Origin of the sequence: Bacillus sp. RC251 (assembly GCF_044908765.1) — a bacterium.
Classification (GTDB): domain Bacteria; phylum Bacillota; class Bacilli; order Bacillales; family Bacillaceae_G; genus Bacillus_A; species Bacillus_A wiedmannii.
The window spans coordinates 57,672-114,833 of the sequence record NZ_JBIYDP010000003.1; the positions used below are offsets into that span (position 1 = coordinate 57,672).

The 57,162-nt window shown below is 34.9% G+C and carries 64 protein-coding genes and 3 pseudogenes (2 of these 67 running past the window's edge); 51 read left to right on the forward strand and 16 right to left on the reverse strand.

From position 1 onward, the window contains the following. From ABH961_RS14285 to ABH961_RS14300, 4 genes are all read left to right on the forward strand, one after another. A protein-coding gene (locus ABH961_RS14285) for an NERD domain-containing protein (RefSeq protein ID WP_141519870.1) crosses the window boundary here: on the forward strand, positions 1-850 show its 3' portion. 170 nt of this gene lie to the left of the window's left edge; the window shows 850 of its 1,020 coding nt (coding positions 171-1,020); its start codon lies off the left edge, out of view; the stop codon is at positions 848-850. A gap of 23 nt (positions 851-873) precedes the next feature. Beyond that, positions 874-1,422 (forward strand): hypothetical protein, encoded by a 549-nt coding sequence (locus ABH961_RS14290; RefSeq protein ID WP_048544162.1) that lies wholly within the window; start codon positions 874-876, stop codon positions 1,420-1,422. Between the two features lie 239 nt (positions 1,423-1,661). Next, positions 1,662-1,808 (forward strand): BC1881 family protein, encoded by a 147-nt coding sequence (locus ABH961_RS14295; protein ID WP_000644411.1) that lies wholly within the window; start codon positions 1,662-1,664, stop codon positions 1,806-1,808. 98 nt (positions 1,809-1,906) lie between these two features. Beyond that, positions 1,907-2,662 (forward strand): sulfite exporter TauE/SafE family protein, encoded by a 756-nt coding sequence (locus ABH961_RS14300; protein ID WP_404519551.1) that lies wholly within the window; start codon positions 1,907-1,909, stop codon positions 2,660-2,662. Between the two features lie 361 nt (positions 2,663-3,023). Here ABH961_RS14300 and ABH961_RS14305 read toward each other — a convergent pair whose 3' ends face one another. Next, positions 3,024-3,230, reverse strand: a complete 207-nt coding sequence (locus ABH961_RS14305; protein WP_000624203.1) for a DUF3903 domain-containing protein — start codon at positions 3,228-3,230, stop codon at positions 3,024-3,026. Between the two features lie 141 nt (positions 3,231-3,371). Between ABH961_RS14305 and ABH961_RS14310 the strand changes: the two genes are divergently transcribed. Continuing rightward, positions 3,372-3,785 carry an NUDIX hydrolase gene (locus ABH961_RS14310; RefSeq protein ID WP_098048200.1) on the forward strand — a complete coding sequence of 138 codons (414 nt, stop codon included), beginning with the start codon at positions 3,372-3,374 and terminating at the stop codon, positions 3,783-3,785. Positions 3,786-3,797: 12 nt separating this feature from the next. Here the strand turns inward: ABH961_RS14310 and ABH961_RS14315 are convergent, their stop codons facing one another. Both ABH961_RS14315 and ABH961_RS14320 read right to left on the reverse strand, forming a co-directional pair. Further along, on the reverse strand, positions 3,798-4,475 hold the full coding sequence (locus tag ABH961_RS14315; protein WP_000578955.1) for an LrgB family protein: 678 nt from the start codon (positions 4,473-4,475) through the stop codon (positions 3,798-3,800). Then, positions 4,472-4,837 carry a CidA/LrgA family holin-like protein gene (locus ABH961_RS14320; RefSeq protein WP_098048202.1) on the reverse strand — a complete coding sequence of 122 codons (366 nt, stop codon included), beginning with the start codon at positions 4,835-4,837 and terminating at the stop codon, positions 4,472-4,474. The genes ABH961_RS14315 and ABH961_RS14320 overlap by 4 nt, the downstream gene beginning before the upstream one ends. A gap of 152 nt (positions 4,838-4,989) precedes the next feature. Here ABH961_RS14320 and alsR point away from each other — a divergent pair, with 152 nt between their 5' ends. After that, positions 4,990-5,895 carry an acetoin biosynthesis transcriptional regulator AlsR gene (gene alsR / locus ABH961_RS14325; RefSeq protein WP_000423221.1) on the forward strand — a complete coding sequence of 302 codons (906 nt, stop codon included), beginning with the start codon at positions 4,990-4,992 and terminating at the stop codon, positions 5,893-5,895. 63 nt (positions 5,896-5,958) lie between these two features. Here the strand turns inward: alsR and ABH961_RS14330 are convergent, their stop codons facing one another. After that, positions 5,959-6,558 (reverse strand): histidine kinase, encoded by a 600-nt coding sequence (locus ABH961_RS14330; RefSeq protein ID WP_098079684.1) that lies wholly within the window; start codon positions 6,556-6,558, stop codon positions 5,959-5,961. Positions 6,559-6,732: 174 nt separating this feature from the next. On the opposite strand from ABH961_RS14330, the gene ABH961_RS14335 reads away from it, so the two are divergent. The 3 genes from ABH961_RS14335 to ABH961_RS14345 all read left to right on the forward strand — a co-directional run bounded on the left by ABH961_RS14335 (position 6,733) and on the right by ABH961_RS14345 (position 9,247). Next, entirely contained in the window at positions 6,733-7,290 is a 558-nt protein-coding gene (locus ABH961_RS14335; protein ID WP_098078766.1) for an ABC transporter permease, read from the forward strand. A gap of 108 nt (positions 7,291-7,398) precedes the next feature. Next, positions 7,399-8,310: an ABC transporter ATP-binding protein gene (locus tag ABH961_RS14340; protein ID WP_404519554.1), complete on the forward strand. Its 912-nt coding sequence runs from the start codon at positions 7,399-7,401 to the stop codon at positions 8,308-8,310. Beyond that, positions 8,303-9,247, forward strand: a complete 945-nt coding sequence (locus ABH961_RS14345; protein ID WP_000482782.1) for an ABC transporter permease — start codon at positions 8,303-8,305, stop codon at positions 9,245-9,247. The genes ABH961_RS14340 and ABH961_RS14345 overlap by 8 nt, the downstream gene beginning before the upstream one ends. Positions 9,248-9,286: 39 nt before the next feature. On the opposite strand, the gene ABH961_RS14350 is transcribed toward ABH961_RS14345, so the two are convergent. Together ABH961_RS14350 and ABH961_RS14355 are read right to left on the reverse strand one after the other, a co-directional pair. Then, positions 9,287-10,432, reverse strand: a complete 1,146-nt coding sequence (locus ABH961_RS14350) for a M20 peptidase aminoacylase family protein (protein WP_098079682.1) — start codon at positions 10,430-10,432, stop codon at positions 9,287-9,289. 88 nt (positions 10,433-10,520) lie between these two features. Continuing rightward, a complete protein-coding gene (locus tag ABH961_RS14355) occupies positions 10,521-11,429 on the reverse strand; it encodes an EamA family transporter (protein ID WP_000947017.1) in 909 nt (302 codons plus the stop codon). 325 nt (positions 11,430-11,754) lie between these two features. Between ABH961_RS14355 and ABH961_RS14360 the strand changes: the two genes are divergently transcribed. The 3 genes from ABH961_RS14360 (at position 11,755) to ABH961_RS14370 (ending at position 13,219) form a co-directional block, all read left to right on the forward strand. Next, positions 11,755-11,898, forward strand: coding sequence for a peptidase T (locus ABH961_RS14360; protein ID WP_098079680.1), 144 nt, complete (start codon positions 11,755-11,757; stop codon positions 11,896-11,898). Between the two features lie 16 nt (positions 11,899-11,914). Beyond that, positions 11,915-12,622, forward strand: a complete 708-nt coding sequence (ccdA, locus tag ABH961_RS14365; RefSeq protein WP_001152684.1) for a cytochrome c-type biogenesis protein CcdA — start codon at positions 11,915-11,917, stop codon at positions 12,620-12,622. Positions 12,623-12,712: 90 nt separating this feature from the next. Then, positions 12,713-13,219 (forward strand): CcdC family protein, encoded by a 507-nt coding sequence (locus tag ABH961_RS14370; protein WP_001028637.1) that lies wholly within the window; start codon positions 12,713-12,715, stop codon positions 13,217-13,219. Positions 13,220-13,281: 62 nt separating this feature from the next. Here the strand turns inward: ABH961_RS14370 and ABH961_RS14375 are convergent. Further along, positions 13,282-13,542, reverse strand: a pseudogene (locus ABH961_RS14375) (hypothetical protein); the annotation flags it as partial. On the opposite strand from ABH961_RS14375, the pseudogene ABH961_RS14380 reads away from it, so the two are divergent. Next, positions 13,535-14,479: pseudogene (locus tag ABH961_RS14380) on the forward strand (hypothetical protein); the annotation flags it as partial. The pseudogenes ABH961_RS14375 and ABH961_RS14380 overlap by 8 nt on opposite strands. Before the next feature lie 30 nt (positions 14,480-14,509). On the opposite strand, the gene ABH961_RS14385 reads toward ABH961_RS14380, so the two are convergent. Both ABH961_RS14385 and ABH961_RS14390 read right to left on the reverse strand, forming a co-directional pair. Beyond that, positions 14,510-14,950 (reverse strand): DUF2621 domain-containing protein, encoded by a 441-nt coding sequence (locus tag ABH961_RS14385; RefSeq protein ID WP_000889389.1) that lies wholly within the window; start codon positions 14,948-14,950, stop codon positions 14,510-14,512. 103 nt (positions 14,951-15,053) lie between these two features. Then, positions 15,054-15,350, reverse strand: a complete 297-nt coding sequence (locus ABH961_RS14390) for a hypothetical protein (protein WP_000262403.1) — start codon at positions 15,348-15,350, stop codon at positions 15,054-15,056. 244 nt (positions 15,351-15,594) lie between these two features. Between ABH961_RS14390 and ABH961_RS14395 the strand changes: the two genes are divergently transcribed. Next, positions 15,595-16,182, forward strand: coding sequence for an AAA family ATPase (locus ABH961_RS14395; RefSeq protein ID WP_095205705.1), 588 nt, complete (start codon positions 15,595-15,597; stop codon positions 16,180-16,182). Then, positions 16,179-16,751: a DJ-1/PfpI family protein gene (locus ABH961_RS14400; RefSeq protein ID WP_098078774.1), complete on the forward strand. Its 573-nt coding sequence runs from the start codon at positions 16,179-16,181 to the stop codon at positions 16,749-16,751. Before ABH961_RS14395 ends, ABH961_RS14400 begins: the two co-directional genes overlap by 4 nt. 13 nt (positions 16,752-16,764) lie before the next feature. Here the strand turns inward: ABH961_RS14400 and ABH961_RS14405 are convergent. Beyond that, a pseudogene (locus tag ABH961_RS14405) lies at positions 16,765-17,712 on the reverse strand (class I SAM-dependent methyltransferase). Between the two features lie 193 nt (positions 17,713-17,905). Between ABH961_RS14405 and hutP the strand changes: the two are divergent. The 12 genes from hutP (at position 17,906) to ABH961_RS14465 (ending at position 32,283) form a co-directional block, all read left to right on the forward strand. Then, positions 17,906-18,346, forward strand: coding sequence for a histidine utilization transcription antiterminator HutP (hutP, locus tag ABH961_RS14410; RefSeq protein ID WP_098079678.1), 441 nt, complete (start codon positions 17,906-17,908; stop codon positions 18,344-18,346). 102 nt (positions 18,347-18,448) lie between these two features. After that, positions 18,449-19,966, forward strand: coding sequence for a histidine ammonia-lyase (hutH, locus tag ABH961_RS14415; protein WP_000631836.1), 1,518 nt, complete (start codon positions 18,449-18,451; stop codon positions 19,964-19,966). Positions 19,967-19,989: 23 nt separating this feature from the next. Then, entirely contained in the window at positions 19,990-21,648 is a 1,659-nt protein-coding gene (gene hutU, locus ABH961_RS14420; RefSeq protein ID WP_098079676.1) for a urocanate hydratase, read from the forward strand. Between the two features lie 12 nt (positions 21,649-21,660). Next, a complete protein-coding gene (gene hutI / locus ABH961_RS14425) occupies positions 21,661-22,932 on the forward strand; it encodes an imidazolonepropionase (protein ID WP_048544131.1) in 1,272 nt (423 codons plus the stop codon). After that, on the forward strand, positions 22,911-23,882 hold the full coding sequence (gene hutG / locus ABH961_RS14430) for a formimidoylglutamase (protein ID WP_098079672.1): 972 nt from the start codon (positions 22,911-22,913) through the stop codon (positions 23,880-23,882). Before hutI ends, hutG begins: the two co-directional genes overlap by 22 nt. A 281-nt stretch (positions 23,883-24,163) precedes the next feature. Further along, positions 24,164-24,625 carry a CarD family transcriptional regulator gene (locus ABH961_RS14435; RefSeq protein WP_170771247.1) on the forward strand — a complete coding sequence of 154 codons (462 nt, stop codon included), beginning with the start codon at positions 24,164-24,166 and terminating at the stop codon, positions 24,623-24,625. Positions 24,626-25,217: 592 nt separating this feature from the next. Next, positions 25,218-26,345 (forward strand): alkene reductase, encoded by a 1,128-nt coding sequence (locus ABH961_RS14440; protein WP_098642773.1) that lies wholly within the window; start codon positions 25,218-25,220, stop codon positions 26,343-26,345. Between the two features lie 67 nt (positions 26,346-26,412). Then, on the forward strand, positions 26,413-27,987 hold the full coding sequence (locus ABH961_RS14445) for an FMN-binding glutamate synthase family protein (RefSeq protein WP_048544127.1): 1,575 nt from the start codon (positions 26,413-26,415) through the stop codon (positions 27,985-27,987). Positions 27,988-28,099: 112 nt separating this feature from the next. Next, positions 28,100-28,588 (forward strand): CcdC protein domain-containing protein, encoded by a 489-nt coding sequence (locus ABH961_RS14450; RefSeq protein ID WP_064477005.1) that lies wholly within the window; start codon positions 28,100-28,102, stop codon positions 28,586-28,588. Positions 28,589-28,888: 300 nt separating this feature from the next. Next, positions 28,889-30,367 carry a sodium/proline symporter PutP gene (putP, locus tag ABH961_RS14455; protein ID WP_141520047.1) on the forward strand — a complete coding sequence of 493 codons (1,479 nt, stop codon included), beginning with the start codon at positions 28,889-28,891 and terminating at the stop codon, positions 30,365-30,367. 341 nt (positions 30,368-30,708) lie between these two features. Next, positions 30,709-31,647 carry a ring-cleaving dioxygenase gene (locus tag ABH961_RS14460; RefSeq protein WP_098079664.1) on the forward strand — a complete coding sequence of 313 codons (939 nt, stop codon included), beginning with the start codon at positions 30,709-30,711 and terminating at the stop codon, positions 31,645-31,647. A 24-nt stretch (positions 31,648-31,671) separates the two neighbouring features. Continuing rightward, positions 31,672-32,283 (forward strand): alpha/beta hydrolase, encoded by a 612-nt coding sequence (locus tag ABH961_RS14465; protein ID WP_000975462.1) that lies wholly within the window; start codon positions 31,672-31,674, stop codon positions 32,281-32,283. Positions 32,284-32,330: 47 nt separating this feature from the next. Here ABH961_RS14465 and ABH961_RS14470 read toward each other — a convergent pair whose 3' ends face one another. Then, positions 32,331-33,863: a BA3702 family sensor histidine kinase gene (locus tag ABH961_RS14470; RefSeq protein WP_098079662.1), complete on the reverse strand. Its 1,533-nt coding sequence runs from the start codon at positions 33,861-33,863 to the stop codon at positions 32,331-32,333. A 236-nt stretch (positions 33,864-34,099) separates the two neighbouring features. Between ABH961_RS14470 and ABH961_RS14475 the strand changes: the two genes are divergently transcribed. After that, positions 34,100-34,471 carry a VOC family protein gene (locus ABH961_RS14475; RefSeq protein ID WP_048544119.1) on the forward strand — a complete coding sequence of 124 codons (372 nt, stop codon included), beginning with the start codon at positions 34,100-34,102 and terminating at the stop codon, positions 34,469-34,471. 20 nt (positions 34,472-34,491) lie between these two features. Here the strand turns inward: ABH961_RS14475 and ABH961_RS14480 are convergent, their stop codons facing one another. Further along, positions 34,492-35,301, reverse strand: coding sequence for a YitT family protein (locus ABH961_RS14480; protein ID WP_087967243.1), 810 nt, complete (start codon positions 35,299-35,301; stop codon positions 34,492-34,494). A 144-nt stretch (positions 35,302-35,445) separates the two neighbouring features. Here ABH961_RS14480 and ABH961_RS14485 point away from each other — a divergent pair, with 144 nt between their 5' ends. The 12 genes from ABH961_RS14485 (at position 35,446) to ABH961_RS14540 (ending at position 43,706) form a co-directional block, all read left to right on the forward strand. Further along, positions 35,446-36,249, forward strand: coding sequence for a protein phosphatase 2C domain-containing protein (locus tag ABH961_RS14485; protein ID WP_098079660.1), 804 nt, complete (start codon positions 35,446-35,448; stop codon positions 36,247-36,249). Between the two features lie 15 nt (positions 36,250-36,264). After that, the gene (locus ABH961_RS14490; protein WP_098079659.1) at positions 36,265-36,717 is read left to right on the forward strand and encodes a peptidoglycan recognition protein family protein; all 453 of its coding nucleotides are present in this window, start codon (positions 36,265-36,267) and stop codon (positions 36,715-36,717) included. Positions 36,718-36,734: 17 nt separating this feature from the next. Further along, positions 36,735-36,986 (forward strand): DUF2164 domain-containing protein, encoded by a 252-nt coding sequence (locus tag ABH961_RS14495; protein WP_001994665.1) that lies wholly within the window; start codon positions 36,735-36,737, stop codon positions 36,984-36,986. A gap of 135 nt (positions 36,987-37,121) precedes the next feature. Then, positions 37,122-37,424, forward strand: a complete 303-nt coding sequence (locus ABH961_RS14500; protein WP_001241328.1) for an urease subunit gamma — start codon at positions 37,122-37,124, stop codon at positions 37,422-37,424. A 14-nt stretch (positions 37,425-37,438) separates the two neighbouring features. Beyond that, positions 37,439-37,768: an urease subunit beta gene (locus ABH961_RS14505; RefSeq protein WP_048544111.1), complete on the forward strand. Its 330-nt coding sequence runs from the start codon at positions 37,439-37,441 to the stop codon at positions 37,766-37,768. A gap of 1 nt (position 37,769) precedes the next feature. Continuing rightward, positions 37,770-39,482 carry an urease subunit alpha gene (ureC, locus tag ABH961_RS14510; RefSeq protein ID WP_048544109.1) on the forward strand — a complete coding sequence of 571 codons (1,713 nt, stop codon included), beginning with the start codon at positions 37,770-37,772 and terminating at the stop codon, positions 39,480-39,482. An 18-nt stretch (positions 39,483-39,500) separates the two neighbouring features. Further along, a complete protein-coding gene (locus ABH961_RS14515; protein ID WP_048544106.1) occupies positions 39,501-39,956 on the forward strand; it encodes an urease accessory protein UreE in 456 nt (151 codons plus the stop codon). After that, positions 39,934-40,632 (forward strand): urease accessory protein UreF, encoded by a 699-nt coding sequence (locus ABH961_RS14520; protein WP_048544104.1) that lies wholly within the window; start codon positions 39,934-39,936, stop codon positions 40,630-40,632. The genes ABH961_RS14515 and ABH961_RS14520 overlap by 23 nt, the downstream gene beginning before the upstream one ends. Positions 40,633-40,646: 14 nt before the next feature. After that, positions 40,647-41,264 carry an urease accessory protein UreG gene (gene ureG / locus ABH961_RS14525; protein ID WP_000594929.1) on the forward strand — a complete coding sequence of 206 codons (618 nt, stop codon included), beginning with the start codon at positions 40,647-40,649 and terminating at the stop codon, positions 41,262-41,264. After that, entirely contained in the window at positions 41,261-42,082 is an 822-nt protein-coding gene (locus ABH961_RS14530; RefSeq protein WP_048544100.1) for an urease accessory protein UreD, read from the forward strand. Before ureG ends, ABH961_RS14530 begins: the two co-directional genes overlap by 4 nt. A gap of 18 nt (positions 42,083-42,100) precedes the next feature. Then, positions 42,101-42,733 carry an AmiS/UreI family transporter gene (locus ABH961_RS14535; RefSeq protein ID WP_048544098.1) on the forward strand — a complete coding sequence of 211 codons (633 nt, stop codon included), beginning with the start codon at positions 42,101-42,103 and terminating at the stop codon, positions 42,731-42,733. Then, complete coding sequence (locus tag ABH961_RS14540; protein WP_098079655.1) at positions 42,720-43,706, forward strand: HoxN/HupN/NixA family nickel/cobalt transporter; 987 nt, start codon at positions 42,720-42,722, stop codon at positions 43,704-43,706. The genes ABH961_RS14535 and ABH961_RS14540 overlap by 14 nt, the downstream gene beginning before the upstream one ends. Positions 43,707-43,808: 102 nt before the next feature. On the opposite strand, the gene ABH961_RS14545 is transcribed toward ABH961_RS14540, so the two are convergent. Both ABH961_RS14545 and ABH961_RS14550 read right to left on the reverse strand, forming a co-directional pair. Continuing rightward, complete coding sequence (locus tag ABH961_RS14545; protein ID WP_048544094.1) at positions 43,809-44,012, reverse strand: CsbD family protein; 204 nt, start codon at positions 44,010-44,012, stop codon at positions 43,809-43,811. 171 nt (positions 44,013-44,183) lie between these two features. Next, on the reverse strand, positions 44,184-44,996 hold the full coding sequence (locus ABH961_RS14550) for a GNAT family N-acetyltransferase (RefSeq protein ID WP_048544092.1): 813 nt from the start codon (positions 44,994-44,996) through the stop codon (positions 44,184-44,186). Between the two features lie 152 nt (positions 44,997-45,148). Here ABH961_RS14550 and ABH961_RS14555 point away from each other — a divergent pair, with 152 nt between their 5' ends. The 8 genes from ABH961_RS14555 (at position 45,149) to ABH961_RS14590 (ending at position 53,211) form a co-directional block, all read left to right on the forward strand. After that, a complete protein-coding gene (locus ABH961_RS14555; protein ID WP_048544090.1) occupies positions 45,149-45,352 on the forward strand; it encodes a hypothetical protein in 204 nt (67 codons plus the stop codon). 461 nt (positions 45,353-45,813) lie between these two features. Continuing rightward, complete coding sequence (locus ABH961_RS14560) at positions 45,814-46,602, forward strand: helix-turn-helix domain-containing protein (protein WP_098642776.1); 789 nt, start codon at positions 45,814-45,816, stop codon at positions 46,600-46,602. Between the two features lie 46 nt (positions 46,603-46,648). Then, positions 46,649-47,500, forward strand: coding sequence for an ABC transporter ATP-binding protein (locus ABH961_RS14565; RefSeq protein ID WP_098079651.1), 852 nt, complete (start codon positions 46,649-46,651; stop codon positions 47,498-47,500). Beyond that, positions 47,501-48,151: an ABC-2 transporter permease gene (locus ABH961_RS14570; protein ID WP_048544081.1), complete on the forward strand. Its 651-nt coding sequence runs from the start codon at positions 47,501-47,503 to the stop codon at positions 48,149-48,151. Between the two features lie 134 nt (positions 48,152-48,285). Beyond that, positions 48,286-49,899 (forward strand): long-chain fatty acid--CoA ligase, encoded by a 1,614-nt coding sequence (locus ABH961_RS14575; RefSeq protein ID WP_098068990.1) that lies wholly within the window; start codon positions 48,286-48,288, stop codon positions 49,897-49,899. A gap of 123 nt (positions 49,900-50,022) precedes the next feature. Further along, complete coding sequence (locus ABH961_RS14580; protein WP_001093321.1) at positions 50,023-50,598, forward strand: biotin transporter BioY; 576 nt, start codon at positions 50,023-50,025, stop codon at positions 50,596-50,598. 65 nt (positions 50,599-50,663) lie between these two features. Beyond that, positions 50,664-52,127 carry an acyl-CoA synthetase gene (locus ABH961_RS14585; RefSeq protein ID WP_098078795.1) on the forward strand — a complete coding sequence of 488 codons (1,464 nt, stop codon included), beginning with the start codon at positions 50,664-50,666 and terminating at the stop codon, positions 52,125-52,127. After that, on the forward strand, positions 52,120-53,211 hold the full coding sequence (locus tag ABH961_RS14590; RefSeq protein ID WP_098642777.1) for an acetyl-CoA C-acyltransferase: 1,092 nt from the start codon (positions 52,120-52,122) through the stop codon (positions 53,209-53,211). Before ABH961_RS14585 ends, ABH961_RS14590 begins: the two co-directional genes overlap by 8 nt. A gap of 7 nt (positions 53,212-53,218) precedes the next feature. On the opposite strand, the gene ABH961_RS14595 is transcribed toward ABH961_RS14590, so the two are convergent. Then, the gene (locus ABH961_RS14595; RefSeq protein WP_001247733.1) at positions 53,219-53,800 is read right to left on the reverse strand and encodes a DUF6434 domain-containing protein; all 582 of its coding nucleotides are present in this window, start codon (positions 53,798-53,800) and stop codon (positions 53,219-53,221) included. A gap of 104 nt (positions 53,801-53,904) precedes the next feature. Here ABH961_RS14595 and ABH961_RS14600 point away from each other — a divergent pair, with 104 nt between their 5' ends. Continuing rightward, the gene (locus tag ABH961_RS14600) at positions 53,905-54,348 is read left to right on the forward strand and encodes an NUDIX hydrolase (RefSeq protein WP_098079647.1); all 444 of its coding nucleotides are present in this window, start codon (positions 53,905-53,907) and stop codon (positions 54,346-54,348) included. Positions 54,349-54,392: 44 nt separating this feature from the next. Here ABH961_RS14600 and ABH961_RS14605 read toward each other — a convergent pair whose 3' ends face one another. Continuing rightward, positions 54,393-55,595, reverse strand: a complete 1,203-nt coding sequence (locus ABH961_RS14605; protein ID WP_176519581.1) for an alanyl-tRNA editing protein — start codon at positions 55,593-55,595, stop codon at positions 54,393-54,395. A 134-nt stretch (positions 55,596-55,729) separates the two neighbouring features. Between ABH961_RS14605 and ABH961_RS14610 the strand changes: the two genes are divergently transcribed. Then, entirely contained in the window at positions 55,730-56,137 is a 408-nt protein-coding gene (locus tag ABH961_RS14610) for a hypothetical protein (RefSeq protein ID WP_000965133.1), read from the forward strand. Between the two features lie 67 nt (positions 56,138-56,204). Continuing rightward, positions 56,205-57,162, forward strand: partial view of an MDR family MFS transporter gene (locus ABH961_RS14615; RefSeq protein ID WP_098079643.1) — the 5' portion only. It continues 281 nt past the right edge of the window; 958 of the gene's 1,239 nt are visible here — the first part of the coding sequence; the start codon lies at positions 56,205-56,207; its stop codon lies off the right edge, out of view.

Genomic DNA, 57,162 nt, shown 5'->3' on the forward strand with positions numbered 1-57,162 from the left:
ACAACAAAATAATTTAAAAAATATGGAACAGAAAAAATACAATGATTTACAAGTAAGTGCAAATAGAGAAATTGAAAATATGCGTATGATGAAAAATCAATTAGCTGTGCAGCATAGTAAAGAACGTAGTGAAATGCAAAATAAACATAATAACGAAATACATATGTTTCAAAAATTAATTGCAAATCTACGAGAATATACTAAAAACGGCGCTGAAATGAATACGTACGAAACATTACATTATATGAAACGAGGATTCATAGAGCAAGGCATCATATTAGATGCTGAAATTCAAATCATGCCGAATGTTTTTATTAAAAATAATAGTGAAATAAACGATAATCGAATCCATCATCTCATCTTGTGCAAAACTGGTATTTATCTACTTGAGACGAAAGAATGGGAAGAGAAATTAATTCATGGTTTAACGAAAGAAAATGCTGGTATATATACATTTATGATTGATGAGATGGGTAAGTATCAACAAGAAGTTGAAAAAGAAGAGACATTTGAATATATAGTAGGTAAAGATTCGTCAACTATACAAGTGAAAAATGAAGGGAATCCAGTATATAGGGCGAAGAAACTATCTCAAATTTTATACAGTGGTTTGAAAGAAATGCAGGCTAATAGTATAAAAGAAAAGGTAAAACCAGTTGTATATTTTTATAATAAAAATGGAAAAGCAATAGTAGACCTTTCTAGTGAGGAAACACCTAGATTAAAAGATCGGGAGCAAATTGTAACGTTCTTTAGAAATGAAATATTAGCAGGGAAAGTAGTATATACAGTGCAAGAATTAGAACAGATTCAAGAAATGATTAGCCGGATGAATTATATAGTGAGTTAAAAGGGGAGATCTTTCTGAACGATATGCTGCGTGGCATTGTGTATGTCTATTTTTGTTTGTATATAGTAATGTACATTGTATTTATATTCGTCATTGATATGGTCCATATACCCTTAAGTGTAAGGAGCATTTTTGTAGTATTCATACCATTTGTTTTATTAGTCATGATTCAAAGGGCTATTTTATATGTTTCTAAAAATCGTAATGAAGAAAAGAAGCAAATGTTGGGGGGATTAATAGTAGCACTTATACCATTAATAGTGTGCACTGTACAACTAAGTGTAAATGAATATACATTAAAGTTTAATCAAAATAGATGGTTAAATCATGCAGATAAACGGGTACATATGGTAGATGATCTATTACAAAAATATAAATTAATAGGGAAATCAAATGAAGAAATTACACAATTGTTAGGAGCTCCAACGGAAACGAGAAGTGGGGAAGAAGGAGTTATCACTTTGTATTATCTTGGGACTGAACGTGGCTTTATTCCAATAGATAGCGAACAGCTTGTTTTACAATTTGATAGAGATGGTAAAGTCATGGAATATACGGTGCATAAAGATTAAAGAAACGTGGAGGGAAGCTATATGTTATAGCTTCTTTTTTATTTTTCAATATGTCACGGAAGGGGGAGAAGGTTTTTGAGTGGAATAAGGAATGAAAGCGGAGGTGATGCATATATATAGATGCATTGGGTGATTATTCGCCCGATTGCTGAGGGTTAATAATTAATAAGTACGGACAAAAAAACCACTGATGAAAGTTTCACTTTATCATATTGTATAAATGAAAAGGGGGTAAGACGGTGAAAGCAATCCCGACTGATGTCCTGAGTAAAGAATTGATGGAAAGAGAAGGAGTTATATCTATTACAGTAAAGGAATTTGAAAAGATAGAAGTAGCTGGAGTAGTAGTCGCTGGTCCAGCGGTTATTTTGATTAATCAAGATTAAGTACATATCATTGAAATAAAAAGCATCCGTTTAGGATGCTTTTTATTTGTATGTAAGGATAAATATGATGGATAATTGTGTTACTGGAGGGAAAGTCTGTGGCAATTATTATAACAATGTTAGTAATGGGTATTTTATTAGGATTTGTTGGAGCTGGAGGAGCTGGGTTTATTATCGCGATACTCACTTTAGTATTCCATATTCCTATTCATGTTGCTCTTGCAGCATCTTTAACTGCAATGGCGTTTACGACATTATCAGGTGTTGTCAGTCATTACCGTGAAGGCAATGTTGCACTTATTATAGGAGGGATTGTTGGGGGATTTGGCGCAATTGGCTCTTATATTGGTTCTAAATTTGGTTCACTTATACCAGCACATCTTCTTCATTGGTTTACAGCTGGGATGTTATTTTTATCGGCAATTTTTATGTTTATTAAATTAATTATGTTCCAAAACAAAGAACAGTCATCTTTATATAAGCATAAAGAGTTTTACATGAACTACTTGTTGAAATGTGTATGCCTTGGATTAGTTACTGGAATGATGGCTGGTTCATTTGGGATTGGTTCTGCACCGTTTATTCAACTTGGATTAATGGTTCTATTGGGACTAACGATTCAGCAATCTGTAGGGACAACGATGCTTGTTATATTACCGATTGCAATTGGAGGCGGGCTAGGATATAGTTCGGAAGGATATTTAGATTATATATTGTTATTGCAAGTATTAATTGGGACCATGTTAGGGGCATATATTGGCGCGAAGTTTACAAATTATGCACCGCGAATGCTTTTGAGGTTTTCGATGATTATGACACCGGTTTTAGCTGGATGTATGCTATTGATGGAATAAAGTGAAATTATAATAAGTAGGGGGTTACTGCTTACAAATAGCGGGATAAAATTAATATAGCAAACTATTAATATATTTTACGAATGAATTATGTAAGTAATTCATATTTCCCATATAAAAGGATTTACTTTAATATAATGAGTGTAAAGTTCGAGTATTCGAAGTACTACTTGAATTATATCCCTATCCCTTTTCTAAAAATGCGAACAAGTTTTGCCCTATTCTATTCAATAATTAATTGCATAGAAATATATTGTTCGATGACCATTATGGAACGTACATAATGGGAAAATCCCGATCCTTAAAGAGGATGCCCCTAATCTTCATGAGAAAATATGATCGGATAAGAAAGCTGACCAATTTATGGTCGGCTTTCTTTTTGTTCAAAAGTTATTTCTTCTTTAATTTCTGTTTGCAATAATAAAGCTTTTCCGAAACGACGTTTACATTCCGCACGCACTTTTTCAATGGCTAGTAGCTGAGTAGTGGCGGGAACTGTTACGATAGCTTGGCGTGGTTTTCGATTTTCTTCACAAAAGACACATTCCACAACATATTTAGAAATCATATTTTCATCCTTCCGTTTTTAATTTCTAAGAAGGGATTGTCTATGAAGTTAATGTGATTTTTCGTCATTAGTTTACTTTTTTCCTCTTTTTTCAAGGAGAAAATGATAAAGAAGGTGAATTTTTGTAGGGGAGGGATGTATATGGAAAGATGGATAGGTTGTGCAGCAGTATGTATAAATGAAAAAAATGAAGTTTTAATGGTGTTGCAAGGGCAAAAGGGTGAAGAAAAAAGATGGTCTGTTCCAAGTGGAGGGCTTGAAAAGGGAGAGACACTAGAAGAATGTTGTATTCGAGAAGTTTGGGAAGAAACAGGTTACAATGTGGAAGTTGTAAATAAAATATACGAAAAAGAGGGTATTACATACGGGGTTCCTGTATACGTTTATTATTATGTCGTTAAAAAAATAGGCGGTAGTATGAAAATCCAAGATCCTGATGAGTTAATACATGAAATTGCTTGGAAGAGGATAGATGAAATGAAGGAATTAACGCTATCTTTCCCGGAGGATTATGAGGTTTTAAATAAATATATAAATAAAAAAGCGAGTGTTTAAACACTTGCTTTTTCAATGTATCCACGACAAGAAAAGCGGAACGATAACTAAACTAGCTCCTGCTGTTAAAAGCATAGATAAACTTGCGATGGTTCCTTCTACAGGGCCGATTTCGAATGCTTTTGATGTACCGGTTCCATTTGCGCTCGTGCCTAACATAATGCCTTTTGCGAGCGCTGTTTTAATACGGCATATACGTATGAGAGCAGGTCCGAGCAATGCTCCTGTTAACGCAGTTAAAACAACAAATACTGCTGTTAATTGTGACATACCACCAATCATTTCTGAAATGGCCATTGCAATTGGTGTCGTTACAATATGAGGCGCTAAACTATGTTCTAACGATGAATCAATTTGAAAATAATTAGCTAGTAGTGCTGAAGTAATAACTGATAAAAATGAACCGACAATGACATTAAGTAAAATAGCTATTCCATGTTTCTTGAGTAAATCAAAGTATTTATAGATTGGCCATGCGAAAGCAACTGTTGCAGGCTTTAATAATTCTGTTAACCATTGACCACCTGTTTCATATGTTTCATAAGGTGTGTCTAGTCCGAGTAATAAAGCAATTAAAATAATAGGGCAGACGAGAAGAGGAGAAAGTAAGCTCCAATTCCAGCGTTGATACATTTTCTTCGATATCCAATATGTGAATAGTGTTAATAGTAAACAAAGAAAGCCGATCATTGCACGGATCCTTTCCGCTTTAGTAGCAATTCTGTTAGGAGTCCTGTAGCGAGAGTGACACAAAGTGTACTAATCATAATAATTAAAATGAGATCGATTCCATATTGTGATAGTGTATCTTTGTAGCGTATGACAGCGACTGCAGAAGGAATGAAAAATAAAATAAGTTCTTTTAATAAAAAGTCTGCTCCGTCCTGTACCCACTCTTTTTTCACTAGGTTAAATTTTAATGAAATTAACAATAAAAAAATACCGAGTATACTTCCTGGAACTGGGAGGTGTGCCTGTTTTGCAATCCATTCACCTGTCCAAGCGAAACAAAATAATAATAAAATTTGTCCGCTTAATTTCCACCATTTCATACAGTACCCACCTCTTTCTTTTTTTACATAAAAATTGTAAAAAAGAATTAACAATTTCTACTATACGTTCATTCGAAAAATTTGTCTAATATATAAATTATATGTTATTAATATATTAGATATATTAATTGAAAGTGAAAAGGGTGTCCAAAATGGAATTACGGCATTTGCAATATTTTGTTGTAGTGGCAGAGGAGTTACACTTTGGACGAGCAGCTGCTCGTTTACAAATGACACAACCACCGCTTAGTCAACAAATTCAGCAATTAGAAAAAGAAATGGGAGTTATGTTATTTTCAAGAACAAAGAGAAAAGTTGAATTAACAGAAGCTGGAGAAATGTTTTTAAAAGAAGTAAAAAAAGCGTTCGAACAAATTGATAAAGCAGTAGAAGTTGCACAAAGTGCCCAAAGGGGAGAAGTGGGATCACTTTCAATTGGTTTTGTAGGTGCGGCGATATATGATATTTTACCATCTATCGTAAGGGAGTATAGAAAGAAATTTCCCAGAGTGTCTGTTGCATTACATGAACTGTCAACACCGGATCAGGTGCATGCACTTCACGATAACCGTATTGATATTGGCTTTTTGCGTCCGCCAATTCCAACGCAATTACTAGAGTTAGAACCAATTCAAAAGCTTTCTTGTACGTTATGTTTACCGAAGGCACATCCACTTGCTGAAAAGGATGAAATACATATTGAAGATTTAAGAGACGAACCGTTCGTATTTATTACGAGACCGGTATGGCCAGCGTTATACGATACAATTTTATCACTTTGCCGCGACGTAGGATTTAGTCCACACATTGTACAAGAAGCAACGGAATATCAAACAGTTATGGGACTTGTAGCGGCAGGAATCGGAATTACGGTAATACCTGTATCGGCGAATAAATTGTATAAAACCGAAGTCGTATATAAAGAGTTATGTGATTCTAATTTTGTTGCAGAAATGTCAGTAGCGTACAAAAAAATGAATACTAATCCAGAACTTTTAGAGTTTTTGAAAATTGCAAGAGAGAAGAAAAGAATAGAAGTTGAGGATGAGATTAATTAATTTGTTAAAAATTACACCTCATTAAACACTAAAGCGGAAATGCAATATAATTGCATTTCCGCTTTAGTGTTCTTTTTTTAGTTCTATACTAAAGAGATAAACATGTTCGTTTTCTTGTAATAGTTGGTCAATAGCAGTTTTTTCCTCAAGCATTGGAATTCTTACGGTTTCTTTATTCGTTTTTATTATAGCCGCTAAAGTCGTCTTTTGATTGTATGTTAAGTTTATAGCAGATTGAAGAGTAGTAGAGGTAGAGCTATTTATGATTGGAGGTGCTTCTTCAGGAGCGAGCATGGAACTACCTTCAATATTAACATACCAATGTTTTTGCACTTGTACATCTTTATCGAGTTGGAATTGAGGTGGTAAAAAAGAAAGCTTTACTTTCTTTTTTTGAAAATGGGAGGTAGCTATATTCGCAATTACGTTTGTTTTTTTACCATTTTGATAATAATCAATTGTAGCATGTATTTCATCTTTTTCATTTTTTAGGGTAACGTTATAAAACATGCTGTCTCCTTCTTGAAAAGGAGTCATTTGTAAAATAGAAGATTGCTCTTCTGTTAATTTGTATGGCTCAACAATGGTGATCTCATTGTTTTTAAGTGAGCTACAACTTGTGAGAAATAATAAAAATAAGATTGATAGTAATTTTATGCGCATGCAACCCCCTCCTTTTTACAATTATATTCTGAATATGATTTATTTTCCATTTTATTTTCTAGGACTAAAGACTTAGAAAAAATTCAGATTGTAGTGCGATGTTTAAAATGTCATATTTTTATACACTAGTAGTATAGAATGAGTATGGTATGAAGTAAGGTAGGGGAAGAACATATGTCTTTATGTCAGTTAGTGAGAAAAAATATAAGAACATTTGCTGCCAAAAGGATGAAGCAATTCATGTGGGTTGCTATGAGTACTATGATTTTATTTTTTATGATATCGCTCCAATTTAATGAAGGAGCTATTGGGAAATTAGAGACTACACTTTTATTTCAAATGAGCTTTTACATGCTGTTTATTGTATTCATTTTTATTTGTATTTTTACTACATATAAAATAACGTTTTCTCTTCTGCAAGTGAGGAAAGAGGAAATTAAATCTTATGTAGCAGAGAGTAGGAAGAGAAATGACGTACTATGTTTATTATGTCAGGAGCAATTATTTATTTATGGAGCAGCGTTTGTTTTTGGATTAGTGAATGGGATGTTATTTTTGAAATTATTTACGATTATCTTTATGAAAATAGCAGGAATACAAGGGATAAATAGTGCACCGATTACAATATATGCAATAGTAGTTGTTAGTATAATTATGATTGTGGTCGTCCTATTATCGATGATGCAATGTTTTCGATTTGTTCAAAGTTTACAAGATGAAAATTCGTTTTAATTTAAGGAAAAGGCATGAGAAATCATGCCTTTTCTTATTTTACACATAAAAATAATCATGTTACAGTGTAAAGACCTGACAAAGAATGGGAAGGAAAGGTTGTATAGTATGACAAATGAACAATCAATTGTAAAGGTTAAGCGGTTAACGAAGCGAATCGGTTCAAAGACACTTGTAGAAAATATTAGTTTCGAAGTTAAAAAGGGTGAAGTAGTTGGCTTGCTCGGACCAAATGGTGCTGGAAAAACGACTTTAATGAGAATGATGGTTGGTATGATCCGTATGACAGAAGGTGAAGTATGGATTGATGGTCAATCTGTGAAACAGCAATTTGAAAAAACCGCTGCGAAAATTGGAGCGGTAATTGAGACACCTGAATTTTATCCTTTTTTGAGCGGCTATGAAAATTTAACATATTTCGGACGAATGAATGGTAATGTGACCGAAGAACGTATCGATGAAGTAGTGAAATTGTTAGGAATGGGACAAGTAATTGACCGTAAAGTAAAAGCATATTCACTCGGCATGAGACAACGTTTAGGAATTGCTCAAGCGCTTATTCACGATCCAGATGTATTAATATTAGATGAACCAACGAATGGATTAGATCCTAGTGGAATACATGAAATGAGGATGTACATAAAGAAAATTGCACATGAACAAGGAAAAGCGGTACTTGTATCTAGTCACTTACTTTCAGAAGTTGAATTAATGTGTGATAGAGTTATCATTATTCAGCATGGAGAATATGTGGCGACGCAAAATATTCAGCATAATCAAAGAGAAGAGATGGAGACAATCCGTATACGTGTAGATGATGCGAATAAAGCAGCAGAAATGTTAGACCAAGATGTTTTAATAAAAGGTAATGATCTACTTATTACTGTAAAAGATGAAGAAATCCCAAATGTTATTCGTACATTGCTTGAGAAAAATATTCAAGTGTATCGTGTATATGAAGAAAGAAAAACGTTAGAAGAGCAATTTTTAGAATTAACAGGGGGAAAAGATATTGTTTAATTTAGTGTATAACGAACTGTATAAAATATTTAAGCGAAAGCGAACGATTATTCCCTTTGCAGTTATTGCAGTATTAATAATTGGATTAGGATGGGTTACGGTAAAGTATTTAGAACCGGAAACAAAAGGATGGAAAGCCGATTATACAGAACGAACTGTAGAAATTGAGAAAAAGCTAGGCATGAAAAAAGAAGCTATTTTAGCGGAACGATCTGGGGACGAGCTTGTAAAGGAATATCAGCTTAAGATGAAGCATTTAGATACAGATACAGCACCGGCAAGCAGTTCTCCGCTTTCTTTCATGAGAGATACAGGTTTTATCGTATTTCCAATATTGCTCCCATTTATCCTCGTGTATGCAAGTACAATTTTTGCGAATGAATATAGCTGGGGAACATATAAATTTTTAACGATACGACCAGCGAGTCGATTTAAAATTTTGACAGCTAAATTTTTAGCAATTGTGATATTTGCAGCGTTATTGTTTATATTTAATATGATTTTCTCCACTTTATGTGGACTTGTTATTTATAAATTCCAACAGCCTGCATGGAGCGAGCTTATTTTCCAAGATGGAAATATTATAAAACAAAATATTTTTGTGGAAGCTAGTAAGTATTATATTTTATCGTGGTTGCCGACCATTGTGTACGCAGCGTTTGCATTTATGATTTCTGTCTTAACAAGATCTAGTGGAGGCGCGATTGGTATTTCACTATTTCTTGCTTTATCAGGAAATATTGCATTATTAGCAGCAACTAGATATGATTGGGCGAAATATTTATTGCCAGCAAACACAGATTTATACAGTATTTCAAAGAATGGAAGTTTTATTGATGGAGTAACATTCCCATTTGCTTCATGTATGTTATTACTATATTTATTTGTATTTTTAAGCATTTCCTATACAGTATTTTTAAAACGTGATTTAACTTAATAAAAAAGGAGCCGTTAAGTATTTCTTAACGGCTCTTTTTTATGCAAATTGTTTAAGTGCTTTTTCAGCTAACAAAGCGAAGTATTCTGCACTTATAGGTAATGCTTGCTCATCTACTGTAAAAGCTGGATGATGCCATTCATGTGTACCACTCGTTCCCATAAAAACGAATGAACCAGGTATTTCTTGTTGATAAAAAGAAAAATCTTCTCCGGCCATCGACGGGGTAGGAGAGATGATATTTAAATTCATTTTTTCAGCAACTTGAGAGGATAAGTTTGTTAAAGATGTATCGTTCTGAACAGCAGGAGGACCTGCATAAAAACGAAATTCTGTTTTTACACCTAATGCATCAGAAACCCCTTGAATAATACGTTTCATGAGAGCTGGAATCTTTTCACGTGTTTCAGTTTGGAATGTACGTACAGTTCCTTCCAGCGTTGCTTTTTCAGGAATTACGTTCCACGTATTTCCTGAATGGATGTTTGTGACACTGACGACGGCATTATGTGAAGAGCTTATATTTCGGCTTACAATTGTTTGGAGTGCCATCACGATTTGAGAGGACGCGACAATAGGGTCTACCCCAGCATCTGGTACAGCTGCATGTGTACCAACTCCGTGAATTTCAATTTCAAATCGATCGACCCCGGCCATCAGTGGACCATCTTTAATACCGATTGTACCTACTGGTAAATCAGGTTTATTATGCATACCGAAAATAGCTTGCACGCCATGTAAATGCCCGGCTTCAATTACTTTGCAAGCACCATTGCTACTTTCTTCAGCTGGTTGGAATATAAAGCGTACAGTTCCGCTAAGAGAAGATTCTTTTTCTTTTAATAAATAAGCGGCACCTATAATAGCAGCTGTATGAAAATCATGCCCACAAGCATGCATTTTACCGGGAATTTTTGAAGCGTACGGTAAATTTGTTTCTTCTTGAATAGGAAGGGCATCAATATCAGCACGGATTGCTATAATTGGTCCGCTATTATTCCCTGAAATTTCAGCAATAACGCCTGTTTCTAAACTAGAATTTATAATCGTAATGTTTTTCTCTTCTAACCAATTTTTTATAGTCTTCGTCGTTTCAAATTCTTCGTATGATAATTCTGGATGCTCATGTAAATTTCGACGAATAGAAATTAGCATCTCAGTTAATTGCTCTAGATTTGCTGCCACGTATAATGCCTTCTTTCTTAAATAAAGTATTTACATTAAGTATACAATAAGAAAAGAGAGGATTCTCAAATGAAAATCCTCTCTCGTTTTATGCTGCCAATTTTTTGTGTGTATGATGTTTACGATAACGTCCACGCATTGCATAGGCAATTTGCGGGATTGCAATACCGATTAAAATAAGTGATACACCGATCCATTGTGAAGATAGCACCGCTTCTTTTAAAACGAATACAGACATAATTGTTGTAACTGGTAGTTCTGCTGCACCAAGAATAGTCGCTAAGCCAGAACCGATCTTTGGAATACCGATTGTAAAGGCGATAGAAGGAATAACGATACTAAATGTTCCTAATCCTAAACCGTATTTCCAAAGTCCTTCAGAAATTGCACCGCTAAAAATAAATGTTGGCGGGAATACGATCATTACTAAAGTTAAAGCGCCAGTCATTAAGAGAACACCGCGCGGTAATGAAGGTACTTCAACAGCAACTTTTCCGCTCACGAAAATGTATGTTGCGAATGTAACAGCAGATAATAAACCTAGTATGATTCCAGTCATATCGAAATCACCTGCTGATTTCTCTAGTAAACCACTTGATAAAAATGTACCTGCAAGTAAGAAAATAACGGAAATAACCTTTTCTCTTGAAGGTAATGTTTTTGTTACGACTGCTTCAATAATAATTCCGACCCAAACGAATTGGAATAAAAGTATAATTGCAATAGATGCTGGTACAGTTTTTAATGAAGCATAATAAAAAATTCCAGTAAAACTTGCAGATGTACCTGCAACGAATAAAATTAACGCTTGTTTTAATGGAACACGATGTCTAGAAAATAGAAGAGTAATAGCAAGCAAAATAATCCAACCGAACAAATATTGGCTGCCAATTACCTCTCCAAGTGAAAACCCGTCTGCATAGGCAAGTTTAACGAAAATAGCTAAAATCCCATAACTACACGCTCCTAATAAAACTAAAAGAGAATAACGAAGCATGAAAAATTCCTCCCATCTATATGAAATTGTTCCTAACGGATATATATAACTAGAGGGAAGTATACAAAATTAAAAATGAAGGGTCAAATAAAAGAAAAGTATGACATTTTATAGAATAATAATAAAAGTATGATATTTATGCATAATCTTGAAATTAGTAATAATAAAAGTATTGTAAAATCAGCTTCGTATTGTATAAAGACAGCATTTGAAAAAAATATTTTTTAGGGAGATAGAACGGTAGTCCATTATAGTGTGCTAATCATTTGAGAAACTATGTTACCTTTGTTATGTTAATAACAATTAGAGAAGTTTCGTAGTCCAATTGAGATTGTTCTATATAATAGAAGGAAATGAAAACGTTTTATTAGAAACTGTTTGTAAGGGTAGTTTTTCTTATTATCACGTTGTTAAAGTGAGTTCACGAATTGTTCATACTATTTTTATGTGTTTTTGCTACAATATGTAAGGAGAGGAGTGGAATCATGCAAGATATTAGTATTTTTTTAGCGTTTGGTGCTGGATTTTTATCGTTTATTTCCCCATGTTGCTTACCGCTTTATCCGGCATTTTTATCGTACATAACAGGTATGTCGGTTTCTGAGTTGAAAGAAGAAAATGCAATGCTTCGTAAAAGAAGTATGATACATACAGCGTTTTTCTTACTTGGATTTTCAATTATATTTATTGCAATTGGGTTTGGTACAAGTTTTATTGGAGGCATCTTTACAAATTATAAAGATTTAATTAGACAGTTAGGTGGTATATTTATCATCGTGTTCGGTCTTATTATTGTCGGTGTGTTTAAGCCGAAGTTTTTAATGCAAGACCGCAAATTTACGTTTAAAAATCGTCCGAGTGGCTATTTTGGATCCGTTCTAATTGGATTGGCCTTTGCTGCAGGGTGGACGCCTTGTACTGGACCTATTTTAGTGTCTGTCATTGGATTAGCAGCAACAAATCCAGAATCAGCAATGATTTATATGATAGCATACATACTTGGGTTTGCTATCCCATTTTTCGTGCTATCATTCTTTATTACGAAAATGTCTTGGATTAAAAGAAATAGTATGAAATTCATGAAAATCGGGGGATACGTTATGATTGTCATGGGTATCTTCCTATATTTTAACTGGATGACGAAAATTATCGTATATTTCTCAAGTTTATTTGGTGGTTTTACCGGTTTTTAGTATTATTCTGTGAAAATGTTGGAAATACTAACGGAAAAGCATATAATGAAAGTATATTTTGCATATAGCCACAAAAAAGGATGAGAAAATATGAACATAGTTGTTTTATCCAGTATCGTTGCTGTTTGTATGGCTGTTGGTGCGATGTTTATTCGTTTAAAAGCAGCTAAGAAACCGGCAACATTGAAAAAAATTATACTTCCACCATTTTTTATGAGCACGGGAGCGTTGATGTTTGTTTTTCCTGAATTTCGATTAACTCCAGCAGAAATGTTAGAAGCAATTGGCGTCGGTTTGTTTTTCTCTATTTTTCTTATTAAAACATCTAAATTTGAAATTAGAGGACAAGAGATTTATTTGAAGCGTTCAAAAGCATTTGTTTTTATATTAATTGGATTACTTGTCGTGCGGATTGTATTTAAAACATACTTAAGTCAATCTCTTGATTTAGGACAACTTAGTGGCATGTTCTTCTTACTGGCGTTCGCGATGATTGTGTCATGGAGAATTGCTATGTACCGTTCCTTTACGAAATTACAGAAGGAAATGGAAAAAGAAGATGGTTTTTATAATGAAAAAGATATGAAACTAACTTAAAAACTGTATATGTATAAAATAAAAAGACAGCGTTTTTTGACGCTGTCTTTTTATTTATATTGTTAACATCTTCTGTCCCAGCCGCGGCGTATAAAACGTTCCCCATTAAAGAAACAATTTAAATTTGGCGAGACGAATGGACCGATAAACGGAATAATATTTGGTTCCGAAGTCTCATCAACAGGAATCGGTGGTTTAGTAGGATCAGGTCTAAGTGTATAGCGAATGCGGGCGGTATTTCGAATGAGACCGTTTCGTGGCTCTGCTGTTACTTGAACGATAAAACGGACAACAACGGATTCACCTGGATTAACAGTTTCAATGAATACTGACTTAACTTTTGGAGGGGTTCCTTCTTCAACAGATCCAAATACATTTGGAGGTACGACGAATGATTGGACGCTAGATGGTTCATGGGCTGAATTAAATCCGTCAACTACTATTGTTCCTGCTACGGCGGTTGTGGATTTTGCATTACTTGTTTGGTCAGGTGGGGTGGATACGCTTGTTACAACCGCTGTTGTTGATGCGAATCCACCAAATTTAGTTACGCCTGATGGAACGAGTACACAAGTGACAATAAATTCAGCATGGTCATCAGGAGGGACGAATTTACCTTTCATAGCCAATGTTTATAATCGAGCAGCAGACGTAACATATTTACTACAAGGATTACCAAATCGAGCAGCAGGGAGGTATAGTGTAACAAGATTACCTACGCGTCAGCCAGTCGGTTATGGTGCTGGATGGTCTTTAATTGTAGTTTATCGTGATTCCTCCTATCCAATGAGAAATGTGAGTTTATTTCCAGGCTTTTTATTATCAGGTACACCACAAACCCTTTCTGGATTTTTTACACCAGCTGCAGGGACAGTGACAGCAAGAGCTTTTGTAATGGCAGTAAATGGCGATCCGAACTTTACAGGGGATAACTTTCAATTGAACTCTGTAACATTAACGGGACCGAATAATCCGTCGGGAAACTTTTTTAGAGGGCAAGTAAATGATATTAATGGGGATTTAAATACAATTGGAAGTTTTGCAGATCGGAATTTTTCTGGAACTACTACAAAGGCAGATGCGAGAGCTGAATTTGATATTACAAATGTAAATGCAACAGGTTCTTTTGCGCCAAATACGACATCTACACAAGTAAATATTACAGGTACAGGGGATACGATTTATACAAGTGCGGTCGGATTACAAATAGACTTGGCAGAAGCTAGATTAACAGCCGTAAAATCTGTAACTGTAAGTTAAAAAAGATTGCTATAATCTAGCAATCTTTTTTTATGAGGAGGATTTTGTCAGTAAAGATTCATAATGAGAATAATCAATCTCTTTTTCTTGTAGTTTTTTAACTAAAAATTTATGGTCGCGTTTTGGTGTAGCAATAATATATCCTTTAATAATTAAATCTTGTGTAATTTGAGAGGCTTTTTCTTGTAATGCCAGTTCTCCAATTTTGCCAGCAATTTTTGATTTAGCGACATCGCGAAATAGTTCTGGAACAGGACTTACGAGCTCTTCTAACAATTGTTTTTGTTCTTCATCCCATAAATGTCTAGTTTTATTAATATAGTGCTCTTCCCAATCTAAAATGGACATACCATCTTCTTTAGGTAATCGTTTTAGGAATTTTCTGAACATAAAGTATCCACCGATAGACATAAGTCCTAATAAAATAACAGTCCATAGCACTATGAACCAACTGAACCATCCTTCGAGCAAGCTTATCCCCCCTTAATGATTGCGGTTTTCTTTTATTCATATTATAAACAGTGATATTCATAGAAAGCAAGAACGCTTGGTCATTTTGACCAAGCGTTATCATTTAAACAAAGTATAGTTGTTCAACACATAAATTATTATTATCATCTTCTACATATTCAATGATTAATGTGCCAACTTTACGATCTTTATCTTCAGTTGTAAAAATAGAGTAAGAAGTAAAACGTGCTGTTGATAGGCCGCTTATATGTGTAGGTAAAGAAATGTAGTCGTTATCGCGGAAGAATTCCATCAGTTCAATATCTTCAAATTCTTTTCGATCAACTTGTTTGTTTGTATAGCGGCGTTGAAGTTGTTTTAAAGACTCATTCCAAGAAATCGCTTTTGTATCGTATACCATTGTTCTATCTCCTTACTGTATGTAATCATTAAGAACATACGTTCTAAATTAGTATACTCTTTTTATTAGAAAAGGGAAAGCAAAAAATAATGTAAGCTTGGATTTCCAAGCTTACATTATTGATGCGTCCGTCATAATCTCTATTTTTATTATAAGTTAGATAAGAATAAGAAACAAGGTGATATATATTCTGTTGATGGTTTTTAAAATTCTGTATATTATAGATATACTAAAATGCAAGGGAATGAGAGGAATGGCATATGTAATTTCACTCCAAGGATCGATGGCAAGCGGAAAAACAACATTGGCTAAAAGGTTAGAGCGATGTGGGCTTTCAGTTATATATGAAAATCCATATCCAATTGTAGAAAAGCGAAAACAATTAAATTTGGATATGAATTCAAAAGAAGGATTTATTATAAATCAAAAAATGTTTATGGAAGCAAAAATAAAGGAGTTTCAAAATGTGAAAGATTCAGTCGTGATTTTTGATCGCGGACCAGAAGATATTGAATTTTATACACTCTTTTATCCAACGATTATAGGGGAAGAGTGGGGTATGGAAACTGAATTAAAAGATGAATTATATAAATTAAGAGAATGTCGTTCAGATGCGATTTTTTATTTAGATGTCACGAAAAAGAATGTATATGATAGAAAAAATAATGATAGAACAAGAAATCGAAGTACATTTGAGGAGCAATTTAAATTAGTCGAAACCGAAAAAGAATGGTATAAACAATTTCCTATAACTTATGTGGACACGAATACATTAACAGTGGATGAGTTAGAAGCATATTTTATGGGCTGGTTAAAGGAGAAAGGACTATGAAAAAAATATTATTATTCGTATACCCAACATTTGCGGAGTTTGAAATTACAGTAGCGACAGCATTGCTGAAAAAGAAATATGAAATCATTACTGCGGGCTTAACAAAAGGGTTGATTATAAGTGAAACAGGCTTGCAAGTACAACCGCATATAGAATTAAGTGAAGTGCGTGTAGATGAATATGAGGGGATTATCATTCCAGGGGGAGACGAAGTACATATGAAAGACGCAGATATTCTCTTTTCAGTCATTCGCCAATTTTCTGAAAAACAAAAATTAGTAGCTGCGATTTGTGCTGGACCGTATGCGTTAGCAAGAGCAGGTTTATTTAAAGGGATTTCTTATACAGCGACTATAGATTATCAAAAGTTAGATTGTTTTCCAGTAGAAAATTTTGTATATAAAGAAGTTGTACAACACTCAAATATTATTACTGCACAAGGACATGCTTTCGTACCATTCGGAATAGCGATTGCCTCTTATTTTGGAGTAACAAACGAACATAATATAAATTTTTACAGTGGTAAGGGGAATGTGATGATGGAGGAGCTTTTGCCTGAGAATGTGTAAAAGCTAGCATTTGCTAGCTTTTTTCTTTTTGACATCGATAAATGGCTAACGTTTTCGGGTCGCGCCATATACCGTTATGAAGTGACAATTCATTTTCTACTTCTTTTTTTAGCCATTCCTTCATTTCGGCGTGAAGATATGTATTATCAGGTATATTTAGCGATGGAAACATGCTAGAAATATAGCTTACAATCGGAGTAGCATGATGAAAAACGAGAGCATTATGAATAACTGTTTCTTCAACAGTTGGAAAAACAGACTGTAATATCTCTTTACCATTTTCTAAACAAAATGGAGTGACTGATGATGTTGTTTTCGGTAAATTAAATGCGTCTAACATGCGGTTACACATTTCAACTATATGAGGTAATGTAACGTCAGAATTTGTTGTAGCTAAAAGTGAGCCTCCGGGACGAATTACTTTATGGAATCATTGAACTGTTTTTTCGACATCTTTCATGTGATATAACATATGTCTTGCGATGACCCAGTCATAGCAATTAGCTTCAAAAGGAAGTTTACCAGCATCACCTAGTTTCCATTCAATTATGCTATTCTTTATTGCAGCTTCAGAAAGCATCGTTTTTGATTGATCAAAACCGGTTAGTTGACCTTTATGACCGTTAGTTTGTAAAAGGGAAAGAAAATTTCCATTAGCACACCCAACCTCTAATATTTTTTCTTCTCCTTGAAGTTGCAAATGTTCCATGACGAGTTCATCTAAATTTACTTGTTTTTCTTCGTAATGTTTATGCGTATCGATACGTGTTTGTAAATGGTTGCTTACGTTATATTGGCGTTTTACATCATTCATTTTTTCACATTCCACCTTCGTGCAAAATTGCTGAATCGCGTGTGTTAATACGTCGGTTTTCTTTAACCCTTCGTAATGGAGTGCAGATTCAAACCTTTCAAGTAATTTTTCTTCAATTCGAAAATGAATATCTTTTCGCTTCGTCATTGAAATATCGCCCCTTTGCATCTGTTAGTGAGACTATAGCACGCCTGAAAAATTCGTGTAAATAATTTGTGTACACAAATGGAGGGGATGAAAAAATTGTTCGAATGTGAGTTTAAACTATTGACGATTTAACCGTTTTCATATATTCTTAAATTAAGAAATATTCAAATAATTAAAGAAATGAGAGAGTCACATGCTTCTTCAAGGAACACATCGAATTGGTCGTATGGCCATGTTGTTGGCACTTGCGGATGCGAATGAAAGCCCTGTATTATCTATTCCGAAAGGTTGGAAGTATTGTACGGGGAAAGTTGGTTCGATGAATTCGCAAAAAGTTGTAGCAGCAATGGAAACAGCGGCTAAGAGCACCCAAGTTATTGAAACAGATGTTTACAGAGAAACACATGCACTTTATCATGCAATTATGGAAGCTTTGTACGGAGTGACGAGAGGTCAAATTCAGTTAGCAGACGTTCTTCGTACAGTAGGACTTCGCTTTGCGATTGTGCGCGGTAGACCATACGACGGAAAAAAAGAAGGCGAATGGGTTGCTGTTGCATTATATGGAACGATTGGTGCACCTGTAAAAGGATCTGAGCATGAGGCGATTGGTTTAGGAATTAATCACATATGATTTGCCCATAGTCTATTAGTTAGAAGGGGGCCTTACTTTTTGGGACAGAAGTCTGTCTTAAAAAGATAAGGTCCCCTTTTGCCTTTTTAAGGAGGAAAAAGAATGATTACGTTAACAGGACACACATTGACAATTGAAGAAATGAAGAGGTTGTTACTTGAAGGGGAAGGTGTAACAGCTTGTCCAAATAGTATGCAAAAGGTGGCGGAGTGCCGCGAAGTTGTTGAGAAAATTGTAGAGGACGGAAAAGTCGTTTACGGTATTACAACTGGATTTGGAAAGTTCAGTGATGTGCTTATTCAAAAAGATGATGTAAAGGCACTTCAACACAATTTAATTCAGTCACATGCATGCGGTATAGGTGATCCGTTCCCTGAAGAAGTATCACGCGGTATGTTAATTTTACGAGCGAACACGATGCTTAAAGGAGTATCTGGTGTTAGACCACTTGTTGTAAATATGCTTCTTGAGTTTGTAAATCGTAAAATTCACCCAGTCGTTCCGCAACAAGGGTCACTTGGTGCGAGTGGCGATTTAGCACCTTTATCTCATCTTGCGCTTGTATTATTAGGCGAAGGTGAAGTGTTCTATAAGGGGAAACGCGTTCATGCGATGGTTGCTCTTACAGAAGAAGGGCTTGAACCGATTGAACTTGAAGCGAAAGAAGGGCTTGCATTAATTAATGGTACGCAGGCGATGACAGCGCAAGGAGTTCTTTCTTATATAGAAGCAGAAGCAATGGCGTATCAAGCTGAATTCATTGCTTCGATGACAATTGAAGGATTACAAGGCATTATTGATGCATTTGATGAAAATGTTCATAAAGCACGTGGTTATAAAGAGCAAGTGGAAGTAGCGAGCAGAATTCGTAACATCCTTCATGATAGTAAATTAACAACAAAACAAGGAGAACTACGAGTACAGGATGCATATTCACTTCGTTGTATCCCACAAGTACACGGTGCTTCTTGGCAAGTTTTAAATTATGTGAAAGAAAAATTAGAAATTGAAATGAATGCAGCAACAGATAATCCGCTAATCTTTGATGGCGGAGAAAAAGTAATTTCGGGTGGGAATTTCCATGGTCAACCGATTGCGTTTGCGATGGACTTCTTAAAAGTAGGAATGGCGGAACTTGCAAATATTTCAGAGCGTCGTATCGAGCGTTTAGTAAATCCGCAATTAAATGATTTACCTCCATTTTTAAGTCCAGAACCAGGACTTCAGTCTGGTGCAATGATTATGCAATACGCTGCAGCGTCACTTGTTTCTGAAAATAAAACGTTAGCACATCCAGCGAGTGTTGATTCAATTCCGTCATCAGCTAACCAAGAAGATCACGTAAGTATGGGAACAATCGCTTCACGCCATGCACATCAAATTATTCAAAATGTAAGACGTGTTCTTTCAATTGAGATGATTTGTGCGATGCAAGCAGCAGAATATCGCGGTATTGAAAACATGAGTACAGTGACGAAGAGCTTCTACCATCAAGGCCGTCAACAAGTACCTTCTATTACAAATGATCGCATATTCTCAACGGATATTGAAAATATTACGCACTGGTTAAAAACGAATTATTCGATAAAAGAAAGATTAGATGTAAACGCAGCACTATAAAATGAGAAAAGGGAGAGATTGAAATGGAAAAAGTTAAACAAACAATTCGCGCGCCAAGAGGTACTGAATTACAAACGAAAGGGTGGGTTCAAGAAGCTGCACTTCGTATGTTAATGAACAATTTAGATCCTGAAGTTGCTGAAAAACCAGAAGAATTAGTTGTATATGGCGGAATTGGCCGTGCAGCTCGTAACTGGGAAAGCTACCATGCGATTGTAGATTCATTAAAAACGTTAGAAAGCGATGAAACATTACTTGTTCAATCAGGAAAACCAGTTGCAATCTTTAAATCGCATGAAGATGCACCTCGCGTTCTTTTAGCGAACTCAAACTTAGTACCAAAATGGGCGAACTGGGATCACTTCCGTGAACTAGAGAAAAAAGGTCTTATGATGTACGGACAAATGACAGCAGGTAGCTGGATTTACATTGGAACACAAGGTATTTTACAAGGAACATATGAAACGTTTGGAGAAGCGGCACGTCAACATTTCGATGGTTCATTAAAAGGTACAGTAACACTTACTGCTGGCTTAGGTGGTATGGGTGGTGCACAACCTCTTGCTGTAACGATGAACGGCGGTGTTGTCATTGCTATTGATGTTGATAAGCGCAGCATCGATCGTCGTATTGAAAAGAGATACTGTGATATGTATACAGAATCATTAGAAGAAGCATTAACGGTTGCGAACGAGTATAAAGAGAAGAAAGAACCAATTTCAATTGGTTTATTAGGAAATGCGGCAGAGATTTTACCAGAACTAGTGAAGCGCAATATTACGCCAGATTTAGTTACGGATCAAACATCTGCTCATGATCCATTAAACGGTTATATTCCAGTAGGTTTCACATTAGAAGAAGCAGCGAAACTTCGTGAAGAAGATCCAGAACGTTACGTACAATTATCAAAAGAAAGCATGACAAAACATGTAGAAGCAATGCTTGCTATGCAAGAAAAAGGCGCAATTACATTTGATTACGGAAATAACATTCGCCAAGTTGCTTTCGATGAAGGTTTGAAAAATGCATTCGATTTCCCAGGATTCGTTCCAGCATTTATCCGTCCATTATTCTGCGAAGGAAAAGGACCATTCCGCTGGGTAGCACTTTCTGGTGATCCAGAAGATATTTATAAAACAGACGAAGTAATATTACGTGAGTTTGCGGATAATGAGCATTTATGTAACTGGATTCGTATGGCTCGTCAGCAAGTTGAGTTCCAAGGCCTTCCATCTCGTATTTGTTGGTTAGGTTACGGTGAGCGCGCGAAATTTGGTCGCATTATTAATGAAATGGTGGCAAATGGTGAATTATCAGCACCAATCGTTATCGGTCGTGACCATTTAGATTGCGGATCAGTAGCATCTCCAAACCGTGAAACAGAAGCGATGAAAGACGGTAGTGATGCAGTAGCAGACTGGCCAATTTTAAATGCATTAATTAATAGTGTAAACGGTGCGAGTTGGGTATCTGTTCACCACGGTGGTGGCGTTGGTATGGGTTATTCACTTCACGCTGGAATGGTTATCGTTGCAGATGGAACAGAAGCAGCAGCAAAACGTATTGAGCGCGTATTAACTTCTGACCCTGGTATGGGTGTTGTTCGTCATGTTGATGCAGGATATGACTTAGCTGTAGAAACGGCGAAAGAAAAAGGCGTTAACATTCCGATGATGAAATAAGGAGGAGAAAACATGCTGGACACTTTACTAATAAATATCGGTCAATTACTAACAATGGATCAAGAAGATGGCTTGTTAAGACGGGAAGCGATGAACACGCTTCCTGTTATCGAAAATGGTGTGGTTGGAATTGAAAACGGCGTAATTACTTTCGTTGGAACAGTGGAAGAAGCTAAAGGATTACAAGCGAAAGAAGTTATTGATTGCGGCGGAAAAATGGTTTCTCCTGGTCTTGTTGATCCGCATACTCACCTTGTATTTGGTGGATCTCGTGAAAATGAAATCGCATTAAAATTACAAGGAGTTCCGTACTTAGAAATTTTAGAACAAGGCGGAGGTATTCTTTCAACTGTAAATGCAACGAAAAAGGCGTCGAAAGAAGAACTTGTTCAAAAAGCGAAATTCCATTTAGACCGTATGCTATCTTTCGGAGTTACAACTGTAGAAGCGAAGAGTGGTTACGGATTAGATGATGAGACGGAATGGAAACAATTAGAGGCAACTGCACAATTACAAAAAGAGCACTCGATTGATTTAGTTTCCACATTTTTAGGTGCTCACGCAGTTCCGAAAGAGTATAAAGGTAGATCGAAAGAATTTTTACAATGGATGTTAGACTTACTACCAGAAATGAAAGAGAAGCAATTAGCTGAATTCGTTGATATTTTCTGTGAAACAGGTGTGTTCTCTGTTGAAGAGTCAAAAGAGTTTTTATTAAAAGCGAAAGAGCTTGGGTTTGATGTGAAAATTCATGCAGATGAAATTGATCCTCTTGGTGGCGCGGAAGCAGCGGCTGAAATTGGTGCAGCATCAGCGGACCATTTAGTTGGCGCTTCTGATAAAGGAATTGAAATGCTTGCAAATTCTAATACAGTAGCGACTTTATTACCAGGAACAACTTTCTATTTAAATAAAGAAAGCTTTGCTCGTGGACGTAAAATGATTGATGAAGGTGTTGCAGTTGCTTTGGCTACAGACTTTAACCCAGGTAGTTGTCCAACTGAGAACATTCAGCTTATTATGAGCATTGCAATGCTCAAGCTGAAAATGACACCAGAAGAAGTTTGGAATGCAGTAACAGTTAACTCTTCTTACGCAATTAATCGTGGTGATGTAGCTGGGAAAATTAGAGTTGGTCGCAAGGCAGATTTAGTTCTATGGGATGCTTACAATTATGCTTACGTACCGTATCATTACGGCGTAAGTCATGTAAATACAGTATGGAAGAATGGTAATATCGCATATACAAGAGGTGAACAATCGTGGAGCACGGCCACTATTTAAAGAAAAATGCAAAGTTTATCGATCGTGAAGTGACGAAATGGAGTGAGATGATTAAAGATTGGGAGGAAGGCTTGGAAATATTCGGTGCTGCCTTAATTGGAGCACCCCTTTCTAAACCATCTATTAGTCATTCAGGAGCAAGTTTTGCACCAAAAACAATTCGTGCAATGTTAGATGCATATAGCACGTACGCAATTACAGAAGAACATGATATGAAAGAAAGTGTCTTATATGATTGCGGCGATATTACGATGCATGTGACGGATATAAAAGAAAGTCATAAGCGAATTGCGAAAACAGTTAGTCATGTAACGAAAGTAAATCCGAACATGATACCAATCGTTCTTGGTGGTGACCATTCGATTAGCTTTCCGAGTATAACAGGGTTTGCAAATAGTAAAGGGAAGGTCGGCGTTATTCAATTTGATGCCCATCATGATTTACGTAATTTAGATGATGGTGGCCCATCAAATGGGACACCGTTCCGTAGTTTATTAGAAAATGATGTCATTACAGGAAAACAACTCATTCAAATCGGAATTCGTAATTTTTCAAATGCACGAGCGTACCATGAATATGCAAAAGAACATGGCGTGACAGTGTATACAATGAAAGATGTACGAGAGCGACAAATCAAAGATATTATCACAGAAAGTATTGAAGTATTAAGAAAGCAAGGCGTGACTTCTATTTACATTTCTCTTGATATGGATGTACTAGATCAAGCATTTGCACCAGGTTGTCCAGCAATTGGTCCTGGCGGAATGGATAGTATGACGTTACTTGATGCGATTGAATTTCTTGGTAAAGAACCGCTCGTTCAAGGGATGGATATAGTAGAAATTGATCCAACCCTTGATTTCAGAGATATGACAAGTCGAGTAGCTGCGCAAGTGATTATGAGTTTTCTTTTAGCGAGAGAGACAGTACGTAAGCAGGTTAGTGTATAGGCGTGAAATTAATAGGGAATGTTTAACGATTTCGTATAAAAAACACATTACTATTTATATGTAGTAATGTGTTTTTATGTAAAAAGAGAAGGTGAAATTAGAATGTATATATGTGCGGAAAAGTTAATAAGATTGCGGGTTTTTAATGATATTTGACGAAATTATTTTCTTAGTTCGAAAGGATTGACATTAAAAATAATTTTATGATAAAATAAAAATTTTGCTAAAAAATTGATTGTGTGTTAAGATTGAGAAGGTTACCATATATGGAGGTGGATTATTTGTTTCAAATTGGCGATAACATTGTTTATCCAATGCAGGGAGCAGGTATAATTAAAGCCATAGAAGAGAAGGAAATCACAGGAGAAAAACAACAATATTATGTTATAAAAATGTCGGGTAGTAATATGGAAGTAATGATTCCGGCAGGGAGAATATTGAGCTCAAATATACGACCAGTCACGGATATAACGGCAATAGCACACATATTGGATATTTTTCAACATGGAGAATCTGATAGATTACTTACGTGGAAACAAAGGTATAAATTGAACACTGATAAAATAAAGACGGGTAAAATACAAGAAGGTGCTGAAGTTGTACGTGATTTATTACGTATGCAGAAAGAAAAAGCACTTAATGCAAGCGAAAAGAAAATGTTAGATAACGCACACGAATTTTTGATTAGTGAACTGGGATTAATTGAAGGTATCACAGAAAGTCAAATAAAAAGCTTTTGTTAAGATTCATTACAAATAATGTATTAGATCCCAAAAAAGGTTTTGAATTTTTTGGGAACATAATTATAGAGAATTAATCATTTCAAAGACATTCAACTCTTTCAAACCACTTTTAGAGCATTAACCTCTTTTGTTGTTACTACAATCAAATCCATTTTTATTTTTTAATTCTTTACGAATATTCGAAGTTTAATTAAACACTTCGATAGAATAGTTACTTGATTTTTGCAATCCTGATTCACACTGGCACGGACGAGGAGCCGTAAGGATGAAAGAGAGGTAGGGCTTTCATTGTTTTAGGTTTATAAGTTATTATTTTTAGAAGGATACTGAACCACTCTCACTTCTATTGTTAAAGTTTTTTATATGTGAAGAGATTATAATTGTTTATTTTCTTTATATAAAAGAGATAAACGTGTTGTCATCCATATACGGTAAACTAAAAAAGGTTTCCTTCCTAGGAAACCTTTTTTTATTTGTATCATTCTGTTTTTTTGATATGCGAATGTTTGATGGTAAAGGCGTATAAATTGACGTTACTATCTAAAAGTAAGTATGATGCGATTATAGTAAGAATTTTTTAGGGGGAAGAAAAATGACAAGTTCAAATAATAAAGCAGCAAGTATTTATGAAGGAACAAATATAAATGATTGGGGTTCTTTTGAAAATATTGAAGAAACGAGGTTATTTGACTCGATTCAAATTGGATCTTGGTCTCTTCGTAATCGCATAGCAATGGCACCGATGACGAGATGTTTCGCGAATCATGAAACAGGAATCGTTGGTACTGATGTAGTCGAGTACTATAGAAAACGTGCAGCTGATGGAGTTGGCTTAATTATTACAGAGGGAATCGTCATTAGCCCAAGAGCAAAAGGAAATCCAGGAGTACCAGGGATTTATACACAAGAGCAAATCGATTCGTGGAAGCCTGTTACAGAGGCAGTACATAAAGAAGGTGGAACGATTATTGCTCAAATATGGCATGTTGGCCGTATGAGTCATCACGAGATAATTGGTGGGCAAATGCCACAAGCACCGTCTGCTATCGCTGCAGTGGGAAATGTTCCGCGTTTTCGTAAACCGTTCGACACGCCAGAAGCAATGACGTTAGAAGAAATACAAGAGGTGATTGGTCAATACGCACAAGCTGCGAAAAACGCGATCGAAGCTGGATTCGATGGAGTAGAAATACACGGTGCACACGGATATTTAATCGATCAATTTACTTATGATTTCGCAAATAAGCGTACTGATAAATACGGCGGAGATTTAAAGCAAAGGCTAACGTTTATGAAAGAAGTAACGGAGGCTGTAATAAAAGCTGTTGGGGCTGATAAAACACTTCTTCGCTTCTCTGCTTTCAAAGGTGATAATCCAACTTATATGTGGGAAAACCCTGAGCTTGCAATTGAAACGTTTGTAAATATGTTCAAAGAAGTTGGATTAACGATGATTCACCCTTCAACAATGAATTATACGGCAGTCATTGCTGACGGAAAGAATTTTCATCAATTAGTAAGAAAATATTGGGATGGTACGATCGTAGGAGTAGGGAATTTAAATCCGAAAGAAGCTGAAGAAGCGTTGCGAGAAGGAACGATTGATGTAGCGGCATTCGGAAGACCTTTAATTGCTAATCCAGATTTTGTTCATCGAATTAAAAATGCTGAAAGTTTAGTTGAATATGATGCGAAAGAGCATCTTGCTACATTAATTTGAATAAAGATAAAAGGAGAACACATCAGGTGTTCTCCTTTTATTATGGATTTTCATAGGAGGAAGCGGGATGAGTGAAACGCTACTCGTTATTATTAGTATATTGCTCTTATTGATGTTACTATTAATCATTTTTTTTATTATTACATTTTTTATTAAAAAACGGACGCATCATTCTATATTAAAGTTACATCCATACTTAGGAAGGATGCGTTATTTACTTGAAAAGATAGGGCCGGAATTTAGGCAATATTGGTTTGATCATGATACGGATGGAAAGCCCTTTTCACGTTATGATTTTCAAAGTGTAATGTTTCTAGCAAAATACCGTTCAGAAATACTCGGTTTTGGATCAAAACGAGATTTTGATGCATCTGGATATTATATCGCTAATACATTATTTCCTAAATTAACAGATGAATTAAGTGTGAATGTAACGCAAGAACGTGAAGGGAAAAAGTATGTGATTCATAAAGAAGGGTTATTTTCACGAAGAGAAAAATTGACAGCGGATACAACGAATCTTTGGTTATATGAAGAAGATGATGCAATTATCGTCGGTGAAAACCGCAAATATCCGTGGAAGCTACATGGCATGTTTGGGGCATCTGCGACTTCTTACGGTGCGATTGGCGAAAATTATATTTTAGCGAGCGGGTTTGGTGCGAAGATGGCTGGCGGATCGTGGATTAATACTGGTGAAGGTGGCGTTATTCCAGAACATTTACATACAGGTGCAAATATCGTTGCGCAAATTGGTCCAGGATTATTTGGATATCGTGACGAGGATGGTAATTTTTCAATGGAGAAATTTATGGAGAAAGCAAAAGAAAGCAATATTAAAGCATTCGAATTGAAATTTGGGCAAGGTGCGAAAATACGTGGTGGTCATCTAGAGGGACAAAAAGTAAATGAGAAAATTGCTTCTGTTCGGAATGTGCGAGAAGGAGAAACGATTAATTCACCGAATCGATTTCCATTTTTAAAGAATGCAGTAGATACACTTTATTTTATTCAACGTTTGCAAGAAAACGGCGGTAAACCAGTTGGGATGAAGATTGTAATTGGACAGCAAGAGCCGTTGGAAGATTTATTCAAATCGATGAAAGAGTTAAACATCTATCCAGATTTCATTACAGTTGATGGTTCAGAAGGTGGATCAGGTGCAACGTATAAATCGATGGCAGATAGTATGGGGATGCCGCTTATTCCAGCGTTACTGACATGTATTGATACAGCGAATCATTATGATGTTCGGGACAAATTCAAAGTTTTTGCCTCGGGGAAATTAATTACACCAGATAAAGTGGCAATTGCTTTAGCTATTGGCGCAGATGCTGTAAATTCAGCCCGCGGTTTTATGATGGCAAGTGGCTGCATAATGGCGCTTCAATGTAATTCTGGGCAATGTCCGTCTGGTGTGGCGACGACGAATCCTCATTATCAAAAAGCGTTAGATCCGTATGAGAAGAAGTGGCGGGTCATGAACTATATAATAAGTATGAGATATAGTTTGTTTTCACTTGCGGCAGCAGCGGGAGTAAAGAGTCCGCGTCATTTAACGAGAGAGCATATTGTGTTTAAAGATGAGATGGGAAGAGTAGTTCCTCTTTCGGAATTGTTTCCTATAGTAAATCAAACCTAAAAGTATATTTAATATGTAAGATTTTTCAGAGGAATAATCATATCGTTTGGAAAAATTAGGAGTATAATAGGGGAGTATTTTTAAAAATGACTATTTTTAGGGAGAGATTCACTTGCAGCAAGGTTCATACAGTATTACAATTTTTTTACTCGTCATAGGGCTCGTTATATTTAGGCGTATGCGTTCTATGAATCGCCCAATTAAAAATAAAGGAAGACGACTACTATTGCCATTATTCTTTTTATTACCAGGTTTTTCTTTATATGCTACACCGATACAACTTGCTGTTTGGCAAATTGGTATAGCTGCTGGAATTGGACTGTTATTATCAATTCCACTTATTATTTTAAGTGGATATGAAATCAGAGAAGATGGTCATATTTATGCAAAAAAAAGTATCGCTTTTATTGCTACATTTTTAGTTATCGTTCTTTTACGTGCTTATTTTAGAAGACATTTGCAAGGTTTAGATCCAAAGTCAATCGGTATTCTTTTTTACACTCTTGCAGTTTGTTATATAGTACCTTGGCGCATTGGTTGCTATATGAAATTTCGTAAAGTATATGTAGAGAAAGAGAAAATTGCAATGCCAATAAGTTAAAAGTCATACATTCGTATGGCTTTTTTCTTTTAAAATTTGTCTGATAAGTGAATGAAAATAAGGTGTGAAAAAAACGGTATTTTATTTTTTGAATATTTTCACTTTAATTTATTTTAAAACCGGGGTAATCCACTGGGATAAAGGCGTTTATAAAGGTTTTCACATGTAGTGAAAAGGGCTTGTTCACTTGAAAGAACAAAAAATGTTTGTTAAGGTAGGGAACCATAAGTGAAAACAAGAAAATAGAAAAAGTCATTTTTCGAAATTTTGAATGGCTTATGTAACTAAGGGAGAGATTTGGTGAAGATTGAGATTATGGTTTCGCTTGCTATTTATATGGCAGGTATGTTGTATATCGGTTATTGGTCTTATAAGAAGACATCCGATTTATCAGATTATATGTTAGGCGGAAGGGGACTCGGTCCAGCAGTTACAGCTTTATCAGCTGGTGCTTCTGACATGAGTGGTTGGATGCTAATGGGATTACCTGGTGCGATGTATGCAACAGGATTATCTAGTGTATGGATTGCGATAGGGTTATTGATAGGTGCTTATGCAAACTATTTAATTCTTGCCCCGCGTTTGCGAACGTATACAGAAGTGGCAAATGATTCAATTACGATTCCAGACTTTTTAGAGAATCGATTTAAAGATCGTACGAAAATACTTCGTTTTGTCTCCGCTATCGTCATTTTAGTATTTTTCACATTTTATGCGTCGGCTGGTTTAGTATCAGGTGGGCGCTTGTTTGAAAACTCTTTCAACCTTGATTACAAAATTGGTTTATTTGTAACTGTCGGTGTCGTAGTTGCTTATACACTATTCGGTGGCTTTTTAGCAGTAAGTTGGACCGACTTTGTGCAAGGATGTATTATGTTTATTGCGCTTGTATTAGTACCAATTGTTGCTTTTACAGATGTGGGCGGTGTAACAGAAACATTCAATACGATTAAGCAAGTTGATGCATCGCGTTTAGATATGTTTAAAGGGACTACAATTTTTGGTATTATTTCATTTTTAGCATGGGGTCTTGGGTATTTTGGGCAACCGCATATTATTGTTCGCTTTATGGCAATTACCTCTATTAAAGATTTAAAAACTTCTCGTAGAATCGGTATTGGTTGGATGACGATTTCAATTATAGGTGCAATGCTTACTGGTCTAATTGGTATTGCTTATTACGCTAAAAATAATGAGACATTACAAGACCCAGAAATGGTCTTTGTAACATTCTCAAATATTTTATTCCATCCGTACATTACTGGGTTTTTACTATCAGCTATTTTGGCTTCGATTATGAGTAGTATTTCCTCGCAATTACTTGTTATTTCAAGTGCAGTAACGGAAGATTTCTATAAAACATTTTTCCGTCGGGACGCAAGTGATAAAGAACTTGTATTTATCGGTAGACTGTCAGTATTAGTAGTAGCTATGATTGCAATTGTTTTAGCATATCATCCAAGTGATACAATTTTAACACTTGTCGGTTATGCTTGGGCAGGATTTGGTTCAGCATTCGGACCCGCTATTTTATTAAGTTTATATTGGAAGAGAACGAACAAATGGGGCGTTCTTGCTGGGATGATTGTAGGTGCAGTAGTTGTTATTACTTGGGTACAAATTCCAAGTTTAAAAGCCACTATGTATGAAATGGTACCTGGATTCTTCTGTAGCTTATTAGCTGTTATTGTTGTAAGTTTATTAACGAAAGAACCAGTGAAAGCAATTCATCGTGAATTTAATGAGATGGAAGCAGTGTTGGAAGAGGAAACGAAATAATTAGCGAAGAGAGTAAATGATAACTAGCATTTACTCTCTTTTGATTTAAAATGAAAATAAATAACTTGTTGACAACTAAAAGTAAGTAACTTATAATAAATTTCGAGTTCAAGATAATTTATTTCCGAATAAAGATTTCAGATAGAGTAAATATTTTTTTGAAATTATCTCGAATTCGAGATTAATTCAGTGATATAGAAGATAATGCGTAATTTCACAGCTTATATCTCGAATTAAAGATAAAATTATAACGATGGATTTTACTTTGCAGTATGGACAAAATGAATAATGAATTTTAATGTATACAAGTTTTTAAAATGAAATAAAAAGGGGCGGAGAAAATGGAAAAGAAAACGATGGGAATTCATCACATTACAGCAATCGTAGGACACCCACAAGAAAATGTAGATTTTTATGCTGGTGTGTTAGGTTTACGTTTAGTGAAACAAACAGTGAATTTTGATGATCCAGGCACGTACCATCTTTATTTTGGTAATGAAGGAGGAAAGCCTGGAACAATTATTACGTTTTTCCCATGGGCAGGTGCTCGTCAAGGAATTATTGGTGACGGTCAAGTAGGCATTACGTCTTATGTCGTACCAAAGGGCGCAATGGAGTTTTGGGAAAATAGATTAGAAAAATTCGATATTTCGTATACAAAAATGACTCGATTTGGAGAGCAGTATTTAGAATTTGATGATCCACATGGTTTGCATATAGAATTAGTAGAAAGAGAAGAAGGCGAATTAAATAATTGGACTTTTGGAGAAGTTACGCCAGAAGTAGCAATTAAAGGATTTGGCGGTGCTGTTCTTTTATCTGCACAACCTCAAAAAACAGCTGAATTGTTAGAGCATGTTATGGGTCTTGAGAAAATTGGAGAAGAAGGTGAATTCGTTCGATTCCGTTCTTCTGCTGATATTGGGAATATTATAGACTTGAGGCTATCGACAATCGGGCGTGGCCAAATGGGTGTTGGTACAGTCCACCATATTGCTTGGAGAGCGACTAACGATGATGATCAACTCGATTGGAAAGAACATGTGTCTCGTTTTGGATACCACGTAACTCCTGTACAAGATCGCAATTATTTTAACGCAATTTATTTTAGAGAACACGGGGAAATTTTATTTGAAATTGCAACAGACCCTCCTGGTTTCGCTCATGACGAATCGTTAGAGACGATGGGTGAGGAATTAAAGTTACCAGAGCAATATGAACCACATAGAAAACAAATTGAACAAACACTTTTACCATTTGAAGTGAGAAATTTAGATTAAAGTGATTGAAAGGGGAAAAGGATTATGATGAAACATGTTTTTCAAAAAGGAAAAGATACGTCAAAACCAGTGTTGTTATTACTTCATGGTACAGGAGGTAATGAATTAGATTTATTACCACTTGCAGAAATAATTGATCCAGAAGCATCTGTATTAAGTGTTAGGGGAAATGTATTAGAACAAGGCATGCCACGTTTCTTCCGCCGATTAGCAGAAGGCATTTTTGATGAAGAGGATTTGATTTTCCGTACGAAGGAATTAAATGAGTTTTTAGATGAAGCTGCAAAAACATATGAATTTGATAGAAATAATATTGTAGCTATCGGTTATTCAAATGGAGCAAACATTGCTGCAAGCTTATTATTCCATTACGAAAATGCATTAAAAGGTGCTGTCCTTCATCACCCAATGGTACCTAGAAGAGGAACACAATTGCCTAATTTAGCAGGGAAATCCGTATTTATCGCTGCTGGGACAAATGACCCGATTTGTTCATCAGCGGAGTCAGAGGAATTGAAGGTACTATTAGAGAATGCAAACGCTACTGTTACAATGCATTGGGAAAATAGAGGACATCAATTAACGATGGGTGAAGTAGAAAAAGCAAAAGAATGGTATGTCAATACAGTATTATAAAAGTAAAAAAAGAAGTATCTGCTAACAATTAGCAGATACTTCTTTTTTTACGACTGAATTGCAAGATGAGATGAAGAAAGCGGAAGTTGAATATCAACGATCGTACCTTTATCTAACTCGCTTGAAATGTGTAATTTACCATGATGTTCTTCAATTATTTTGTAACACATCATTAATCCTAGTCCTGTTCCCTTTTCTTTTAAACTATAAAATGGTTCGCCTAAACGAGAGATACGTTCTTCTGGGATACCACAACCTTCATCGATAATCCGTATTAAAATAAAGGTATCATCTAATGGTTTTGTTTGGATGTAAATATTTCCGCCATTTGGCATTGCTTCTATCGCATTTTTTAATATATTTATAAAAACTTGTTTTAATTGGTTACCATCACATTGAATATCATGTTTGTAATCAAAATGATCCATAATGATATGAACACTATGCATAATAGCTGTTGGTAAAATAAATGTAACTACCTCTTCAATTAAAGCTTGTATGTTACAAGTTTGGATAGATAATACTTGTGGTTTAGACATCGCCATAAATTGACTCGTGATAGATTCCATTTGTGAAATCTCACTTAACATAACATCGATATACCATTTCTGCTCCTCATTTATTTCAGGGAGTAGCAATGTTAGAAAACCTTTTAGAGAAGTGAGTGGATTTCGAATTTCATGGGCAATTCCAGCTGTCAGTTGTCCGACTACTGCGAGCTTTTCTGATTTTCGTAATAACTTTTCCGTTTCTTTTAGCTCGGTAACATCTCTTCCCATTACGATAAGACCTTTACGGGAGCCGTCAGGATGATAAAGTGGAACTTTCGATATACTTAAGATTAGATCGAAATCATCTCTATGAATAATAAATTCCTCGCCATGAAGAATTTGTCTTTGTTGCCATGCTAGTTCGTCGACTTCTTCACAATGTAAAAAAGCTTCTCGGTACGCTTCGTTATATTGAATGAGTTCACTATCTTTTTTCCCATGATAAGGTACATGGTGGAAATTGAAACAAGAAAGTGCGTAGTCATTTGCTTCAAGCCAGCGTCCTTCATGATCCTTAAATATAACAAACGCAGGCATGGAGTTCACTAATGTACGTAACCTCTTCTCACTTTCTTTTAGCATATTCTCAATTCTTTCTGATTTTTCAAGAGGCTTCATAATGGCATATACGCCAGTTAGACGATTTTGGACAAAAATAGGAACTAGTTTTGTCACGACGTCTAATAAGAATCCATTTTTATGATAAATTGATAAGATATACTCTTGTTGATTATCCGCTCCAGTATTCTTTATATTTTGTAATACTTGCTCAGAAATATGAGCTTCTAAAATAGAGGTAATATTTTTCTGTTCTAATTCTAAAGAATTGTAACCTAATATTCTTTCGGCAGAAGGATTTATATGTAGTATAACTCCCTCTAAATTTAATGAAATAATACTATCAGGATTGTGTTCGAACAGAGATGCGTACATTTCTGTTAATGAACGATTTTGTATATGGTTTCGCAAACGTCTAGAAATGTTCGGATGACGTTTTCTTTGAGTTGATGAATATTTTTTACGACTCATAATAGTTCCTCCGTACAAATAGCATCTAAAAAGATTTGTCTATTCATAACTATAATATAGATGTAATGTGTATTTCTATAAAAAATGGAAGTTATATAATAAATTTTGTTTTCTTTATTTTTTGCAAAGTGAGTACAAGGTGGTAATAAGGGGAGCTTATATTGTTTTATAACTCTTTTGTAAGTTACAAAAGTAGGTTTTCTTTATAACATTAGGGTAGAAGAGGGGGAAAGAAAATGAGACATTATATTCAAGGTATCGATCATGTACAAGTAGCTGCGCCTGTAGGATGTGAAGAAGAAGCACGAGCGTTTTATGGTGGAAAAATAGGTATGGAGGAAATACCGAAGCCGGAGGAATTAAAGAAGCGTGGTGGGTGCTGGTTTAAGTGTGGAAATCAAGAGATTCATATTGGAGTTGAGCAAAACTTCACCCCAGCTAAAAAGGCGCATCCAGCTTTTTATGTTTTAAAAATTGATGAATTTAAACAAGAATTAATAAAACAAGGTATTGAAGTAATAGATGATCATGCACGGCTAGATGTAATTAGGTTTTATGTGTCAGATCCGTTCGGAAATCGAATTGAATTTATGGAAAATAAAAACTAGGTGGGAATCCACCTAGTTTTTTAACCTTTTCTAAACAATCCTAATACTTCAACCGTTTCGGTAATGTTAACGAATGCATGAGGGTCAATTTCGGAAATTGTTAATTTCATACTTGCTAATTCTTCACGAGAAACGACGGTCATAAGTACACGTTTTTTTTCGCTGGAATAAGCACCTTCGCCATCAAGTAATGTAATTCCACGTACAACAGTTGAAAGGAGTTGTTTTTTCATTTTTTCTGCTTCATTTGTTACAATCATAAGTGTAACCTTTCGATGTTTCGTATGAATAGCATCGATCACTTTACCAGTTACATAAATTGAAAGTAAGCTTGTAAGAGCAACATCCCAAGTGAAGAAGAATCCTGCAATTATTACAACGACTGCATTTAAAATAATAAGGAATCCACCAAGTTTAATGTCTCTTTTTCGAGACAATAGCATACCGATAATATCAAATCCACCAGTTGATCCATTACAGTTAAAAACAAGGCCGATACCAGCTCCGGCAATGACACCACCAAAGATAGATGATAAAAGTGGGTCTGTTGCTACGACTTTTACTGGAACATAGTATAATGCAACAGATAATACAATAACAGAGATAATCGTGTTAAAAATTACTTTTTTTCCAAGACCTATGTATCCTAGAATAAGGATAGGTAAGTTTAATACAAAGTTAATAATACCCGTGTTTACAGGAGTTACAATTCCTAAAATAATAGCAATTCCGCCAATTCCACTACTTAAAATTTTGTGGGGGATAAGGAAAAGATTAAATGCAATCGCAATAATAATAGAACCAATAATAACACCAAGAAATCTGACCATCTCTTTCCCGTCCTTCACTAAAAAATTCATATTATTTCAAGATTATATATGATATTGAAAGTTTTGGGTAAAAACAGTTTATTTCGGAAAATTAGATTAATCAAAATAATTCGAGTGTTTTATTATTTGAAAGGGGATACAGATATGAAGGTAAAAACGTATCAACAGAAAAGCCCGTTGAAGCAAGAATGTGAGGATTCTTATTTTTGTAATGAAGAAAAAAAGATGTATGGTGTATGTGATGGTGCAACACCGCTCGTCCCGTTTCGTGATGAAAAGGGACATAATGGAGCATACATCGCTTCGCATTTATTTGCAAGTTATTTTGCTTCATTACGTGAAAATCATAGTTTGCAAGTTGCTGTTGCAAAAGCAAATGAAGCATTGCAAAGCAAAATGTTAGAGTATGAAGTAGATACGAGAAAAAAAGAGCATTTGTGGTGCACATGTATTGCGGCAGTTCAAATAGATGGTGAGAAAATGGAATACGCACAGTTAGGGGACTGTATGATTGTCGCAATACTTCAAAATGGAACAATGCAAGTATTAACGAAAGACACAGTTGAAGGAATTAGTAAACGAGCAAAAAAGAAGAGAGAAGAAGATCGTAAAAAAGGGTTATCTGTACCAGAAGAACATGTTTTTCAAGATGTACGAGAACAGTTAAAATACAATCGTTATCTTGCAAATATGCAGGGTGGGTATTCCGTTGCAAATGGAATGAAAGAAGCAATACATTATTTACAACATGGTGAATTACATATAGATGAAGTGAACGGGATTTTTATTTGTTCAGACGGATTATTCCACCCAGATTGGTCACTCGAACAAACTGTTGCATATATAAGAAAGAATAGTATAAGTGAATATGTAGCAATTATCGAAGAGTTAGAAGGGGAAAAGAGAATAAGACCAGATGATAAAACAATTATAATGATTGATTTTTAAGAGGAGGCAATTCATATGGAAATTAAATGTGCAAATCTAGCATTTCAAGACGAATTAGTTCCTTTAGAGAAAGTTAATAAACTGATTATCCACCATACATCCGAAGATGGATGGGATGTGTATAAAACACATGAATTTCATCAAAAAATAAGAGGGTGGAGCGGGATCGGTTACAATTATTTTATTGAAGAAGATGGAACTGTAGTCGAAGGGCGAGGTTTACATATTGGAGCACATGCGAAAGATAATAATAGGGATACAATTGGAATATGTATGACGGGTAATTTTGATAAATATGATCCAACTACCGCACAAATGAATGCATTATATTTTTTATGTAAAATGTTTATGAAGCAGTTTGCTATAAAGAAAGAAAATATACTCGGTCATAGGGAGCTAGAAGGCGTTACAAAAAGTTGTCCTGGAAAGCGTTTTTCTATGGTAGAGTTAAGAAACGGATTAACTTAAATATAGAGGAGTAACAAATGATGATGAATATAAAAATACCAAATGATAAAAAAGAAGAGCTAGTAGCACAAATTCAGCAATTTTTCGTTGAAGAAGATTTAGATGAAATTGGGCGTTTCCAAGCAGAGCGTTTAATAGAAGAAATGATTAAATTAGTAGGGCCATTTGCATACAATCAAGCGATTGGAGATGCTAGAAAGCTTGTAACAGAGAAACTATCTAATATTGAAGAAGATTTGTATGTGTTAGAGAAGAATGAAGGGAAGTAAAAAGAGCCGATGGGCTCTTTTTTTATTTGATTGATAGCAAAAAAACATGGAGAAAACACGGAAAGGACATTGGAAGTACACTATTTATTTTTAGAATATTCTTAGTTTTAAAATACTTCAGAAAGGAAGAATGTAATGAGATTAACGCCAAGAGAAATTGATAAACTGCTAGTAGTTGTTGCGGCTGATTTAGCTTATCGACGAAAGGAGAGGGGGCTTAAGTTAAACTATCCAGAAAGTATCGCTATTATTACGTATGAAATTTTGGAAGGAGCAAGAGATGGTAAAAATGTAGCGGAATTAATGGAGCTTGGAAAAACCATTTTAAGTGCTGAAGATGTTATGGATGGTATTGCAGACATGATATCAGATATTCAAGTTGAGGCAACTTTTCCTGATGGAACAAAATTAGTAACTATTCATCAACCAATTCATTAAAGGAAGTGAATGAGATGATTCCAGGGCAATATATCCTTGCGAAAGAAGACATAGTATGTAATGAAAATAAAAAAGTAACGGAAGTTAAGGTGTTAAATCAGGGAGATAGACCGATTCAAATTGGATCTCATTACCACTTTTATGAAGTGAATGAGGCGTTAAAGTTCAATCGTAGTGTAGCAATTGGACAACATTTAAATATTCCAGCGGGTACAGCGGTAAGATTCGAGCCTGGGGATGAAAAAACGATTGAATTAGTTCCATACTCAGGGAAGCAAGAAGTATATGGATTTAAAAATAAAGTGGATGGCGATATTCAATCTTACAAAAAAAGAGGGAGATAGCATGAGTTTTAAGATGTCACGTAAACAATATGCTGATTTATATGGTCCAACTACAGGAGATTCTATTCGTTTAGCGGATACACAATTATTCGCACATATTGATCGAAATTACACCGTATATGGTGATGAAGCTGTCTTTGGTGGAGGAAAATCAATTAGGGATGGTATGGGACAAAATTCGCAACTTACAAGGGAACAGGGTGTTGTGGATGTTGTTATTACCAATGCAATTATTATTGATTATACAGGAGTATATAAAGCAGATATTGGTATAAAAGATGGAAAGATTTCAGCAATTGGTAAGAGTGGTAATCCTTCAGTTATGGATAATATTGATATCATCATTGGAACATCAACGGAAGTAATTTCTGGTGAGCGAAAAATCGTTACAGCTGGAGGTATTGATACACACGTGCACTTCATATCCCCACAACAAATTGATACAGCATTAGCTTCAGGTATAACAACTTTAATTGGTGGGGGAACGGGACCAGCAGAGGGTACTAAGGCAACTACAATAACGCCTGGATCTTGGAATTTAAGAAAGATGCTAGAAGCAGCAGAAGCTTTCCCTATAAATCTTGGATTTTTAGGGAAAGGAAATAGCTCAAGTTTACCTGCCCTGGAAGAACAAATATTTGCAGGAGCTATCGGATTAAAGATCCATGAAGATTGGGGAGCGACTTCTTCAGCGATTAATCACTCGTTACAGATTGCTGATAAATATGATATTCAAGTCGCTATTCATACGGATACGTTAAATGAATGTGGTTTTGTGGAAGAAACGATAAAAGCTATTGATAATCGTGTTATTCATACGTACCACACTGAAGGAGCTGGAGGTGGGCATGCACCAGATATTATAAAGATTGCTGCACTGAATAATATTTTACCTTCTTCAACGAACCCGACCTTACCATATACAGTGAATACGCTGGATGAACATTTAGATATGCTTATGGTATGTCATCATTTAAAAGCGAATATTCCGGAAGATGTAATGTTTGCAGATTCAAGGATTCGAAAAGAAACAATCGCGGCAGAGGATATTTTGCAAGATTTAGGGGTTTTCAGCATGATTAGCTCTGACTCACAGGCGATGGGAAGGGTTGGAGAGGTTATTATTCGCAATTGGCAAACCGCCGATAAAATGAAAAAGCAGATTGGTAGTTTAGAGGGAGATAAAGAATATAACGATAATAATAGAATTCAACGTTATATAGCTAAGTATACAATTAATCCAGCTATTACACATGGGATTTCAGAATATGTTGGCTCTATTGAAGTAGGAAAGTATGCAGACCTTGTAATATGGGATCCCCAATTTTTCGGTGTTAAGCCAGATATGGTTTTGAAAAACGGGATGGTAGTGATGGCATTAATGGGAGACGAGAATGCTTCGATCCCTACACCACAACCATATTATGAAAAAAAGATGTTTGGTGCATATGGAAAAGCAGTACAGTCAAGTTCGATTACATTTGTATCCAAAGCAGCTTACGAGAATAATATTAAAGAAAAATTAGGTTTAAATAAAGTTGTATTACCTGTTAAAAATACGAGAGAGATTTCTAAGCAAGATATGAAGCTGAATAATGCAACACCAGAAATGGAAGTAGATCCGCAGACATATGAAGTTAAAGTTGATGGACAAGTTATTACGTGTGAAGCAGTAGACGTATTACCTATGGCTCAAAGATATTTTTTATTTTGATATAACGGGGGAGATAAAATGATTATTGAAAAAATTAATAACAACGTATGCAATATGAATGATTTTTCAAATACAAAAAAGCATCTTGATAAAATATTGATTTCTAGTGAACTTTTACTGAAGAGGGTTCAGAAATTATTTTCAGAATCTGGTTTTGAAATTGGAGTGTCTTTAGATAATGGGGAAACATTAAAGAACGGTGATATTTTATATGAGGATGAACATCGTATTGTATATATTGAAGTGTTACCAGAAGAGGTAATTGTAATTACTCCAACGTCAATAAAAGAAATGGGGATTATTGCGCATAACTTAGGAAATAGACATTTGCCAGCACAATTCGATGAAGGGTGTATGATTTTGGCGAACGACTACTTAGTAGAAGAGTTACTCAAAAAGGAAGGTGTTCCTTATCAAAAAGAAAATAGAGTATTACCAAAACCGTTCAAGCATGCTTCACACAAACATATTTAACCTACTTAACCTACTCCAAATTAGTGATTCGAATTTCCCAACAGGAAGTTTTAGTCACTCTTTTGGATTAGAAACATTTATTCAAGAGGGACAAGTTACAAATAAAGGAGAATTTTTCAAATGGATTAATCGATATGTAAAAGTGCAATTAACACACACGGACGGCTTAATTTGCAAATATACTTACGAAGCCATTAAGAATAATGATGATAAGAAAATTACATTTTTAGATGAATTAATAACGGCACAAACATTGCCCTTTGAATGTAGAAAAGCAAATAGAATGATTAGTAAAAGCACCTCTAAGTTGTGTTGTGAATTGTTTTCATTTGCAAATTTAAATGTGTACAAAGAAAATATTTTTTGTAATAGATTACAAGGACATCCTAGTATCGTATACGGAATATTAGGGGCGGAATTGAAAATGACAATAGAAGAAACGCTCTTAGTTTTCTTATATTCAAGTGTTGGAGGCATTATTCAAAATGGTGTGAGAGCCATTCCTCTTGGACAAACAGATGGTCAAAAACTATTACAAGAATGCCATGAATTGATCTGTGAATCTATTGATAGAATTCAAATGCTTTCATTAGAGGATTTTGGATTGAATGATCCTGAATTCGAAATAAATCAAATGCAACATGAAGATGTGAATATAAGAGTCTTCATGTCATAGGGAGGAAAAATAAAATGATAAAGCCTATTAAAATTGGTATTGGTGGCCCGGTAGGTGCTGGGAAAACAATGTTAGTTGAAAAGTTAACAAAATATTTAAATACAGATTATGAAATTGCAGCGATTACAAACGATATTTATACGAAAGAAGATGCAAAGATTTTATTGAAAACAGGTGTTTTGCCAGAAGATAGAATTATTGGTGTAGAGACAGGAGGGTGTCCACATACAGCAATTCGAGAGGATGCTTCTATGAATTTTGAAGCAATTGAAGAGCTCATGATTAGACATAGTAATTTAGATATTATTTTTATTGAAAGTGGGGGGGATAATTTAGCTGCCACATTTAGTCCAGAGCTAGTGGATTTTTCGATTTATATTATCGATGTGGCACAAGGAGAAAAGATTCCTCGTAAAGGTGGACAAGGAATGATCAAATCTGATGTATTTGTTATTAATAAAACGGATTTGGCACCTTATGTAGGGGCTGATCTTGGAGTTATGGAGCAGGATACGAAAAATTACCGACATAATAAACCATATTTTTTTACAAATTTGAAGGATGAAGAAGGTTTACAGGGATTAATAAATTGGATGCGACAAAACATCATGTTAGAAGGATTGAAGAAATGAAAGCCCCTACAGGTGTCTTAAGCATTGATGTGATGGAAAAGAGACATAAAACGGTACCTATTAAGGTTTATCATAAAGATGCCTTAAAAGTAACACAGCCAATATATTTGGACGATTATGGTAGAGCATATTACTATATCATGAATTCTGGTGGAGGTTATTTAAAAGGAGATTTCTATTCTATAAATATAAATGTTCATGAAGATGCGAAAACATATATAACAAGCCAATCAGCAACGAAAGTTTACAAGACTCCAAATAGTTATGCTTTGCAAGAATTGAATGTTTATATTGGTGAAAATGCTGTTATGGAGTATTTACCAGACCCGTTAATTATGTACAAGGATGCAGCATATAAGCAAAAAGCAAATATATATATGCAAAATAATTCTACATTGATTTTATGCGATTCAGTTACGCCTGGTTGGTCTCCAAATATGGAGAAGTTCACATACCAGTATTTTGATTCGCTAACAAAAATATATATGGAAAACAAACTTGTAGTTTATGATCATCTATTGTTAAACCCTTTAAAAGAGTCGTTAGATCAAATGGGAATATTAAATCAATATTCCCATTATGGTACTTTCATAGTTATTAATGAGAACATTACAAATGATTTAATTGCAGCATTGAAAACTTCGCTTTCTAACACTAATAATATGAAGATTGGAATATCTTCTACGCCATGTAAAGGTTTTGTCATACGCATACTTAGTCATAATACAGAGGATATGGAGTCTATATTTTTTCAGTGTCATCGTTTTGTTAGAGAGAATTGTCTACATGAAGAATTAACATCCTATCGAAAATATTAAGTAGGAGAAGGGGATACTATGACTAATGTGGGATTATTATTTGTCGGTGCAGTTCTATTTATGAATGCACTAGCAGCTTTTAAACTCATTGATAGCAAAAGTGTAGGGTACTTCAATTTATTTGTAGGGGCATTACAAACTTTGACACCATTATATTTATTATTTAGAGGAAGTCAATCTGATGAGTGGACTATCCTATCTAATGGAACTATTTTTTTATTTGGTTTTACTTATTTATATGTTGGCCTTACGAATATATTAAAACTTGATTCTTCAGGTGTAGGTTACTATTCTCTTTGGGTTGCTATTATTGCAACAGTTATGGGAATAGTGAATCAATTACATGAGAGTGGAAGTCTACAAAGTACAATAATTTGGTTCTTTTGGGCGTTCCTTTGGTTTTTATTTTTCCTGCAAGATGGGTTGAAAAAGAAGATTCATATTTATGTAGGGATTGTTTGCTTCATTGAATCTTGGATTACTGCAACGATACCAGCCCTGTTAAAACTTACAAATCATACAGGCATGTTAAATGATTTTGTAATTATTTTAGTGACTATTATAACGATTGTAGTTTTTATTATGGCACTTTTCTTTTTCAAGAGTATTCAATCTAAAGTAGAAAGGGTTAGTAACTATGTGGAAAAGTGAACTGAAAAAAGCAACTAATTTTTTTGTTATTATTATATTTCTTCATGTGCTCGGAATTCTCTTATTATTACCTGCACTGTATAAAGGTAATAGCATAATTGGAATGGCTATTATTGCATATTCTTTAGGATTGCGTCATGCGTTTGATAGTGATCATATTGTCGCAATTGATAATACTGTTCGAAAATTAATTGAAAAAGGTAAAAACTCACAGGGGGTGGGGTTTTACTTCTCATTAGGACACTCTACTGTAGTATTTGTGATGATCGTATTAATTGCTTTAATTGGAAAAACAGCAAAACATGGAATGGAGAGTTTTTCTACTATAGGCGGTATTATCGGAACAATTGTTTCTAGTACATTTCTTATTATTATCGGTCTTACCAATCTGTTGTATCTTATTAAAGTGTTACGAAGCAAAGAGGATAAGCAGCCAGAGAACTTAGGATTTATATACCGTTTCACGCAACGCTTATTTACGTTTATTGATAGTCAAAAGCAATTGTATATAATCGGTTTTTTATTTGGTCTTGGTTTTGATACAGCAAGTGAAATCGGATTAATTGCTCTTTCTACAGTAACTGCAACAAGTCAATCTATCCCGCTTGTAAGCATATTTGCTTTTCCCATTTTGTTTGCTGCAGGAATGTCATTGATGGATACATTAGATAGTACATTCATGAATACGAATTATAAGTGGGCAATGGAAAATAGTCGAATAAGAAATTCATATAACGTATTAATTACCTCAATATCTGTTATAACGGCTTTTTTAATAGGGGGTTATCAACTATTATCTTTGCTTATTGAAAGCTATAATTTACAGGGCCCGTTTTGGAATCTCATACAGGTAGTTAATTTTGATTATTTGGGTATATGTCTTGTTGTATTCTTTATTATTTCTCTTATTGTTTTTGCTGTGTGGAATAGAAATGCCTTTAAAGAACCGCTTACAAAGAGTATAGAGAAATAAAAATATATTGTATGTCATTTGGTTCATTATGTATATAAAGTAAAGATAAAATTTTATAAAATAAAAAAACACGTTAGATGGAAATACATCTAACGTGTTTTTTTATTTATGTTCCTTATATTCATGAACTTTTTCTTTTACATTACCAACCGTATCTTTAGCAGTGCCTTTCACTTTATCCCATTTTCCTTCAGCTTGTAATTTCTTATTGTCAGTTACTTTCCCGACAACTTCTTTTACTTCACCTTTTACTTTATCAATGGCACCTTCTACTTTTTCCTTTAAACCATGATCATTCTTAGTCATACATTTCTCCTCCTTGTAGTTTGATTAGAATTCTCTTTTCATATTGCAAGTTGAACGATGTATCTAGTAATAGCGTAACAAATCTAGTTTGAATATTCAAATGATTAATAGGATAGAAAAGGAATTGTCATGAAATGTATAAAATTGTAATGAGAAGAGAAAGCATGTAAATTACATGTCTTTTGCAGTCCATATTGATTTTGTATAAGCAATTTTCATATGGGCACGTTCCATATTATTTTGACTTCCGCTACCGAACCTTGCTTGTCCGACTATTAAATGACAGTTTTTCGCTAGAGCTTTTTCTATTCGTTTTTGAATTAAGGCAGTATGACAGCCTTTACGCTGAAATTCTGGCAAAGTAGCAGAAGCAGCTAATGAAGCAATCCCATTATTTATATACAGGACACCAATGCCTGCAGGAGTATTTTGAACTTCGGCTATGAAAAAATGCCAGCCAGGTTTATTGTAGAGAATTTCGTTATTTTGGCGTACGCCATCTTTTGTAAAGGGTGGCATGTTAAATCCACGTACATATATGTCTGCAAAAATATGAAATTCATTTTCTTTTAGTTGGCGTACTGAAATGTTAGAAGTAAGTAGGGATGGATCTTCTCTCGGTATACTATATAAAGCGGTATGGAAGCTGGATTGGTAAAATCCTTTTTGAGATAAGTATTGAAATAATTCAGCTGTACCTTGAGCGGGTGTAATTTCAAAACGACAAGGGATTTGTAGCGATTGATAATAAGAGACGATTTCATCTATCTCATCTGTATTTGTAAAGGTAACGCCTTTTACTGTGTTAAAAGCAGGACCAAAAATTATTTTTGATGAAAAGGCAGTGGCATTCCCGAACTTTTTCATTTGTATTTGCATTGGATTTTCAGCTAACGCTTGTAGTGCTTGTAGTCTAGAAGAGAGCATATGTATTTCTGCGTTTTCAATTTCTTGAGCTGCATTGAGTGTCATAATTGTACTCATAATATTCCTCCGTCAATAAATATATTTCATAGTACATATACGATGTTTGTTCGGAGATTCCTGTTGAAATGTAAGAGAATAAGAGGTTTTTTGGAAGGGAAATGGAAGTGAACTGTCGAAGGGAGTGGAAACAGATTAAAGGTGGTGCTCTCATGAAACAGGAAGACGTGCAGACATGCTCTAATTGTGGTTCTCATAACATAGGAGAAGGGGAGTTTGTCGGTTATGCACAAATACGGAAAAAGGAGACGATGTTCACATCTTCACCAGTAGATGCTTATATTTGTACAGATTGCGGGAATATCCTTTTATTAAAAGTACGACATTATGAAAAGTTTAAGCAGAAGCCGTTATAATTATGGAGAAGTGTTTTTATTAGGGAAGTTAGAGGAGTAATATTTTACATATATATATATATGAGTATGTCTTTATATAAAGAGATAACAACATATACTGTGTGGGATGCTTATTAATCGTTGCACGACATACAAAAATGTATAGAAGAAATTGTGAATCAATATGGGGAAGACAAATTAACCCTTATTGGAATACTTCATATCGAAAACTCCTTTAAATGAATAAGGGAGTTTTTTTTTTTTTTTTTGTAACAGTAATTACCTTTAATTGTTATAATTGGTTATTGGGAGAGGGTATTTTATTAACGCCATAATCATAGAAGAAAACTAGCTAAATCGTATAGAAAACGGCTATATAACACAATCGCAACCATAAGTTGACAAAGTGCAACTGCAGGAAGATAGAGATAAGGGTAATGTTTACATACAATTTAGTTAAGAAAACAAAGGGGGACACACATATGGGATTTGGTGAAAAGCTTTTTAAATTAAGAAAGGAAAAGGGCCTTTCTCAAGAAGCATTAGCTGAAAAATTAAACACAACAAGGCAAGCGGTTAGTAAATGGGAAAACGGTCAAGGTTTTCCTGAAACTGAAAAGTTAATAATGATTGGAAATGTATTTGAAGTATTACTCGACTATTTATTAAAAGAAACTGCTGAGCAAAGTAATGAAAATGTGGATGGTTATTACGTAAGTAAGGAAATGGCAGAAGGGTATATAGTATATGGACAAAAAATTTCTAAATATATTGCGTTAGGATTTAGTTTGCTTATTTTATCTACAATACCGTATTTATTATTTAAGGAAGATGCAACAATGTCGACATTCCTTGTCATTATCATTGCTGTTCTTGGAATTGGAGCAATGATGGTACCGGCAACGATAGAAGAGAGTCGATACAATGTATTGAAAAAAGAAGAACTACTATTTGATCAAAACTTTCTAAAAGAATTGACAAAAAGATATGCAATTATTAAGAAAAAGTATGCGGCAGTAATGATCATTGGATTTTGTTTTATAGCCGCAGGCGCAATCCCGTTTTTGTTTGAGAAAAAGCATATCACTTCAGGAGAATTAGTACAGTATCACCCTTATTGTGTTGTACTTATTGCTATCGGAGTTTATCTTTTTGTTCGTATGTTAGGAGTATTAGAGGCGTATCGAATTTTAGTAGAAAATAAAGAATATAGTAATCGTCTTATTTTTAAACTGAAAAAGAAAGTGAGAGAAAAAGTGGATAATTTTTAATAGGAGAAAACATATTTTTATTAAAAGTTAAGATAGGAGTGTAATGATGTCAAATCTTCTAGAAATTGAAAATTTAAGTAAATCATTTGGAAATAAAGTTGTTTTAAGAGATGTTTCCTTCAATGTGCGGTCTGGATCAATTGTTGGATTCATTGGTAACAATGGAGCTGGGAAATCAACAACCTTTAAAACAGTATTACAATTAATTTCTAAAGATAATGGTACAGTAAAAATATTTGGTAAAGAAAATATAAATAAAGATGCCAAGATTAAGGAAAAGATAGGAGTCGTATTTGATGCTATGAATCTACCGGCTCATCTTACGATAAAGCAACTAAACAAAGTTTTTGAAAAGATGTTTGACTCTTGGGATAGAGAAAATTTTTACCGATTAGTTCATTCTTTCTCTTTACCTACTAATGAGAAAGTAGGTAAATTCTCGCGTGGAATGTCAATGAAACTAACTATAGCTGTTGCGCTGTCACATAATGCAAAATTATTAATTCTAGATGAAGCGACAGGAGGTCTCGATCCTTCATCTAGGGAGGAGGTGTTGGAGGAATTAAAAAGTTTTGTGAGTAAAAGTAATGGTGGTATACTACTTTCTTCTCATATTATGAGTGATGTAGAAAAAATAGCTAGCCATCTTATCATTATAAAAGATGGAGAAATTTTATTGAATGAAGAAAAGAATAAGGTTTTGGACAATTATGCCATTGTAGATGTTGATGAGGAACAACTAACTTTAATTAACAAAGATATAGTTGTGGTGAAAAGGAATAATGGTTCTTATTTCAATGTACTTGTATCAGATGTGCATAAACTACCAAATGGGATTGCTCATAGAACCATTTCGATAGAAGAAATGAGTGTCTTATTAACGAGGAGTGAAAAATAAATGAGAGGTTTATTATTGACAAACTATTATCTAGTGTATCGAACTTTCTTTATGTTCATGGGAATAGCGATATTAGGAGCAGGATTCGTTTTTTATTTTGGTGATGCTTCAATGTACCGTTTAATTGCTACGTTTATTATCTTTTTTGCTGCGATTCCTGCACTTGAAGTTATTAAATATGAGAGTAAGTCAGGTTATGAAAAGTATGTACTTACTTTACCGGTTACTAGAAATAACATTGTACAAAGTCACTACCTTTTCTATTTTTTAGTTGTAATTATTGGTACTGTATTATCATATGGCATATTTTATGTACATGGTTTCATTTCAGATACACCAATTGATGATGGTATATTTAATAGTGTTTCTTTAGGGACGTTCATCATTCTTAATGCCGGAGCGATAGCCTATCCACTCCTGTATGTTTTTGGAGCAGAAAAATCTGATGTTATTACAATTGGAGGCGCATGCGGGGGACTTGTTACTTATTTCGGATTACAAAGTGTAATTGGCTATCTAATAGAACAATTTCCAATATCAAATTTAAATTTATCTGTATACGTTTCAATTCTATATACAATATTTGGCGTTATCATATATATCTTTTCTTTTGTTATTTCGGTATTTATATATCGTAAGAAGGAGTTTTAGTATGTTTTTTCTTAATATTTTCTGAATTATTTCCAAAGGAATAATTCAGAAAATACGGAAAAATGTCGTAATCACTTGTAGAAATCTGTTATAATGAACAAAATGAAAACGCTTTAAAGGGGGATATAACCAATATGATGATGAATGTACCGTTAACAATTAGTTCTATGATGGAAAGAGCAGAAAAACTGTTTTCAAAGAAAGAAATTGTTTCACGGACACATGATACAGTTACGACGTTAACGTATAAGCAGTTAGGTGAAAGGACGAGAAGGCTTTCTAGTGCGTTACAAAAGCTTGGGATTAAAGAAGGCGAGCGTATAGGAACGTTAGCGTGGAATCATCATCGACATGTGGAAGCGTATTTTGCTATTCCTGGTATTGCTTCCGTTTTACACACAATTAATATTCGTTTATCTCCTCAACATATTTCATACATTATTCAGCACGCAGAAGATCGAATTCTACTTATAGATGAAGATCTCGTACCACTTGTTGAAAATATTCAATCACAATTATCAACTGTACAAGCCTACATTATTATGACTGATAAAGATGAACTTCCCAATACTACGCTAGAACCTGTATATCATTATGAAAAGCTATTAGAAGAAGGCGATCCAACTTTCCAATTTGTAAAAGATATTGATGAAAATACACCTGCTGGTATGTGTTATACGTCAGCGACTACAGGAAACCCAAAAGGTGTTGTATATACGCATCGTAGTACTGTATTACATTGTATGGCACTCGGTTTAGCGGATACAGCTGCTTTATCGGAAAGTGATGCGGCGATGGCAATTGTACCGATGTTCCATGTGAACGCTTGGGGGCTCCCTTTTGCAGCTACTTGGTTTGGAACTAAACAAGTACTGCCAGGACCAATGTTTACTCCAAAAATTTTATTAGAGATGATTCAAGCTGAAAAAGTAACGATAGCAGCAGGTGTGCCGACAATTTGGCTCGGTGTATTACAAGAGTTAGAAAATAATAGTTACGATTTATCTAGTATAACGAGAATATTATGCGGTGGTGCTGCTGCACCGAAAAGCGTTATTAAAGCATTTGAGCAAAAATATAATGTTCCTTTCGTACATGCATATGGTATGACTGAAACAAGCCCACTCGTAACACTTGCACGTTTAAAAAGTTATGAAACAGAATTATCATATGAAGAGCAATTAGAAATCCGCTCAAAACAAGGGTATCTTGTCCCTGGTGTAGAGATGAAAGTAGTCGGTACAAACGGTGAAGTGAAGTGGGATGGTACGGAAATGGGAGAACTATGTTTACGAGCACCATGGATCGCTGAAAGTTATTATAACGATGAACGTACTGTCGAAGGTTTTCGTGATGGTTGGTTATATACAGGAGATGTCGTTACGGTTGACGAGGAAGGCTGCGTGAAAATTGTTGACCGTACGAAAGATGTTATTAAAAGCGGAGGTGAGTGGATTTCTTCAGTTGACCTTGAAAATGCATTAATGGCACATGATGCTATATTTGAAGCAGCTGTCGTTGCCGTTCCTCATCCGCAGTGGCAAGAGCGACCAATTGCCTGCGTCGTTCAAAAGAAAAATAGTACAGTAACAAAAGAAGAAATATATGAGTTTTTAAAGCCACAGTTTGCGAAGTGGTGGTTACCAGATGATATTGTATTTATGGAAGAAATACCGAAAACATCTGTTGGGAAGTTTTTAAAACAGGCGCTTCGGAAAGAACTTGAGCATTTGCATAAAGAGAAATAATTGAAAAAATATTTGTAAACCTATATTTAAAACAAGTTGACAAAGACTAAATAGAAAGATAATATAACTCCTATAATATGTTATCTGAAAATCATTTTAAGTTTACAAATAGGAGAAGCAAATATGAATACAAAAAACTTAGTTTTCGTCGCTTTATTTAGTTCTATTATGGGAGTGTTAGGGTTAATACCTCCAATTGCTCTTGCTATTACACCAGTTCCGATTACATTACAATCACTCGGTGTTATGCTTGCTGGTGGATTGTTAGGATCACGTCTTGGTGCGTTAAGTCAGCTTATTTTCTTACTTATAGTTGGAGTTGGAGCACCATTACTTGCTGGTGGACGCGGTGGTCCAGGCGTATTTGTTGGGCCAAGTGCAGGATATTTACTTGGTTATATCGTTGGAGCGTTTGTCATTGGTTATTTAATTGAGCGTTTACGTGAAGTTTCTATAATAAAGGTATTATGTATTAATATAATTGGTGGTATTTTCGTAGTTTATGTATTTGGTATTATTGTACAAGCTTTCTTTATGGATGTTTCTATATGGCAGACGATGAAAGTAAGTGCTGTATTTTTACCAGGTGATTGCATAAAAGCGATTATAGCAGCAATTCTTGTAACGAAATTACATCGTTCATTGAAACATATTATTACGCCTGCTCTCAAGAGTGGGAAATATACAAATGCGGGATAAGAAAGAGAAGAAACACGTTCATTGCGTGTTTCTTTTTATTATTTTGTAAAGAAAGGACGTCTCAAATGGGGATTACAAAAGAATATAAAAAGTATGCCTCTTTACAAACAAATAAAATAGCAATAAAGGAAAATGATCGAGTATTAACATTTAAAGAATGGTTTGAGTCAGTATGTAAAGTAGCAAACTGGTTGAATGAAAAAGAATCGCAGAATAAAACGATAGCAATTGTATTAGAAAATAGTATGGAGTTTTTACAACTATTTGCTGGTGCTGCTATGGCCGGATGGGTTTGTGTGCCGTTAGATATAAAGTGGAAAGAGGATGAGCTCAAAGAAAGAATTGCGATCAGTAACCCGGCTATGATTGTGACAGAGCGATATAAGGTAAATGATCTACCGGATGAAGAAGGAAGAGTAATTGAAATTGATGAGTGGAAAAGAATGATAGAGAACTATCTTCCTACATATAATCCTGTAGAAAGTGTACAAAATGCTCCGTTTTATATGGGATTTACATCAGGATCGACTGGAAAGGCAAAAGCATTTTTACGTGCACAACAATCGTGGGTTCATAGTTTTGATTGCAATATACATGACTTCCATATGAAAAAAGAAGATTCTATTTTAATAGCTGGGACGCTCGTTCATTCTCTTTTTTTATACGGTGCAATAAGTGCATTATATGTAGGGCAAACGGTGCATATTATGAAAAAGTTTATTCCAGATCAAGTGCTGGATAAGTTAGAAACGGAACACGTTTCGGTCATGTATACAGTTCCGACAATGCTAGAATCTTTATATAAAGAAAATAGAGTAATAGAAAATGGAATGAAAATTATTTCGTCAGGAGCGAAATGGGAAGCTGAAGCGAAAGAAAAAATAAAGATTATATTTCCTTATGCGCAAAAATATGAATTTTACGGTGCATCGGAACTAAGTTTTGTAACAGCACTAGTTGATGAAGAGAGTGATAGAAGGCCAAATTCAGTAGGAAAACCTTGTCACAATGTGCAAGTTCGAATATGTAACGAAGCAGGAGAAGAAGTACAGAAAGGCGAGATAGGAACTGTTTATGTGAAAAGTGATCAGTTTTTTATGGGCTACATATTGGATAAGGTTTTAGTTCCAGAGTTGACTGCGGATGGCTGGATGACAGTGCGAGATGTAGGTTATGAAGATGAAGAAGGCTTTATATATATAGTAGGTAGAGAGAAGAATATGATTTTATTTGGAGGAATTAATATTTTCCCAGAAGAAATAGAAAGTGTATTACATGAACATACAGCTGTTGATGAAATAGTTGTAGTTGGCGTGAAAGATAGTTATTGGGGTGAAAAACCTGTCGCCATCGTAAAAGGAAGTGCTACGAAGCAACAATTAAAAAGTTTTTGCTTACAACGATTATCCTCGTTTAAAATACCGAAAGAATGGCATTTTGTAGATGAAATACCGTATACAAATAGCGGGAAAATCGCTCGTATTGCAGCAAAAAATATGATTGAAAACCTGGAGAAAATATATGAATAGAGCGGTTATTGTAGAAGCAAAAAGGACACCTATTGGTAAGAAGAATGGGATGTTGAAAGATTATGAAGTTCACCAATTAGTAACGCCGCTTCTTACGTTTTTAAGTAAAGGAATTGAGAGAGAAATAGACGATGTCATATTAGGGAATATTGTGGGGCCGGGAGGGAATGTTGCGAGATTATCTGCTTTAGAAGCAGGACTTGGCTATCATATTCCTGGTGTAACGATTGACCGGCAATGTGGTGCCGGATTGGAAGCGATTCGTACTGCATGTCATTTCATTCAAGGCGGCGCAGGTAATTGTTATATTGCAGGAGGAGTAGAGAGTACAAGTACATCACCTTTTCAAAATAGAGCGCGATTTTCACCAGAAACAATTGGTGATCCTAATATGGGAGTGGCGGCTGAATATGTTGCAGAGCGTTATAATGTAACGAGAGAAATGCAAGACGAGTATGCTTGCCTTAGTTATAAACGGACACTGCAAGCATTAGAAAATGGATATTTACAAGATGAAATACTTTCTTTTAATGGATCTTTAGATGAGGCTATAAAACGAGAAATGAATTATGAAAGAATGATTAAAAGAACTAAGCCCGCATTTTTACAAAATGGTACAGTAACGGCAGGTAATTCGTGTGGTGTAAATGACGGAGCATGTGCTGTTCTTGTAATGGAAGAGGGGCAAGCCCGAAAATTAGGATATAAGCCTGTACTTCGTTTCGTTCGTAGTGCTGTAGTTGGAGTGGATCCAAATCTTCCGGGGACTGGTCCGATATTTGCGGTGAACAAATTATTAAATGAAATGAATATGAAAGTAGAGGACATCGATTATTTTGAAATAAATGAAGCATTTGCTTCAAAGGTTGTTGCTTGTGCAAAGGAGTTACAAATTCCTTTCGAAAAATTAAATGTAAATGGTGGTGCAATTGCGCTAGGTCATCCGTACGGTGCATCTGGAGCTATGCTTGTGACACATTTGTTTTATCAAGCGAAAAGAGAGCATATGAAATATGGAATTGCGACGTTAGGAATTGGTGGTGGAATAGGGCTTGCGCTATTATTTGAGAAAGTGGAAAACTAGAAAGGGACTAGTTTTCTACTTTTTGAGGAACATAAGCATTGCTACCAGGTTTTGCTTTTATTTCATTCCAAGCAGCGATAGCATCAGCTTTTGATTTCCCTTTGTTATTTGGATCTTCGAAAAAGTCGCGAGTGAAACGATTGTATTCAAACTGCGCGCTAATAGTTGTTTTGTATGTAGGATCTTTTTTTCGTTCGTTTTCTTCATACCAAAACGTTAGCGCGTCTTCATATGTTTTTCCGACATTCTCTTTAAAAAACTTTTGAAGAGCTACTGTAAAGCGGAAGTTTGCTCCGATTTTTTCTTTGAAAAAAGCACGAACATCTTCGCTGCAGCGGTGATTGTTAGTAATAATCGTTTGAAGAGAAAGTTCTTTATAAGAGAGGGAAGCTTTACTCACCTTTTGACTAGAGCTGTTTTTTAATATTTTACCAGTATGTAAATAATGTGAGATACGCTCGGTTATTTCAATCTTAGAGCCACTAGCTGGCAAACCATGCTCACGACAAAATGTTTGGAGTTCTGCTTTTAACCAATAAAAGTTTTGGAAATCTTCAAGTGATATAGACTTTGTTAAAGGTGGACGCATAGATGTAACAACTTCTTTCTTCCATAATTTTCTTTAATTATAAAACGTATGTTCTTTTTGTGGAAGGGTTAATTTGTAAATATAACGGGAAGAGGAGATTACATATGGAAAGTGTAATGCAAGTTCGTGTTACGGGAATTTTAATTGAAGATGAAAAAGTATTGCTAGTAAAGCAAAAAGTTGCTAATCGCAATTGGTCTTTACTTGGGGGAAGGGTAGAGAATGGTGAAACGTTAGAAGAAGCGATGATTCGAGAAATGAGAGAAGAAACAGGATTAGAAGTTAAAATTAAGAATCTACTCTATGTTTGTGATAAACCAGATGCTAGTCCATCTTTATTACATATTACGTTTCTGCTTGAAAGGATTGAAGGTGAAATTACGCTACCTTCTAATGAGTTTGATTATAATCCAATTCAAGATGTGCAAATGGTACCGATTAAAGATTTAAGTCAATATGGTTTTTCGGAAACTTTTATAACTCTTATAAGTGAAGGTTTTGCAAGTGCATGGAGTTATCAAGGCTTGAAACAAAATATAGGTTTGTAAATATAGTTGAAGGATAGCAGTTAGCTATCCTTCATAAACATGTTTTACACTTCTGACTGTAAAGAAGAAACAAGTTGATTTAAAAATTCGTCCCCGGTCATAACCGCTTTTCCGCCACCGCGAGCACTCTTTTTATTTCCGCCACCTTTTCCTTCAATTGTAGGAAGTGCCTCTTTTAAAAGCGCATTCATATCGAGCGTGACTGTTTTTCCACAAGCGAGGATGCATTGTAGTTTGTCCTCATTTTCAATAACGAAATATGTAATGGCATGCTCTTGTTGTTCTGTAATAATGGCAGAAAGCTTTGCGATTTCTTGCATAGAACGATTTGTAAATACTTTAGAAATAAGTATGCCGGTATGTTTTTCTGAAGGCTGTTGAAGTAGCTCGTTTGCCTCTGCAAATAATAATTTTTCATTCATTGTTTGTATTGCTTTTTCATTTTCTTTTTGAGAAGTAAGAAGTTGTGCTACTTTTGCTGGGATATCACTCTCGCTACTGTTTAATTGTTTAGAAACATCTTTCATAATTTGTTGTTGTTGGCCCATTAAATTTAGTGTGCGCCAACCAGCGATAAACGTTAATCGTATGCCACCTTTATTGCGCTCCCACCCTAGTACTTGAATAGGACCTACTTCACCTGTACGTTTCGGATGCGTTCCGCCACAGCCGTTGTAGTCGAAGTTTTCAATTATAACAACACGTATATTTTCTGTCATAGTCGGTTCTTTACGAAGGGGGAATGTTTTCGCTTTTTCTAAGTTCATCCACTCGATGCGGATGGGATGGTTTTCAAAAACAATTTTGTTTGCAATTTGTACTGCTTTTTCAACCGTTTCTGTATGAAGATTTTCTGTTTCTAAATCAATTGTTACCGTTTCTTTTCCAAGGTGGAATCCAATCGTAGGTATGTTAAAATGGTCCCAAAAAGCAGCAGATAAAATGTGCTGAGCCGCATGTTGCTGCATATGATCAAAACGGCGCTCCCAATTAATTTTACCTTCTACTTCTTCAGTATGTAATTGTTCTACAATGAAGTGATGAATTTCTCCATTTATCTCTTCTACATTGATTACATCGATATCATTTAATGTACCAGTATCATATGGTTGTCCGCCCCCTGTTGGATAAAATGCCGTTTCGTTTAAAATAACGTATAAGTTACCGTCTTTATCATAATCTTGTTTTATAACTTTTGTAGTAAAGTCTTGCTTATAAGCGTCAGTGTAATATAATTTTTGCTCCAATTTTCTTTCCCCTTTCGTTTTCACTAGTTTCATTGTAAAGCAATTGAAATTAGTTTCCTAATATTTCAGAAGAAAGAAACTATTTTTAGAATTTTCTTGCTATAATAAGAAGAAAATGCGGGGGTGGAATGAATATGTTATATGAAAACGGCGTAGATAAACTGCTTAGTTTAAGTAAAAATATTTCTGAATTGTATCGAGAATTAAATGAAATGACCCGGATTTTAACGGACTGTAATCGAGAAAGTGTGAAGTTTGATCGGTTATATGTAAAAGAGTTACTGTGGAAAAAAGAAGATGTAATAGAGAAATATGACCAGCTGCTTGTGCAACTTTGTATAAATGAATGCTTTGATTTAAAAAGTGTCATTACAGGGGAATATAAGTATACATATGAAGAAGTAGAAAACATCGTTTTACAATTTAATGAAAAGTATAATGTAGCAATTTTAATTAAAGATGTTTGTAAAGAATTACAGTTTACATATGGCATAGATATGGACATAACGAGAACAGCTCGGGTATCAACAGCTCAAGTATAAAAAGGGAAAAGAAAGCAGATCCTTTGCTTTCTTTTTTTATGTAAGAACAGGGAGAGTAGGTTTAACGATGAAGGGGAAGTTACAAAATATTCATCCATTAGGAATGACAATTATAATAGGGACTTTATTTGCGAGATTCGCCACGTCAATGAGTATTCCTTTTTTAGCAATTTATTTAACGACTGTTAAAGGCGTATCAGCTGGAATGACGGGTGCTATTATAGGAACGAGTGCACTTGTTGGAGTGTTTGCTAGTTTTATTGGAGGGAATTTATCGGATCGATTCGGCCGAAACATGATTATAATATGGTCCATGGTTGCTTGGGTGTTTGTATTTATAGGTTTTTCACTTGCAAATCATATTTTAAGTTTCTTTTTATTAAATGCTTTGAATGGATTATGTCGGTCTTTTTTTGAGCCGACATCAAGAGCATTATTATCAGATTTAACGAAACCAGAGTATCGTTTACTCGTATATAATTTGCGTTACGGTGCAATAAATGTTGGAGTAGCGATTGGCCCACTTGTCGGGTTACAGATTGGAAGTGCAAAATCTACAATTCCTTTTTTAGTAGCAGCTGGAGTATACATTCTATATACAGCTATATTAGCGTTCCAATTTAAGAAGTATCCAATTGAAAAAAAGAAAGTGAATACAGAAAAGCCTGTCACAATGTTAAATGCAGTTCGTATATTGCGAAAGGATGTCGTATTTTTAGTTGCTTTAGTCGGTATTATTTTGAGTAATTGTGGCTTTTCACACTTAACGACAACAGTATCTCAATATTTTGCAAATGCACATATATTTCAGGATGGAGTGACATTGTTTTCGTATATGTTAGCTTTAAATGCGATTGTTGTAGTCGTAATTCAATACCCTGTTATTCAAATATGTAAAAAGTATACACCGTTAGTATCTATTATGGTGGGAACCTTATTTGTGAGCGGAGGATTGTTTGGATTTGGAATAGTAGAATCTACGCTAGGTGCTGCTGTCTGCACAATTATTTTTACAATTGGAGAAG

Excerpts from the sequence above, each read along its gene's own strand:
- ABH961_RS14290 (WP_048544162.1), top strand. The coding sequence starts at position 874 with ATGCTGCGTGGCATTGTGTATGTCTATTTTTGTTTGTATATAGTAATG.
- ABH961_RS14305 (WP_000624203.1), bottom strand. The coding sequence starts at position 3,230 with ATGATTTCTAAATATGTTGTGGAATGTGTCTTTTGTGAAGAAAATCGA.
- ABH961_RS14310 (WP_098048200.1), top strand. The coding sequence starts at position 3,372 with ATGGAAAGATGGATAGGTTGTGCAGCAGTATGTATAAATGAAAAAAAT.
- ABH961_RS14315 (WP_000578955.1), bottom strand. The coding sequence starts at position 4,475 with ATGATCGGCTTTCTTTGTTTACTATTAACACTATTCACATATTGGATA.
- ABH961_RS14320 (WP_098048202.1), bottom strand. The coding sequence starts at position 4,837 with ATGAAATGGTGGAAATTAAGCGGACAAATTTTATTATTATTTTGTTTC.
- alsR (WP_000423221.1), top strand. The coding sequence starts at position 4,990 with ATGGAATTACGGCATTTGCAATATTTTGTTGTAGTGGCAGAGGAGTTA.
- ABH961_RS14330 (WP_098079684.1), bottom strand. The coding sequence starts at position 6,558 with ATGCGCATAAAATTACTATCAATCTTATTTTTATTATTTCTCACAAGT.
- ABH961_RS14335 (WP_098078766.1), top strand. The coding sequence starts at position 6,733 with ATGTCTTTATGTCAGTTAGTGAGAAAAAATATAAGAACATTTGCTGCC.
- ABH961_RS14340 (WP_404519554.1), top strand. The coding sequence starts at position 7,399 with ATGACAAATGAACAATCAATTGTAAAGGTTAAGCGGTTAACGAAGCGA.
- ABH961_RS14355 (WP_000947017.1), bottom strand. The coding sequence starts at position 11,429 with ATGCTTCGTTATTCTCTTTTAGTTTTATTAGGAGCGTGTAGTTATGGG.
- ccdA (WP_001152684.1), top strand. The coding sequence starts at position 11,915 with ATGCAAGATATTAGTATTTTTTTAGCGTTTGGTGCTGGATTTTTATCG.
- ABH961_RS14370 (WP_001028637.1), top strand. The coding sequence starts at position 12,713 with ATGAACATAGTTGTTTTATCCAGTATCGTTGCTGTTTGTATGGCTGTT.
- ABH961_RS14390 (WP_000262403.1), bottom strand. The coding sequence starts at position 15,350 with ATGGTATACGATACAAAAGCGATTTCTTGGAATGAGTCTTTAAAACAA.
- ABH961_RS14395 (WP_095205705.1), top strand. The coding sequence starts at position 15,595 with ATGAGAGGAATGGCATATGTAATTTCACTCCAAGGATCGATGGCAAGC.
- ABH961_RS14400 (WP_098078774.1), top strand. The coding sequence starts at position 16,179 with ATGAAAAAAATATTATTATTCGTATACCCAACATTTGCGGAGTTTGAA.
- hutP (WP_098079678.1), top strand. The coding sequence starts at position 17,906 with ATGCTTCTTCAAGGAACACATCGAATTGGTCGTATGGCCATGTTGTTG.
- hutH (WP_000631836.1), top strand. The coding sequence starts at position 18,449 with ATGATTACGTTAACAGGACACACATTGACAATTGAAGAAATGAAGAGG.
- hutU (WP_098079676.1), top strand. The coding sequence starts at position 19,990 with ATGGAAAAAGTTAAACAAACAATTCGCGCGCCAAGAGGTACTGAATTA.
- hutI (WP_048544131.1), top strand. The coding sequence starts at position 21,661 with ATGCTGGACACTTTACTAATAAATATCGGTCAATTACTAACAATGGAT.
- ABH961_RS14440 (WP_098642773.1), top strand. The coding sequence starts at position 25,218 with ATGACAAGTTCAAATAATAAAGCAGCAAGTATTTATGAAGGAACAAAT.
- ABH961_RS14445 (WP_048544127.1), top strand. The coding sequence starts at position 26,413 with ATGAGTGAAACGCTACTCGTTATTATTAGTATATTGCTCTTATTGATG.
- ABH961_RS14460 (WP_098079664.1), top strand. The coding sequence starts at position 30,709 with ATGGAAAAGAAAACGATGGGAATTCATCACATTACAGCAATCGTAGGA.
- ABH961_RS14465 (WP_000975462.1), top strand. The coding sequence starts at position 31,672 with ATGATGAAACATGTTTTTCAAAAAGGAAAAGATACGTCAAAACCAGTG.
- ABH961_RS14470 (WP_098079662.1), bottom strand. The coding sequence starts at position 33,863 with ATGAGTCGTAAAAAATATTCATCAACTCAAAGAAAACGTCATCCGAAC.
- ABH961_RS14475 (WP_048544119.1), top strand. The coding sequence starts at position 34,100 with ATGAGACATTATATTCAAGGTATCGATCATGTACAAGTAGCTGCGCCT.
- ABH961_RS14480 (WP_087967243.1), bottom strand. The coding sequence starts at position 35,301 with ATGGTCAGATTTCTTGGTGTTATTATTGGTTCTATTATTATTGCGATT.
- ABH961_RS14485 (WP_098079660.1), top strand. The coding sequence starts at position 35,446 with ATGAAGGTAAAAACGTATCAACAGAAAAGCCCGTTGAAGCAAGAATGT.
- ABH961_RS14490 (WP_098079659.1), top strand. The coding sequence starts at position 36,265 with ATGGAAATTAAATGTGCAAATCTAGCATTTCAAGACGAATTAGTTCCT.
- ABH961_RS14495 (WP_001994665.1), top strand. The coding sequence starts at position 36,735 with ATGATGATGAATATAAAAATACCAAATGATAAAAAAGAAGAGCTAGTA.
- ABH961_RS14500 (WP_001241328.1), top strand. The coding sequence starts at position 37,122 with ATGAGATTAACGCCAAGAGAAATTGATAAACTGCTAGTAGTTGTTGCG.
- ABH961_RS14505 (WP_048544111.1), top strand. The coding sequence starts at position 37,439 with ATGATTCCAGGGCAATATATCCTTGCGAAAGAAGACATAGTATGTAAT.
- ureC (WP_048544109.1), top strand. The coding sequence starts at position 37,770 with ATGAGTTTTAAGATGTCACGTAAACAATATGCTGATTTATATGGTCCA.
- ABH961_RS14515 (WP_048544106.1), top strand. The coding sequence starts at position 39,501 with ATGATTATTGAAAAAATTAATAACAACGTATGCAATATGAATGATTTT.
- ABH961_RS14520 (WP_048544104.1), top strand. The coding sequence starts at position 39,934 with ATGCTTCACACAAACATATTTAACCTACTTAACCTACTCCAAATTAGT.
- ureG (WP_000594929.1), top strand. The coding sequence starts at position 40,647 with ATGATAAAGCCTATTAAAATTGGTATTGGTGGCCCGGTAGGTGCTGGG.
- ABH961_RS14530 (WP_048544100.1), top strand. The coding sequence starts at position 41,261 with ATGAAAGCCCCTACAGGTGTCTTAAGCATTGATGTGATGGAAAAGAGA.
- ABH961_RS14535 (WP_048544098.1), top strand. The coding sequence starts at position 42,101 with ATGACTAATGTGGGATTATTATTTGTCGGTGCAGTTCTATTTATGAAT.
- ABH961_RS14540 (WP_098079655.1), top strand. The coding sequence starts at position 42,720 with ATGTGGAAAAGTGAACTGAAAAAAGCAACTAATTTTTTTGTTATTATT.
- ABH961_RS14545 (WP_048544094.1), bottom strand. The coding sequence starts at position 44,012 with ATGACTAAGAATGATCATGGTTTAAAGGAAAAAGTAGAAGGTGCCATT.
- ABH961_RS14550 (WP_048544092.1), bottom strand. The coding sequence starts at position 44,996 with ATGAGTACAATTATGACACTCAATGCAGCTCAAGAAATTGAAAACGCA.
- ABH961_RS14555 (WP_048544090.1), top strand. The coding sequence starts at position 45,149 with ATGAAACAGGAAGACGTGCAGACATGCTCTAATTGTGGTTCTCATAAC.
- ABH961_RS14560 (WP_098642776.1), top strand. The coding sequence starts at position 45,814 with ATGGGATTTGGTGAAAAGCTTTTTAAATTAAGAAAGGAAAAGGGCCTT.
- ABH961_RS14565 (WP_098079651.1), top strand. The coding sequence starts at position 46,649 with ATGTCAAATCTTCTAGAAATTGAAAATTTAAGTAAATCATTTGGAAAT.
- ABH961_RS14570 (WP_048544081.1), top strand. The coding sequence starts at position 47,501 with ATGAGAGGTTTATTATTGACAAACTATTATCTAGTGTATCGAACTTTC.
- ABH961_RS14575 (WP_098068990.1), top strand. The coding sequence starts at position 48,286 with ATGATGATGAATGTACCGTTAACAATTAGTTCTATGATGGAAAGAGCA.
- ABH961_RS14580 (WP_001093321.1), top strand. The coding sequence starts at position 50,023 with ATGAATACAAAAAACTTAGTTTTCGTCGCTTTATTTAGTTCTATTATG.
- ABH961_RS14585 (WP_098078795.1), top strand. The coding sequence starts at position 50,664 with ATGGGGATTACAAAAGAATATAAAAAGTATGCCTCTTTACAAACAAAT.
- ABH961_RS14590 (WP_098642777.1), top strand. The coding sequence starts at position 52,120 with ATGAATAGAGCGGTTATTGTAGAAGCAAAAAGGACACCTATTGGTAAG.
- ABH961_RS14595 (WP_001247733.1), bottom strand. The coding sequence starts at position 53,800 with ATGCGTCCACCTTTAACAAAGTCTATATCACTTGAAGATTTCCAAAAC.
- ABH961_RS14600 (WP_098079647.1), top strand. The coding sequence starts at position 53,905 with ATGGAAAGTGTAATGCAAGTTCGTGTTACGGGAATTTTAATTGAAGAT.
- ABH961_RS14610 (WP_000965133.1), top strand. The coding sequence starts at position 55,730 with ATGTTATATGAAAACGGCGTAGATAAACTGCTTAGTTTAAGTAAAAAT.